The sequence below is a fragment of the Escherichia sp. E2661 genome (assembly GCF_004745185.1).
GTDB lineage: Bacteria > Pseudomonadota > Gammaproteobacteria > Enterobacterales > Enterobacteriaceae > Escherichia.
This window is the reverse complement of the sequence record NZ_PDIG01000003.1, coordinates 1-57,671: the sequence shown is the minus strand read 5'-3', so window position 1 is coordinate 57,671 and position 57,671 is coordinate 1. Positions and strand designations below refer to the sequence as shown.

Annotated in this window: 51 protein-coding genes, 6 pseudogenes and 1 riboswitch; of the genes and pseudogenes, 29 read left to right on the top strand and 28 right to left on the bottom strand. The window is 52.2% G+C overall.

Going from position 1 to position 57,671, the window contains the following annotated elements; genetic code table 11:
- Positions 1-41 precede the first annotated feature (41 nt).
- Together nadA and pnuC are read left to right on the top strand one after the other, a co-directional pair.
- Positions 42-1,086: pseudogene (gene nadA, locus CRI63_RS02495) on the top strand (quinolinate synthase NadA).
- Positions 1,087-1,122: 36 nt separating this feature from the next.
- Positions 1,123-1,842 carry a nicotinamide riboside transporter PnuC gene (gene pnuC, locus CRI63_RS02490; protein WP_130214942.1) on the top strand — a complete coding sequence of 240 codons (720 nt, stop codon included), beginning with the start codon at positions 1,123-1,125 and terminating at the stop codon, positions 1,840-1,842.
- Here pnuC and zitB read toward each other — a convergent pair.
- Both zitB and CRI63_RS02480 read right to left on the bottom strand, forming a co-directional pair.
- Complete coding sequence (gene zitB, locus CRI63_RS02485) at positions 1,839-2,774, bottom strand: CDF family zinc transporter ZitB (protein WP_130214939.1); 936 nt, start codon at positions 2,772-2,774, stop codon at positions 1,839-1,841. The genes pnuC and zitB overlap by 4 nt on opposite strands.
- Before the next feature lie 114 nt (positions 2,775-2,888).
- Positions 2,889-3,270 (bottom strand): annotated as a pseudogene (locus tag CRI63_RS02480) (YbgS-like family protein).
- A gap of 315 nt (positions 3,271-3,585) precedes the next feature.
- On the opposite strand from CRI63_RS02480, the gene aroG reads away from it, so the two are divergent.
- Positions 3,586-4,638, top strand: coding sequence for a 3-deoxy-7-phosphoheptulonate synthase AroG (gene aroG / locus CRI63_RS02475; protein WP_130209918.1), 1,053 nt, complete (start codon positions 3,586-3,588; stop codon positions 4,636-4,638).
- A 158-nt stretch (positions 4,639-4,796) separates the two neighbouring features.
- Here the strand turns inward: aroG and gpmA are convergent, their stop codons facing one another.
- The 7 genes from gpmA to modE all read right to left on the bottom strand — a co-directional run bounded on the left by gpmA (position 4,797) and on the right by modE (position 12,601).
- Complete coding sequence (gene gpmA / locus CRI63_RS02470; RefSeq protein WP_001295305.1) at positions 4,797-5,549, bottom strand: 2,3-diphosphoglycerate-dependent phosphoglycerate mutase; 753 nt, start codon at positions 5,547-5,549, stop codon at positions 4,797-4,799.
- Positions 5,550-5,751: 202 nt separating this feature from the next.
- Positions 5,752-6,792 (bottom strand): galactose-1-epimerase, encoded by a 1,041-nt coding sequence (galM, locus tag CRI63_RS02465; protein WP_135409722.1) that lies wholly within the window; start codon positions 6,790-6,792, stop codon positions 5,752-5,754.
- A complete protein-coding gene (galK, locus tag CRI63_RS02460) occupies positions 6,786-7,934 on the bottom strand; it encodes a galactokinase (protein WP_135518409.1) in 1,149 nt (382 codons plus the stop codon). Before galK ends, galM begins: the two co-directional genes overlap by 7 nt.
- Before the next feature lie 3 nt (positions 7,935-7,937).
- Complete coding sequence (gene galT / locus CRI63_RS02455) at positions 7,938-8,984, bottom strand: galactose-1-phosphate uridylyltransferase (protein ID WP_000191508.1); 1,047 nt, start codon at positions 8,982-8,984, stop codon at positions 7,938-7,940.
- A 9-nt stretch (positions 8,985-8,993) separates the two neighbouring features.
- Complete coding sequence (gene galE, locus CRI63_RS02450) at positions 8,994-10,010, bottom strand: UDP-glucose 4-epimerase GalE (protein ID WP_001265443.1); 1,017 nt, start codon at positions 10,008-10,010, stop codon at positions 8,994-8,996.
- Positions 10,011-10,272: 262 nt separating this feature from the next.
- Positions 10,273-11,745 carry a molybdate ABC transporter ATP-binding protein ModF gene (modF, locus tag CRI63_RS02445; protein WP_135518407.1) on the bottom strand — a complete coding sequence of 491 codons (1,473 nt, stop codon included), beginning with the start codon at positions 11,743-11,745 and terminating at the stop codon, positions 10,273-10,275.
- A gap of 67 nt (positions 11,746-11,812) precedes the next feature.
- Positions 11,813-12,601: a molybdenum-dependent transcriptional regulator gene (gene modE, locus CRI63_RS02440; protein ID WP_135518405.1), complete on the bottom strand. Its 789-nt coding sequence runs from the start codon at positions 12,599-12,601 to the stop codon at positions 11,813-11,815.
- Between the two features lie 128 nt (positions 12,602-12,729).
- Here modE and acrZ point away from each other — a divergent pair, with 128 nt between their 5' ends.
- From acrZ to modC, 4 genes and pseudogenes are all read left to right on the top strand, one after another.
- The gene (gene acrZ, locus CRI63_RS02435; protein ID WP_000891515.1) at positions 12,730-12,879 is read left to right on the top strand and encodes a multidrug efflux pump accessory protein AcrZ; all 150 of its coding nucleotides are present in this window, start codon (positions 12,730-12,732) and stop codon (positions 12,877-12,879) included.
- Positions 12,880-13,044: 165 nt separating this feature from the next.
- Positions 13,045-13,818 (top strand): molybdate ABC transporter substrate-binding protein, encoded by a 774-nt coding sequence (gene modA / locus CRI63_RS02430; RefSeq protein WP_135518403.1) that lies wholly within the window; start codon positions 13,045-13,047, stop codon positions 13,816-13,818.
- A pseudogene (gene modB / locus CRI63_RS23870) lies at positions 13,818-14,504 on the top strand (molybdate ABC transporter permease subunit); the annotation flags it as partial. The gene modA and the pseudogene modB, both read left to right, overlap by 1 nt.
- Before the next feature lie 6 nt (positions 14,505-14,510).
- Positions 14,511-15,569, top strand: a complete 1,059-nt coding sequence (gene modC / locus CRI63_RS23865; RefSeq protein WP_130258662.1) for a molybdenum ABC transporter ATP-binding protein ModC — start codon at positions 14,511-14,513, stop codon at positions 15,567-15,569.
- Here the strand turns inward: modC and ybhA are convergent, their stop codons facing one another.
- Positions 15,570-16,388 (bottom strand): bifunctional pyridoxal phosphate/fructose-1,6-bisphosphate phosphatase, encoded by an 819-nt coding sequence (gene ybhA / locus CRI63_RS02420; RefSeq protein WP_000213425.1) that lies wholly within the window; start codon positions 16,386-16,388, stop codon positions 15,570-15,572. It lies immediately after the preceding gene.
- A 154-nt stretch (positions 16,389-16,542) separates the two neighbouring features.
- On the opposite strand from ybhA, the gene pgl reads away from it, so the two are divergent.
- A complete protein-coding gene (gene pgl, locus CRI63_RS02415; RefSeq protein WP_000815455.1) occupies positions 16,543-17,538 on the top strand; it encodes a 6-phosphogluconolactonase in 996 nt (331 codons plus the stop codon).
- Positions 17,539-17,579: 41 nt separating this feature from the next.
- Here the strand turns inward: pgl and CRI63_RS02410 are convergent, their stop codons facing one another.
- Positions 17,580-18,533 carry a LysR family transcriptional regulator gene (locus CRI63_RS02410; RefSeq protein WP_135489547.1) on the bottom strand — a complete coding sequence of 318 codons (954 nt, stop codon included), beginning with the start codon at positions 18,531-18,533 and terminating at the stop codon, positions 17,580-17,582.
- 184 nt (positions 18,534-18,717) lie between these two features.
- Between CRI63_RS02410 and CRI63_RS02405 the strand changes: the two genes are divergently transcribed.
- From CRI63_RS02405 to CRI63_RS02395, 3 genes and pseudogenes are all read left to right on the top strand, one after another.
- Positions 18,718-19,770: a 4-oxalomesaconate tautomerase gene (locus tag CRI63_RS02405; protein ID WP_135518399.1), complete on the top strand. Its 1,053-nt coding sequence runs from the start codon at positions 18,718-18,720 to the stop codon at positions 19,768-19,770.
- A gap of 75 nt (positions 19,771-19,845) precedes the next feature.
- A pseudogene (locus CRI63_RS02400) lies at positions 19,846-21,281 on the top strand (anion permease).
- 182 nt (positions 21,282-21,463) lie between these two features.
- On the top strand, positions 21,464-23,725 hold the full coding sequence (locus CRI63_RS02395) for a hydratase (RefSeq protein ID WP_135518397.1): 2,262 nt from the start codon (positions 21,464-21,466) through the stop codon (positions 23,723-23,725).
- Between the two features lie 324 nt (positions 23,726-24,049).
- On the opposite strand, the gene CRI63_RS02390 is transcribed toward CRI63_RS02395, so the two are convergent.
- The 3 genes from CRI63_RS02390 to bioA form a co-directional block, all read right to left on the bottom strand.
- Positions 24,050-25,333, bottom strand: a complete 1,284-nt coding sequence (locus CRI63_RS02390; protein WP_130214915.1) for a putative acyl-CoA thioester hydrolase — start codon at positions 25,331-25,333, stop codon at positions 24,050-24,052.
- Positions 25,334-25,484: 151 nt separating this feature from the next.
- The gene (locus CRI63_RS02385; RefSeq protein ID WP_000767391.1) at positions 25,485-25,961 is read right to left on the bottom strand and encodes a kinase inhibitor; all 477 of its coding nucleotides are present in this window, start codon (positions 25,959-25,961) and stop codon (positions 25,485-25,487) included.
- 58 nt (positions 25,962-26,019) lie between these two features.
- Entirely contained in the window at positions 26,020-27,309 is a 1,290-nt protein-coding gene (gene bioA, locus CRI63_RS02380; RefSeq protein ID WP_135518395.1) for an adenosylmethionine--8-amino-7-oxononanoate transaminase, read from the bottom strand.
- A gap of 86 nt (positions 27,310-27,395) precedes the next feature.
- On the opposite strand from bioA, the gene bioB reads away from it, so the two are divergent.
- The 5 genes from bioB (at position 27,396) to uvrB (ending at position 33,598) form a co-directional block, all read left to right on the top strand.
- Positions 27,396-28,436 (top strand): biotin synthase BioB, encoded by a 1,041-nt coding sequence (gene bioB / locus CRI63_RS02375; RefSeq protein WP_000951213.1) that lies wholly within the window; start codon positions 27,396-27,398, stop codon positions 28,434-28,436.
- The gene (bioF, locus tag CRI63_RS02370) at positions 28,433-29,590 is read left to right on the top strand and encodes an 8-amino-7-oxononanoate synthase (protein ID WP_135518393.1); all 1,158 of its coding nucleotides are present in this window, start codon (positions 28,433-28,435) and stop codon (positions 29,588-29,590) included. The genes bioB and bioF overlap by 4 nt, the downstream gene beginning before the upstream one ends.
- Positions 29,574-30,329 carry a malonyl-ACP O-methyltransferase BioC gene (gene bioC / locus CRI63_RS02365; RefSeq protein WP_135518391.1) on the top strand — a complete coding sequence of 252 codons (756 nt, stop codon included), beginning with the start codon at positions 29,574-29,576 and terminating at the stop codon, positions 30,327-30,329. Before bioF ends, bioC begins: the two co-directional genes overlap by 17 nt.
- Positions 30,322-31,002, top strand: a complete 681-nt coding sequence (bioD, locus tag CRI63_RS02360) for a dethiobiotin synthase (protein WP_135518389.1) — start codon at positions 30,322-30,324, stop codon at positions 31,000-31,002. Before bioC ends, bioD begins: the two co-directional genes overlap by 8 nt.
- A gap of 574 nt (positions 31,003-31,576) precedes the next feature.
- The gene (gene uvrB / locus CRI63_RS02355) at positions 31,577-33,598 is read left to right on the top strand and encodes an excinuclease ABC subunit UvrB (RefSeq protein ID WP_135518387.1); all 2,022 of its coding nucleotides are present in this window, start codon (positions 31,577-31,579) and stop codon (positions 33,596-33,598) included.
- 190 nt (positions 33,599-33,788) lie between these two features.
- Here the strand turns inward: uvrB and yvcK are convergent, their stop codons facing one another.
- Entirely contained in the window at positions 33,789-34,697 is a 909-nt protein-coding gene (yvcK, locus tag CRI63_RS02350; RefSeq protein WP_130214903.1) for a uridine diphosphate-N-acetylglucosamine-binding protein YvcK, read from the bottom strand.
- A gap of 265 nt (positions 34,698-34,962) precedes the next feature.
- A riboswitch (molybdenum cofactor riboswitch) is annotated at positions 34,963-35,107 on the top strand.
- On the opposite strand from yvcK, the gene moaA reads away from it, so the two are divergent.
- The 7 genes and pseudogenes from moaA (at position 35,095) to CRI63_RS02315 (ending at position 39,558) form a co-directional block, all read left to right on the top strand.
- The gene (moaA, locus tag CRI63_RS02345; RefSeq protein WP_001295301.1) at positions 35,095-36,084 is read left to right on the top strand and encodes a GTP 3',8-cyclase MoaA; all 990 of its coding nucleotides are present in this window, start codon (positions 35,095-35,097) and stop codon (positions 36,082-36,084) included. Its footprint overlaps the riboswitch before it by 13 nt.
- A gap of 21 nt (positions 36,085-36,105) precedes the next feature.
- Positions 36,106-36,618 carry a molybdenum cofactor biosynthesis protein B gene (gene moaB, locus CRI63_RS02340; RefSeq protein ID WP_000084634.1) on the top strand — a complete coding sequence of 171 codons (513 nt, stop codon included), beginning with the start codon at positions 36,106-36,108 and terminating at the stop codon, positions 36,616-36,618.
- Positions 36,619-36,620: 2 nt separating this feature from the next.
- Positions 36,621-37,106: a cyclic pyranopterin monophosphate synthase MoaC gene (gene moaC, locus CRI63_RS02335; protein WP_000080885.1), complete on the top strand. Its 486-nt coding sequence runs from the start codon at positions 36,621-36,623 to the stop codon at positions 37,104-37,106.
- Positions 37,099-37,344 carry a molybdopterin synthase sulfur carrier subunit gene (gene moaD, locus CRI63_RS02330; protein ID WP_000598612.1) on the top strand — a complete coding sequence of 82 codons (246 nt, stop codon included), beginning with the start codon at positions 37,099-37,101 and terminating at the stop codon, positions 37,342-37,344. The genes moaC and moaD overlap by 8 nt, the downstream gene beginning before the upstream one ends.
- Before the next feature lies 1 nt (position 37,345).
- Positions 37,346-37,797: pseudogene (moaE, locus tag CRI63_RS02325) on the top strand (molybdopterin synthase catalytic subunit MoaE).
- Positions 37,798-37,932: 135 nt separating this feature from the next.
- A complete protein-coding gene (locus CRI63_RS02320; protein ID WP_088541618.1) occupies positions 37,933-38,637 on the top strand; it encodes a Bax inhibitor-1/YccA family protein in 705 nt (234 codons plus the stop codon).
- A 207-nt stretch (positions 38,638-38,844) separates the two neighbouring features.
- The gene (locus CRI63_RS02315) at positions 38,845-39,558 is read left to right on the top strand and encodes a Bax inhibitor-1/YccA family protein (protein WP_135518385.1); all 714 of its coding nucleotides are present in this window, start codon (positions 38,845-38,847) and stop codon (positions 39,556-39,558) included.
- A 247-nt stretch (positions 39,559-39,805) separates the two neighbouring features.
- On the opposite strand, the gene CRI63_RS02310 is transcribed toward CRI63_RS02315, so the two are convergent.
- Genes CRI63_RS02310 through CRI63_RS02300 form a run of 3 tightly spaced genes read right to left on the bottom strand, consistent with a single transcriptional unit; the run spans position 39,806 to position 42,761 of the window.
- On the bottom strand, positions 39,806-40,762 hold the full coding sequence (locus CRI63_RS02310) for a YbhN family protein (protein ID WP_135518383.1): 957 nt from the start codon (positions 40,760-40,762) through the stop codon (positions 39,806-39,808).
- Positions 40,762-42,003, bottom strand: a complete 1,242-nt coding sequence (gene clsB / locus CRI63_RS02305; RefSeq protein ID WP_135518381.1) for a cardiolipin synthase ClsB — start codon at positions 42,001-42,003, stop codon at positions 40,762-40,764. The genes CRI63_RS02310 and clsB overlap by 1 nt, the downstream gene beginning before the upstream one ends.
- Positions 42,000-42,761, bottom strand: coding sequence for an endonuclease/exonuclease/phosphatase family protein (locus CRI63_RS02300; protein WP_135518379.1), 762 nt, complete (start codon positions 42,759-42,761; stop codon positions 42,000-42,002). The genes clsB and CRI63_RS02300 overlap by 4 nt, the downstream gene beginning before the upstream one ends.
- Positions 42,762-42,893: 132 nt before the next feature.
- Between CRI63_RS02300 and CRI63_RS02295 the strand changes: the two genes are divergently transcribed.
- Positions 42,894-43,304, top strand: a complete 411-nt coding sequence (locus CRI63_RS02295) for a YbhQ family protein (RefSeq protein ID WP_000871987.1) — start codon at positions 42,894-42,896, stop codon at positions 43,302-43,304.
- Here the strand turns inward: CRI63_RS02295 and CRI63_RS02290 are convergent.
- From CRI63_RS02290 to cecR, 5 genes are read right to left on the bottom strand one after another with little or no spacing between them, the layout of a single operon-like run.
- A complete protein-coding gene (locus tag CRI63_RS02290; protein ID WP_000469031.1) occupies positions 43,266-44,372 on the bottom strand; it encodes an ABC transporter permease in 1,107 nt (368 codons plus the stop codon). The genes CRI63_RS02295 and CRI63_RS02290 overlap by 39 nt on opposite strands.
- 10 nt (positions 44,373-44,382) lie before the next feature.
- Positions 44,383-45,516 carry an ABC transporter permease gene (locus CRI63_RS02285; protein ID WP_000070131.1) on the bottom strand — a complete coding sequence of 378 codons (1,134 nt, stop codon included), beginning with the start codon at positions 45,514-45,516 and terminating at the stop codon, positions 44,383-44,385.
- Positions 45,509-47,245, bottom strand: a complete 1,737-nt coding sequence (locus CRI63_RS02280) for an ATP-binding cassette domain-containing protein (RefSeq protein ID WP_135486468.1) — start codon at positions 47,243-47,245, stop codon at positions 45,509-45,511. The genes CRI63_RS02285 and CRI63_RS02280 overlap by 8 nt, the downstream gene beginning before the upstream one ends.
- Entirely contained in the window at positions 47,238-48,233 is a 996-nt protein-coding gene (gene hlyD / locus CRI63_RS02275; RefSeq protein WP_135518377.1) for a secretion protein HlyD, read from the bottom strand. Before hlyD ends, CRI63_RS02280 begins: the two co-directional genes overlap by 8 nt.
- 2 nt (positions 48,234-48,235) lie before the next feature.
- Positions 48,236-48,907 (bottom strand): DNA-binding transcriptional regulator CecR, encoded by a 672-nt coding sequence (gene cecR, locus CRI63_RS02270; protein WP_024191852.1) that lies wholly within the window; start codon positions 48,905-48,907, stop codon positions 48,236-48,238.
- Positions 48,908-49,135: 228 nt separating this feature from the next.
- On the opposite strand from cecR, the gene rhlE reads away from it, so the two are divergent.
- Positions 49,136-50,500, top strand: coding sequence for an ATP-dependent RNA helicase RhlE (rhlE, locus tag CRI63_RS02265; protein WP_135518375.1), 1,365 nt, complete (start codon positions 49,136-49,138; stop codon positions 50,498-50,500).
- Between the two features lie 233 nt (positions 50,501-50,733).
- Here rhlE and ybiA read toward each other — a convergent pair.
- Positions 50,734-51,217 (bottom strand): annotated as a pseudogene (ybiA, locus tag CRI63_RS02260) (N-glycosidase YbiA).
- Between the two features lie 119 nt (positions 51,218-51,336).
- Between ybiA and dinG the strand changes: the two are divergent.
- The 4 genes from dinG (at position 51,337) to CRI63_RS24175 (ending at position 55,829) form a co-directional block, all read left to right on the top strand.
- Positions 51,337-53,487, top strand: coding sequence for an ATP-dependent DNA helicase DinG (gene dinG / locus CRI63_RS02255; RefSeq protein ID WP_135518373.1), 2,151 nt, complete (start codon positions 51,337-51,339; stop codon positions 53,485-53,487).
- A 27-nt stretch (positions 53,488-53,514) separates the two neighbouring features.
- Positions 53,515-54,477: a DNA-binding protein YbiB gene (gene ybiB / locus CRI63_RS02250; protein ID WP_135518371.1), complete on the top strand. Its 963-nt coding sequence runs from the start codon at positions 53,515-53,517 to the stop codon at positions 54,475-54,477.
- A 140-nt stretch (positions 54,478-54,617) separates the two neighbouring features.
- Positions 54,618-55,703 (top strand): hydroxycarboxylate dehydrogenase HcXB, encoded by a 1,086-nt coding sequence (gene hcxB / locus CRI63_RS02245; RefSeq protein ID WP_135384797.1) that lies wholly within the window; start codon positions 54,618-54,620, stop codon positions 55,701-55,703.
- Positions 55,704-55,769: 66 nt separating this feature from the next.
- Positions 55,770-55,829 (top strand): hypothetical protein, encoded by a 60-nt coding sequence (locus CRI63_RS24175; protein ID WP_240782707.1) that lies wholly within the window; start codon positions 55,770-55,772, stop codon positions 55,827-55,829.
- 13 nt (positions 55,830-55,842) lie between these two features.
- Here CRI63_RS24175 and ybiJ read toward each other — a convergent pair whose 3' ends face one another.
- From ybiJ to CRI63_RS24080, 4 genes are all read right to left on the bottom strand, one after another.
- Positions 55,843-56,103 carry a DUF1471 family protein YbiJ gene (gene ybiJ / locus CRI63_RS02240; RefSeq protein WP_130259773.1) on the bottom strand — a complete coding sequence of 87 codons (261 nt, stop codon included), beginning with the start codon at positions 56,101-56,103 and terminating at the stop codon, positions 55,843-55,845.
- Positions 56,104-56,367: 264 nt separating this feature from the next.
- Complete coding sequence (gene ybiI, locus CRI63_RS02235; protein WP_130214871.1) at positions 56,368-56,634, bottom strand: C4-type zinc finger protein YbiI; 267 nt, start codon at positions 56,632-56,634, stop codon at positions 56,368-56,370.
- A 73-nt stretch (positions 56,635-56,707) separates the two neighbouring features.
- On the bottom strand, positions 56,708-57,385 hold the full coding sequence (gene ybiX, locus CRI63_RS02230) for a PKHD-type hydroxylase YbiX (RefSeq protein WP_135518369.1): 678 nt from the start codon (positions 57,383-57,385) through the stop codon (positions 56,708-56,710).
- Between the two features lie 49 nt (positions 57,386-57,434).
- Positions 57,435-57,671: hypothetical protein (locus tag CRI63_RS24080; RefSeq protein ID WP_205713384.1), on the bottom strand; the 237-nt coding region annotated here is incomplete at its 5' end.

The window sequence follows — 57,671 nt, the reverse complement described above, 5'->3', positions numbered from 1 at the left end:
ATGTCGGTTTTAACGTTAAGCCTGTAAAACGAGATGGCCAAATGAGCGTGATGTTTGATCCTGAAACGGCGATTTATCCTTTCCCCCCGAAGCCAACGCCGTTAAGCATTGATGAAAAAGCGTATTATCGCGAGAAAATAAAACGTCTGCTGAAAGAACGTAATGCGGTGATGGTCGCCCACTACTATACCGATACCGAAATTCAACAGCTGGCTGAAGAAACCGGTGGCTGTATCTCTGATTCTCTGGAAATGGCCCGCTTCGGTGCTAAGCATCCCGCTTCTACGCTGTTAGTTGCTGGGGTGAGATTTATGGGGGAAACTGCCAAAATTCTCAGCCCGGAAAAAACAATTCTGATGCCAACACTTCAGGCTGAATGTTCACTGGATCTCGGATGTCCGATTGAAGAATTCAACGCATTTTGCGATGCCCATCCCGATCGTACTGTCGTTGTCTACGCCAACACTTCTGCTGCGGTAAAAGCGCGTGCAGATTGGGTGGTAACTTCAAGCATTGCCGTCGAACTCATTGACCATCTGGATAGCTTGGGTGAAAAAATCATCTGGGCACCAGACAAACATTTGGGGCGTTACGTGCAAAAACAGACAGGCGCAGACATCTTATGCTGGCAAGGCGCCTGTATCGTTCATGACGAGTTTAAGACTCAGGCGTTAACCCAATTACAAAAACAGTACCCCGATGCTGCCATACTGGTGCATCCGGAGTCACCACAAGCTATTGTCGATATGGCCGATGCTGTTGGTTCCACAAGTCAGTTGATTAACGCTGCAAAAACATTGCCGCATCAGCAACTGATTGTGGCGACTGACCGGGGCATTTTCTACAAAATGCAGCAGGCAGTGCCAGATAAAAAAATTGCTGGAAGCGCCAACCGCAGGCGAGGGCGCTACCTGTCGAAGTTGCGCTCATTGTCCGTGGATGGCAATGAATGGCCTTCAGGCCATCGCAGAGGCGCTGGAACAGGGAGGAAGCAATCACGAGGTTCATGTTGACGAAAATCTGCGAGAGAGGGCGCTGGTGCCGCTCAACCGCATGCTGGATTTTGCGGCTACACTACGTGGATAACTGACAATAAGGCGTCACGCTACACATGGGGGAAAGATGGATTTTTTTAGCACACAGAACATTCTGGTTCATATACCGATCGGTGCTGGCGGTTACGATCTCTCATGGATCGAAGCGGTGGGGACGATCGCCGGGTTACTGTGTATTGGCCTTGCCAGTCTGGAGAAGATCAGTAACTACTTTTTTGGCCTGATCAACGTTACCCTGTTTGGCATTATTTTCTTTCAGATTCAGCTGTATGCCAGCCTGCTGTTACAGGTGTTTTTCTTTGCCGCTAACATTTATGGCTGGTATGCCTGGTCGCGACAAACCAGTCAACATGAAACTGAGTTGAAAATTCGCTGGTTGCCATTGCCGAAGGCGCTAAGCTGGTTGGCGGTTTGCGTTGTTTCGATTGGTCTGATGACGGTATTTATCAATCCGGTGTTTGCATTTTTGACCCGCGTGGCAGTCACGATTATGCAAGCATTGGGTTTGCAGGTAGTGATGCCAGAATTGCAACCGGACGCCTTCCCATTCTGGGACTCCTGCATGATGGTACTCTCCATCGTGGCAATGATTCTGATGACGCGTAAATACGTCGAAAACTGGTTATTGTGGGTCATCATTAACGTGATTAGCGTGGTGATTTTCGCCTTACAGGGCGTCTATGCCATGTCGCTGGAGTATCTGATCCTGACCTTTATTGCCCTCAACGGCAGCCGGATGTGGATCAACAGCGCACGCGAAAGAGGTTCACGCGCGCTGTCCCATTAATGGTGATGATGTGAATGGCCAGACACCCCTTCATTCAGGTGGCAGTCTGGCCCATGACAAGGTTGATATTCCATCTGGATGGTGGCGTGCTCAATCTGATAGTGATCCATCAAATAGTGTTGGATCTGATCTAACAAGGCATCGTGATCGTGTGGCGGGATCACCTGCACATGCAGCGTCATCACTGGCTTTTCGCCCACCATCCACACATGTACATGGTGCACATTGCGGACTTCCGGGATTTCCCGGCACATGCGGCGTTTCATTTCAGCAATATCCAGCGAAACGGGCGCACCTTCAAGTAATTCATTCACGCTGTCTTTCAATAATCGCCACGCGCTGCGTAGAACCAGAAGCGACACGAGTATCGAGAGAATGGGGTCCGCAGGTGTCCAGCCGGTCCAGATAATTATCAACGCGGCGACGATAGCACCAACGGAACCCAGCAGGTCCCCAAGCACATGCAGTGCCGCTGCTCGCACGTTGAGGTTTTTCTCTTCACTACCGTGATGAAGTAACCAGAAAGAAAGTATATTTGCCAGCAATCCCGCCACGGCAATCGCCATCATCATACCGCCTTCAACCGGACGCGGCGTGCGGAAACGTTCTATCGCCTCCCAGACAATCAAAATCGTAATCACCACCAGGGCGATGGCATTCACAAACGCCGCGAGCGTGGTCAATCTTAGCCAACCGAAAGTGTGGCGAATGGTGGGAGGACGACGTGAAAATTGCACGGCGAGTAGGGCGAAAAGCAGGGCGGCAGTATCGGTCAACATATGTCCGGCATCAGCCAGCAATGCCAGAGAACCGGAAAGAAAACCGCCAATGACTTCTACCAGCATAAACCCGGCAGTTACGCCGAAAGCATACAACAAGCGACGAGCATTATTATCTTCTGGTAGGTGTGGGGAAGTGTGTGAGTGCGCCATGACGAGTCATCCCTTAATTTATCTCACTTAACTTTATGACATCATACTTCTTTTAGAAGGGAAAAATTAAAAAGGAGAGCCTCCGCTCTCCCATTATCAGCCATATATCCTGGCTTACTGCGTAGTACCGTCGGTTTTGGTATCGACATCATTATTGATGCCATCACCGGTTTGTACCTTTTTATTGATGTCCGGGCAGCGACCGTCTTTGCACATGGTATTTTTGTGCTCTTCGTCTTTGGTCATGCCGTCATTGTTCATGGATGAACCATTCGGGTGCAGCATAGTCCCGCCCGAGTTGGTATTAACCCCGTTATTGTCGACGTTATTTGGTGCGACATTTTTCACGAGCGTCCGGGGCAACCTGGCCCGCATCAGCTGCGGCGTTTGCCTGGCCGTTGTTGGTTTGCGCTCCACTATCGGCAGCCAGTGCGGCGCCGCTGGCAAGGCTTAGAGTGGCAGTCAAAAATAGTGTGGCCAGTTTTGTCATTTTCATAGGATGCTCCTGTTATGGTCGTTATGTCGGATAACCTCTTCCAACAGTGCATTTGCAGGTGAATATCAGGCAATGGTTTAAGATTTCAGCCAGGCAAAGAAATCCAGCAGAGAATCTTGAAATAATTAATAAACAAAGAAGTTACAGTTAGAAATTGTAGGAGAGATCTCGTTTTTCGCGACAATATGGCGTATTTCTTGCCGATTCCAGGATTATTCCGTCCATAGTGTAAAACCCCGTTTACACATTCTGACGGAAGATATAGATTGGAAGGATTGCATTCACCAAGATAAGTATGGCAACACTGGAACAGACATGAATTATCAGAACGACGATTTACGCATCAAAGAAATCAAAGAGTTACTTCCTCCTGTCGCACTGCTGGAAAAATTCCCTGCTACTGAAAATGCCGCGAATACGGTTGCCCATGCCCGAAAAGCGATCCATAAGATCCTGAAAGGTAATGATGATCGCCTGTTAGTGGTGATTGGTCCGTGCTCAATTCATGATCCTGTCGCGGCTAAAGAGTATGCCACTCGCTTGCTGGCGCTGCGTGAAGAGCTAAAAGACGACCTGGAAATCGTAATGCGCGTCTATTTTGAAAAGCCGCGTACCACGGTGGGCTGGAAAGGGCTGATTAACGATCCGCATATGGATAACAGCTTCCAGATCAACGACGGTCTGCGTATTGCCCGTAAATTGCTGCTTGATATTAACGACAGCGGTCTGCCAGCGGCGGGTGAGTTTCTCGACATGATCACCCCACAATATCTCGCTGACCTGATGAGCTGGGGCGCAATTGGCGCACGTACTACGGAATCGCAGGTGCACCGCGAACTGGCATCTGGTCTTTCTTGCCCGGTAGGTTTCAAAAATGGCACAGACGGTACGATTAAAGTGGCTATCGATGCCATTAATGCCGCCGGTGCGCCGCACTGCTTCCTTTCAGTGACCAAATGGGGTCATTCGGCGATTGTGAATACCAGCGGTAACGGCGATTGCCATATCATTCTGCGCGGCGGTAAAGAGCCTAACTACAGCGCGAAGCACGTTGCTGAAGTGAAAGAAGGGCTGAACAAAGCAGGCCTGCCAGCACAAGTGATGATTGATTTCAGCCATGCCAACTCGTCCAAACAGTTTAAAAAGCAGATGGATGTGTGTGCGGACGTTTGCCAGCAGATTGCTGGTGGCGAAAAAGCCATTATTGGTGTGATGGTGGAAAGCCATCTGGTGGAAGGCAATCAGAGCCTCGAGAGCGGGGAGCCGCTGGCTTATGGCAAGAGTATCACCGATGCCTGTATTGGCTGGGATGATACCGATGCTCTGTTACGTCAACTGGCGAATGCAGTAAAAGCGCGTCGCGGGTAAGGTTTAATTGTCGGATGCACCGCCAGAGTGGCGTATCCGATGAATCACCATAGGCCTGATAAGATGCGCAGCGTCGCATCAGGCAATGTGCTCCATTGTTAGCAACAAAAAAGCCGACTCGCTTGCAGTCGGCTTTCTCATTATTAAACAAATGACGTTTACTTCGCTTTACCCTGGTTAGCGACAGCAGCTGCTTTCGCCGCGATCTCGTCAGCATTACCCAGATAATAGCGTTTCAGCGGTTTGAAGTTCTCGTCGAACTCATACACCAGCGGCACGCCAGTCGGGATATTTAGCTCAAGAATCTCTTCTTCGCTCATGTTATCAAGATATTTCACCAGCGCACGCAACGAGTTACCATGAGCGGCGATGATTACGCGCTCACCGCTCTTCATACGCGGCAGAATGGTTTCATTCCAGTAAGGGATCACGCGGTCAATGGTCAGCGCCAGGCTTTCAGTCAGCGGCAGCTCTTTCTCGCTCAGTTTCGCGTAACGCGGATCGTGGCCCGGATAACGCTCATCATCTTTAGTCAGTTCCGGCGGAGTCACCGCAAAACCACGACGCCACTGTTTCACCTGCTCGTCGCCATACTTTTCAGCAGTTTCCGCTTTGTTCAGACCCTGCAACGCACCGTAGTGACGTTCGTTCAGTTTCCAGGATTTCTCAACGGGCAGCCATGCCTGATCCAGTTCGTCCAGCACGTTCCACAGGGTATGGATAGCGCGTTTCAGCACAGAGGTGTAAGCAAAGTCAAAGCTGTAACCTTCCTCTTTCAGCAGCTTACCTGCTGCTTTTGCTTCGCTTACGCCTTTCTCAGACAGATCCACGTCGTACCAACCGGTGAAACGGTTTTCTTTGTTCCACTGACTTTCGCCATGACGAACCAGAACCAGCTTAGTTACAGCCATATACTTACTCCTCAAATCATCTTTTAATGATAATAATTCTCATTATATTGCCGTGACGAAGCAACAGCAATGCTTACGCATAACCATAGCGAAAATAGTGTCGCAGTGTAAGGTTGTTGTGAATATTGAGTTGCAAATATGTCGGTATTTGCTGGTGATTTGAACAATACGAGGATAAAGCCCTCATGACGAGGGCTTAACATTACTCAGCAATAAACTGATATTCCGTCAGGCTGGAATACTCTTCGCCAGGACGCAGGAAGCAGTCCGGCTGCGGCCATTCAGGGTGGTTCGGGCTGTCCGGCAGAAACTCGCTTTCCAGCGCCAGCCCCTGCCAGTCGGCGTAAGGTTCAGTTCCTCTTGATGGTGTGCCGCCGAGGAAGTTGCCGGAGTAGAATTGCAGAGCCGGAGCGGTGGTGTAGACCTTCAGCTGCAATTTTTCATCTGCTGACCAGACATGCGCCGCCACTTTTTTGCCATCGCCTTTGGCCTGTAACAAGAACGCGTGATCGTAACCTTTCACTTTGCGCTGATCGTCGTCGGCAAGAAACTCACTGGCGATGATTTTGGCGCTGCGGAAATCAAAAGACGTTCCGGCGACAGATTTCAGGCCGTCGCGCGGAATGCCGCCTTCATCAACCGGCAGGTATTCGTCCGCCAGAATCTGCAACTTGTGATTGCGCACGTCAGACTGCTCGCCGTCAAGATTGAAATAGACGTGATTAGTCATATTCACCGGGCAAGGTTTATCAACTGTGGCGCGATAAGTAATAGAGATGCGGTTATCGTCGGTCAGACGATATTGCACCGTTGCGCCGAGATTACCCGGAAAGCCCTGGTCGCCATCATCTGAACTCAGGGCAAACAGCACCTGACGATCGTTCTGGTTCACAATCTGCCAGCGGCGTTTGTCGAACCCTTCCGGGCCGCCGTGCAGTTGGTTGACGCCCTGACTTGGCAACAGCGTCACGGTTTCACCGTCAAAGGTATAACGACTATTGGCGATACGGTTGGCATAACGACCAATAGAGGCCCCAAGAAATGCAGCCTGATCCTGGTAGCATTCCGGGCTGGCGCAGCCAAGCAGAGCCTCGCGGACGCTGCCATCGGAAAGCGGAATACGGGCGGAAAGTAAAGTCGCACCCCAGTCCATCAGCGTGACTACCATCCCTGCGTTGTTACGCAAAGTTAACAGTCGGTACGGCTGACCATCGGGTGCCAGTGCGGGAGTTTCGTTCAGCACTGTCCTGCTCCTTGTGATGGTTTACAAACGTAAAAAGTCTCTTTAATACCTGTTTTTGCTTCATATTGTTCAGCGACAGCTTGCTGTACGGCAGGCACCAGCTCTTCCGGGATCAGCGCGACGATACAGCCGCCAAATCCGCCGCCGGTCATGCGTACGCCACCTTTGTCGCCAATCACAGCTTTGACGATTTCTACCAGAGTGTCAATTTGCGGCACGGTGATTTCGAAATCATCGCGCATAGAGGCATGAGACTCCGCCATCAACTCGCCCATACGTTTCAGGTCGCCTTGCCCCAGCGCGCTGGCAGCTTCAACGGTGCGGGCGTTTTCAGTCAGGATATGACGCACGCGTTTCGCCACGATTGGGTCCAGCTCATGTGCAACAGCGTTGAACTCTTCAATGGTGACATCGCGCAGAGCTGGCTGCTGGAAGAAACGCGCACCGGTTTCGCACTGTTCACGACGGGTGTTGTATTCGCTGCCAACCAGGGTACGTTTGAAGTTACTGTTGATGATGACCACAGCTACGCCTTTCGGCATGGAAACCGCTTTGGTCCCCAGCGAGCGGCAGTCGATCAGCAAGGCATGATCTTTCTTGCCGAGTGCGGAAATTAGTTGATCCATGATCCCGCAGTTACAGCCAACAAACTGGTTTTCTGCTTCCTGACCGTTAAGCGCGATTTGTGCGCCGTCCAGCGGCAGATGATAAAGCTGCTGCAATACGGTTCCGACCGCGACTTCGAGTGAGGCGGAAGAACTTAACCCGGCACCCTGCGGCACGTTGCCGCTGATCACCATGTCCACGCCGCCGAAGTTGTTGTTACGCAGTTGCAGATGTTTCACCACGCCACGAACGTAGTTCGCCCATTGATAGTTTCCATGCGCGACAATGGGCGCATCGAGGGAAAACTCGTCAGTCTGATTTTCATAATCGGCTGCCATTACGCGAACTTTACGGTCATCGCGTGGCGCACAGCTAATGACGGTTTGATAATCAATCGCGCAGGGCAGAACGAAACCGTCGTTGTAGTCGGTGTGTTCACCAATCAAATTCACGCGGCCAGGCGCCTGAATGGTGTGAGTGGCAGGGTAGCCAAATGCGTTGGCAAACAGAGATTGTGTTTTTTCTTTCAGACTCATTTCTTACACTCCGGATTCGCGAAAATGGATATCGCTGACTGCGCGCAAACGCTCTGCTGCCTGTTCTGCCGTCAGATCACGCTGGGTTTCTGCCAGCATTTCATAACCGACCATAAATTTACGTACGGTGGCGGAGCGCAGCAGAGGCGGATAAAAGTGCGCGTGCAGCTGCCAGTGTTGATTCTCTTCGCCATTAAACGGCGCACCGTGCCAGCCCATAGAGTAGGGGAAGGAGCACTGGAAGAGGTTGTCATAACGACTGGTCAGCTTTTTCAACGCCAGCGCAAGATCGCTGCGCTGGGCGTCGGTCAAATCGGTGATCCGCAAAACATGGGCTTTGGGCAGCAGTAGCGTTTCGAACGGCCAGGCAGCCCAGTAAGGCACTACGGCTAACCAGTGTTCGGTTTCGACAACGGTACGGCTACCGTCTGCCAGCTCGCGCTGGACATAATCCACCAGCATTGGCGATTTCTGCTCGGCAAAATATTCTTTTTGCAGGCGGTCTTCGCGCTCAGCTTCGTTAGGCAGGAAGCTATTTGCCCAAATCTGTCCGTGCGGATGCGGGTTAGAGCACCCCATCGCTGCACCTTTGTTTTCAAATACCTGCACCCACGGATAGGTTTTTCCCAGCTCTGCGGTTTGCTCCTGCCAGGTTTTGACGATTTCCGTCAATGCCGCAACGCTGAGTTCTGGCAGTGTTTTACTGTGATCAGGTGAAAAGCAGATCACCCGGCTGGTACCGCGCGCGCTCTGGCAACGCATCAACGGATCGTTGCTTTCTGGCGCATCTGGCGTGTCAGACATCAGGGCCGCAAAGTCATTGGTAAAAACGTAAGTCCCGGTGTAATCGGGGTTTTTATCGCCAGTCACCCGCACATTACCTGCGCAGAGGAAGCAATCTGGATCGTGCGCAGGTAACACCTGTTTGGCTGGCGTTTCCTGCGCCCCCTGCCAGGGGCGCTTAGCGCGGTGCGGTGAAACCAGAATCCATTGCCCGGTGAGCGGGTTGTAGCGGCGATGTGGATGATCAACGGGATTAAATTGCGTCATGGTCGTTCCTTAATCGGGATATCCCTGTGGATGGCGTGACTGCCAGTGCCAGGTGTCCTGCGCCATTTCATCGAGTGTGCGCGTTACGCGCCAGTTCAGTTCGCGATCGGCTTTACTGGCGTCCGCCCAGTAGGCCGGAAGGTCGCCCTCGCGACGCGGTGCAAAATGATAGTTAACCGGTTTGCCGCAGGCTTTGCTGAAGGCATTAACCACGTCCAGCACGCTGCTGCCGACGCCTGCGCCGAGGTTGTAGATGTGTACGCCTGGCTTGTTCGCCAGTTTTTCCATCGCCACGACGTGACCGTCCGCCAGATCCATTACGTGGATGTAATCGCGTACGCCAGTACCATCTTCGGTCGGATAATCGTTACCAAAAATTGCCAGCGAGTCGCGACGGCCTACAGCAACCTGGGCAATGTACGGCATCAGGTTATTCGGAATGCCTTGCGGATCTTCGCCCATATCGCCCGACGGATGCGCGCCAACCGGGTTGAAGTAGCGCAGCAGGGCAATGCTCCAGTCCGGCTGGGCTTTTTGCAGATCGGTGAGGATCTGTTCCACCATCAGTTTGCTTTTGCCATAAGGGCTTTGCGGTGTGCCGGTCGGGAAGCTTTCAACGTATGGAATTTTGGGCTGATCGCCATAGACGGTGGCGGAGGAGCTAAAAATAAAGTTTTTGACGTTAGCGGCGCGCATGGCGCTAATCAGGCGCAGAGTACCGTTGACATTGTTGTCGTAATATTCCAGCGGTTTTTGTACCGATTCGCCAACGGCTTTTAACCCGGCGAAGTGGATCACGGTGTCGATAGCGTGATCGTGCAGGATCTCGGTCATCAACGCTTCGTTACGGATATCGCCTTCAACAAACGTTGGATGTTTGCCGCCTAAACGCTCGATAACAGGCAGTACGCTGCGCTTACTGTTACAGAGGTTATCAAGAATGATGACATCATGACCGTTTTGCAGTAATTGCACACAGGTATGACTTCCAATGTAACCGCTACCACCGGTAACCAGAACTCTCATAATTCGCTCCATTAGGCTTATGGTATGAAATAACCATAGCATAACAAAGATGCGAAAAGTGTGACATGGAATAAATTAGTGGAATCGTTTACACAAGAATTTAGCCGTTTTTTATGTGCGATTAATTTATTATAAAACAGAGGGTTTATGAATGATTGCGCTTTTTATCTGAAAAAAAAGATGCGGTTTCATGCCTGGATGCGTCGAACTGTGGGCCGGATAACGCGTTTACGCCGCATCCGGCACGGTCAGCACTACCGACTCAGTTTATTTTTGTCAGTGCATAGCGATAAAGGTCACCGTCCGGCACGAACTCCAGACGATGGGTAATACAGGCAGGCGCATCTTCAGCATGGTGCGAAACAAACAATAATTGCGTTTCACCTTCGCTAATCAGCACATCAACAAAACGGCGGATAAGCTGGCGATTGAGCGGATCCAGCCCCTGCAATGGTTCATCGAGAATAAGCAACGTTGGATGTTTCACCAGCGCGCGGACGATCAGCGCCAGACGCTGCTGTCCCCAGGAAAGGCTATGGAACGGAGCGTCAGCCGTGCGTTTATCAATGCCGAGAATATCCAGCCACTGCTGCACCAGTTTTTGCTGGCGATCCGAAACTGCCTGATAAATGCCAATCGAATCAAAATAGCCAGAAAGGATCACATTACGCACGGTAGTGCTGACCCGGTAATCCAGATGCAAACTACTGCTGACGTAACCGATATGCTTTTTAATATCCCAGATGGTTTCGCCGCTGCCGCGACGTCGTCCGAAAAGCGTCAAATCGTTGCTGTAACCTTGCGGATGATCGCCAGTAATCAGGCTTAATAATGTCGATTTTCCCGCGCCATTGGGCCCGATAATTTGCCAGTTTTCGCCAGGATTCACCTGCCAGCTAAGGTTATTAAGAATGGGGCGATCGTTATAAGAAACCACGCCGTTGTTCAGCACAATGCGCGGTTCGTTGGCGGGTAAGGCGTGACGTGCTGAAGGTTCATCCGGCTCCGGCAGTTGCACACCTTCAAGCTGTTCGCTATGCGCCAGTTGCGCGACGAGTGCTTGCTGGAGCAGTTCCTCTTTAGCGCCAGTTTCCGCTAACGTGCAATCCGCCAGCACGCCAGCAAACTGGACAAATTCCGGGATCTCATCGAAGCGATTGAGCACCAGTACCAGAGTAATACCGGACTGATGTAACGAGGCGAGTCGCTCAGCCAGCTGCTGACGTGAGGCAACATCCAGGCCATCGAACGGCTCATCAAGAATCAGTAAGTCAGGCTCCGACATCAGCGCCTGACACAGCAGGGTTTTTCGCGTCTCGCCAGTGGAAAGATATTTAAAACGTCGGTCGAGCAGGGCGGTAATGCCGAACTGCTGCGCCAGTTGCGCGCAACGCGGTGCATCCTTAACTTCATCCTGAATGATCTCAGCCGTGGTGCGCCCGGTGTCATCTTCGCCAGGGTCGAGCATATCGGTGTTATTCCGCTGCCATTCGTCGCTGACGAGCTTTTGCAATTGCTCGAAGGAGAGACGAGTGATGTGGGAAAACTGGCTTTGCCGTTCACCTTTCAAAAGCGGAAGTTCCCCGGCCAGCGCGCGGGCCAGCGCTGACTTCCCGCTTCCATTCGAACCGACAAACGCCCAACTATCACCCGCGTTTAACATTAACTGAGGTAATTGCAGCGTTTTTGTGTCGCTAAGACGAAACGTGCCTTGCAAAATTTGCAACAATGACATTTTATATCCCATTTTTTGCAGCGATTACTGACAGGGATACGTGTTTCATAACAAATTGTCAACACGCTTAGCACAGTGTGGCGATAATCACGCTGTCGGCATTAAAGTAGGCCGTGACATTCTGTCCTTGCTCAAGAGAAGCCGCTTCATTTACCGGCACCGTGGCGCACAGGGTTTGCCCGTCGGGTAGCGCCATTAATACTTCGCACTGTTCTGCGCCGCGCTCTATATGGCGAATAATGCCCGGCAATTGGTTGTCGGCACTCTGGGCTACGGTGTCATCCTGGGTAATGTTCACCCACGGCGCTTTCAGCAGAATCAACACTTCTTTGCCTTCATCCAGCCCCAGACGAGCGCCACTTTGCGCGGTAATCGCGACTTTCAGACGTGTTTTACCATCGGCCAGTAAGACATCAACATGCTGTTGAACGTCATCATGATTGCGGGCGGTGATGGTGCCGAACCACTGGTTACGGGCGCTGGTTTGCAGTGAAAAACGTGAGATCGCGGCCAGCAGGCTGTTCAGCGGCAGGGCGTCATCGTCACTTAACACATCAAAGGCTTTTTGCTGGATCTGGGCGAGAAGATCGTAAAGCTGAATCAGTCGCTGACCATAGCGGGTCAGCACAGCACCGCCACCGCCTTTTCCGCCCGTAGCGCGTTCAACCAGCGTATGCTCACTTAACTGATTCATTTCGTTAATGGCATCCCAGGCGCTTTTATAGCTGATACCGGCATCTTTCGCCCCCTGGCTGATGGAACCGGAAAGCGCGATGTGTTTTAGTAGCGAAATGCGGCGTGGGTCGGCAAAGAGCTTTTGTTGAAGCTTAAGGGTGAGAAGGATTTCGGCCTGCATAACAATGTCCTGGCAAAAATCTTATTGTGACGGAAAATGAGCGCCACGCAAAGCTGACCGCACAAAAGGGGAGTGCTTTTCTGTGCTTAACGGTTAGAATAGTCACAGGACTACATCTGGAGTTGACCATGTTAGAGTTATTAAAAAGTCTGGTATTCGCCGTAATCATGGTACCTGTCGTGATGGCCATCATCCTGGGTCTGATTTACGGTCTTGGTGAAGTATTCAACATCTTTTCTGGTGTTGGTAAAAAAGACCAGCCCGGACAAAATCATTGATTCCATGAATGCCCGCTGAGTCGGGCATTTTCTTTTTCTCAACTTCCTGCTTTTCCTGCCGATATTTTTTCTAACTACCTCTCAAAGGTTAGCAATAACTGCTGGGAAAATTCCGAACTTGCCGTTATATTGACGCCTACATAACGTTAAATAAAGGGGTTACAAATGGCTCGTAAATGGTTAAACCTGTTTGCCGGGGCGGCGCTCTCTTTCACTGTTGCTGGCAATGCGTTGGCGGATGAAGGGAAAATCACGGTTTTTGCCGCAGCATCACTGACCAACGCGATGCAGGATATCGCTACGCAGTATAAAAAAGAGAAAGGCGTAGACGTCGTTTCTTCTTTCGCCTCTTCTTCTACTCTGGCTCGTCAGATTGAAGCAGGTGCGCCAGCGGATCTGTTTATTTCTGCCGATCAGAAATGGATGGATTATGCAATTGATAAAAAAGGAATTGATACCGCCACGCGTCAAACATTGCTCGGCAATAGCCTGGTCGTTGTAGCACCGAAAGCCAGCGAGCAGAAAGAGTTCACCATCGACAGCAAAACTAACTGGACTTTGCTGCTGAATGGCGGCCGCCTGGCGGTTGGCGATCCAGAACATGTTCCGGCTGGCATTTATGCGAAAGAAGCTCTGCAAAAACTGGGCGCATGGGATACGCTCTCCCCGAAACTGGCTCCGGCAGAAGATGTTCGTGGGGCGCTGGCGCTGGTCGAACGTAATGAAGCGCCGCTGGGTATTGTCTACGGTTCTGACGCAGTTGCCAGCAAAGGGGTAAAAGTGGTCGCCACCTTCCCGGAAGATTCGCATAAAAAAGTGGAATATCCGGTTGCCGTCGTGGAAGGGCATAACAACGCGACAGTGAAAGCATTTTACGATTATCTGAAGGGACCGCAGGCTGCGGAAATCTTTAAACGTTACGGATTTACAACTAAGTAATGATACTGACCGATCCAGAATGGCAGGCGGTTTTACTAAGCCTGAAAGTTTCTTCCCTGGCTGTGCTGTTTAGCCTGCCGTTTGGGATCTTTTTTGCCTGGTTACTGGTGCGTTGCACGTTTCCGGGCAAAGCTCTGCTCGACAGCGTACTGCATCTACCGCTGGTGTTACCGCCCGTGGTTGTCGGTTACTTGCTGTTAGTTTCTATGGGACGGCGCGGATTTATCGGCGAACGCCTGTATGACTGGTTTGGCATTACCTTCGCGTTTAGCTGGCGCGGCGCGGTTCTCGCTGCCGCCGTCATGTCTTTTCCGTTGATGGTGCGGGCGATTCGTCTGGCGCTGGAAGGGGTTGATGTCAAACTGGAACAGGCCGCAAGAACGCTGGGGGCCGGGCGCTGGCGCGTTTTCTTTACTATCACGTTACCGCTGACGTTGCCGGGAATTATCGTCGGTACAGTACTGGCTTTCGCCCGTTCGCTCGGTGAATTTGGCGCAACCATCACCTTTGTTTCGAACATTCCAGGTGAAACGCGAACCATTCCTTCTGCCATGTATACCCTGATCCAGACCCCAGGCGGTGAAAGCGGCGCAGCGAGACTGTGCATTATTTCTATTGCGCTGGCGATGATCTCCCTGTTGATTTCAGAATGGCTGGCCAGAATCAGCCGTGAACGGGCGGGGCGGCTAATCATGCTGGAACTGAATTTTTCCCAGACCTTGGGCAACCATTGCCTGACTATTAATGAAACGCTGCCCGCCAATGGCATCACTGCTATCTTTGGCGTCTCCGGTGCCGGAAAAACTTCGCTGATTAACGCCATTAGTGGACTGACGCGCCCGCAAAAAGGGCGGATTGTCCTCAATGGTCGGGTACTAAATGATGCCGAAAAAGGTATCTGCCTGACGCCGGAAAAGCGTCGCGTTGGCTATGTGTTTCAGGATGCACGGCTGTTCCCGCATTACAAAGTGCGTGGCAATCTGCGCTACGGTATGGCGAAAAGTATGGTCGATCAGTTCGATAAGCTGGTGGCGCTTTTAGGCATTGAACCGTTGCTTGACCGTTTACCGGGCAGCCTGTCCGGAGGCGAAAAACAGCGTGTGGCAATTGGTCGGGCATTGCTGACGGCTCCGGAATTATTATTGCTGGATGAACCACTGGCGTCGCTGGATCTTCCGCGCAAACGCGAGTTATTGCCTTATCTGCAACGGCTGACGCGGGAAATCAACATTCCGATGCTGTATGTCAGTCATTCGCTGGATGAAATCCTCCATCTGGCGGACAAAGTGATGGTACTGGAAAACGGCCAGGTGAAAGCTTTCGGGGCGCTGGAAGAAGTGTGGGGCAGTAGCGTGATGAATCCGTGGCTGCCGAAAGAGCAACAAAGCAGCATTCTGAAAGTAACGGTACTGGAACATCATCCGCGTTACGCAATGACCGCGCTGGCGCTGGGCGATCAGCATTTATGGGTTAATAAGCTGGATGAACCGCTGCAAGCCGCGCTACGCATCCGCATCCAGGCTTCCGATGTTTCTCTGGTTTTACAACCGCCGCAACAAACCAGCATCCGCAATGTGCTGCGCGCAAAAGTCGTCAATAGCTATGATGATAACGGCCAGGTGGAAGTGGAACTGGAAGTCGGCGGTAAAACGCTGTGGGCGCGAATAAGCCCGTGGGCCAGGGATGAACTGGCGATCAAACCTGGCCTGTGGCTATACGCGCAAATTAAAAGTGTGTCGATAACCGCCTGATTAAATCAGGTGGCTATAAATAAACTGGGCGATGCTGTCGGTGGTATTGTCACCAATCACGATATTGGCGCGTGCTTTTACCGCGTCATCGGCATTGCCCATCGCTACACCCGTTCCGGCAGCCTCGAGCATACTGATATCATTGAAGTTATCGCCGAATGCGACTACGTTTTCCATCGACCAGCCTTGCGCCTCAACCCATTTCGTCAGGCGTTTGCCTTTACTGTTGCCGCCGCGCGCAATATCAACCTGATCGTGCCAGGACCATTCACACTCCAGACCCAACTCATGTTCAACATGCTTACCAAAATGCTGTAACTGCGGCAGGTCATCGTGCGTCAGAGCGAACTTCCACACGGCGTTAACTTGTTGCGCCGTTTCAGCCAGAGAAGCGACTTGTGTGAAAGTCGGGCGCTGTTCCGGCGGCAAAGTCTGCGCCCAGTTAGACGTGCGAATGACATGTCCGGTCGGATGCTCATAGACCATTGCGTCATCCACATACATCAGACCGTGAATGTGGTGTTCATTCAGCATCTCAATGAGTTGCAGGGCTTTGTTAACGGGCATTGGATCGGCTTCAAGCACAGTTTTTGCATGATAATCATACAAATAGGTGCCATTACAGCAAATAGCAGGTGTATCCAGCGCCAGCGCCTGATAAAAAGGATGAATAGCGACGTGATGGCGACCCGTGACGATAATCAATTGGTAACCTGCTTCGCGAGCGCGGGCAAGCGCTTCAATCGATGAGGGAAGCAGAGTCTTTTTCGGGGTCAATAAGGTGCCGTCTAAGTCGAGAGCAATCACGCGTGTGGTCATGGCGTTTTCCAGATTAAGGTTAAGAATTTTCGTCTGCGAGAATGGTACACCGATACCACTATCGGACAAAATTCTGCGTTTTAATTCAGCATTCACCGCCAAAAGCGACTAATTTTAGCTGTTAAAGTCAGTTGCTAAATGCAAAGGAGCATTCATGAAGCAAACAGTTTATATCGCCAGCCCTGAGAGCCAGCAAATTCACGTCTGGAACCTGAATCATGAAGGCGTGCTGACGCTGACACAGGTTGTCGATGTGCCGGGGCAGGTGCAGCCAATGGTGGTCAGCCCGGATAAACGTTATCTCTATGTTGGTGTTCGCCCTGAGTTTCGCGTCCTGGCGTATCGTATCGCCCCGGACGATGGCGCACTGACCTTTGCCGCAGAGTCTGCGCTGCCGGGTAGCCCGACGCATATTTCCACCGATCACCAGGGGCAGTTTGTCTTTGTAGGTTCTTACAATGCGGGTAACGTGAGCGTAACGCGTCTGGAAGATGGCCTGCCAGTGGGCGTTGTCGATGTGGTTGAGGGACTGGACGGCTGTCATTCCGCCAATATTTCACCAGATAACCGCACCCTGTGGGTTCCGGCATTAAAGCAGGATCGTATTTGCCTGTTTACGGTCAGCGATGACGGTCATCTGGTGGCGCAGGACCCGGCAGAAGTGACTACCGTTGAAGGGGCCGGTCCGCGTCATATGGTGTTCCATCCAAACGAACAATATGCATATTGCGTCAATGAGTTAAACAGCTCAGTGGATGTCTGGGAACTGAAAGATCCGCACGGCAATATCGAATGTGTCCAGACGCTGGATATGATGCCGGAAAACTTCTCCGACACCCGTTGGGCGGCAGATATTCATATCACCCCGGATGGTCGTCATTTATACGCCTGCGACCGTACCGCCAGTCTGATTACCGTTTTCAGCGTTTCGGAAGATGGCAGCGTGTTGAGTAAAGAAGGCTTCCAGCCAACGGAAACTCAGCCGCGCGGCTTTAATGTTGATCACAGTGGCAAATATCTGATTGCTGCCGGGCAAAAATCGCACCATATCTCGGTATACGAAATTGTCGGCGAGCAGGGGCTGCTGCATGAAAAAGGCCGCTATGCGGTAGGGCAGGGGCCAATGTGGGTTGTGGTGAACGCACACTAACCGCTGATTTACCCGGCGCTGAATCTCCTGCGCCGGGAGTATTAGCCCATCTCCTGTAACGCGTGTCTCTGGCGTTCGACGATATTGGTCCACAAATTGTCTTTATCGTCAGTCCATAAATTAATCAGCAAGGCAAAAAAGCGTTCTGCTGCTGGAGAAAGTACGGCATCTTTACGGCGAATTATTCCCAATGTTCGACGTATAACGGGTTCCACCAATGGGATACCAATAATCGAAGAATAGGGCGCATGAGGCATTGCCAGGCCAGGAAGCGCCGAAATCCCCAGTCCCGCTTCCACCAATCCTAATGACGTCGAAAGATGACGCACTTCATAAAACCAGTCCAGTTTCCAGGGCTTATCGGACAATTTTTGCTCAATCAGCAGTCGGTTGCCGCTGGAGGAACGCACGCCAATCATTTTGTAACCTACTAACTCCTGCCATTCCACCAGCTGCTTTTTGGCCAATGGATGGTCACGCCGACAGGCCAGCACGAACGGCTCATTGACCAGTGGGGTAAAGTCAATGGATGAATTTGTGACATTGTTCATGTTTATGCCAAAGTCAGATTCATTGCACAGCACCGATTCCATGCAATTATTCGTGCCTTGTTCCAGAATCCGCACTTTAATATTGGGATACAGCTCATTAAATTTACCGATTGCCAGTGGTAAAAAATAAAATACCGCGGTCGGAATACACGCTAACGTCACCATACCACGATGATAAGCATTCATATCGCGAATACTAAAAAGCGTTTCATCGAATTTCTTTATTAATTCCCGAGCCTCCGGGAGCAACCTTTTTCCTGCTTTTGTTAACGTAACCTTGCGAGTTGTACGCTCAAAAAGTTGAATGTGTAAATCTTCTTCCATCTTTTTTATTCTGCGCGTTAATGCAGGTTGCGTAATATTAAGTAATTTAGCAGCATTGTTAAATGAACTGGACTCTGCCAGCGTAACAAATGCCTTCATACTTGATAATTCATGCTTCATTATTACTCCGAAAAATGGAAGCGGTGCGTTTTAGTGATTTACAGTTAAACAGTTTAACTGCAATTTAATCACTTAAATTAATGAAAAAAATGTTATTAATCGTGGAGCTAAAGTCATTAGAGATGCTTTGCCCTTAATGTAACCATATCGCAATAAGTTATGTTTTTAAATTGAGGGCATTATTATGAAAAAAATACCCTGCGTGATGATGCGAGGTGGAACCTCGAGGGGCGCGTTCCTGTTAGCGGAACATTTACCCGAAGATCAAACGCAGCGCGATAAAATATTGATGGCAATTATGGGTTCCGGTAACGATCTGGAAATAGACGGTATCGGCGGCGGTAATCCGCTGACCAGTAAAGTCGCCATTATTAGCCGTTCCGACGATCCGCGTGCTGATGTCGATTATCTGTTTGCTCAGGTTATCGTCCATGAGCAGCGTGTCGATACGACACCCAACTGCGGCAATATGCTGTCTGGGGTTGGGGCATTCGCCATTGAAAATGGTTTGATTGCCGCGACATCACCGGTCACCCGTGTGCGTATCCGCAACGTCAATACTGGTACGTTCATCGAAGCTGATGTGCAAACGCCAAATGGTGTTGTCAAGTACGAGGGTAGCGCCAGAATTGATGGTGTGCCAGGGACAGCCGCACCGGTCGCTCTCACTTTCCTGAATGCCGCAGGAACAAAAACCGGAAAAGTCTTCCCGACTGATAAACAGATTGATTATTTTGACGATGTTCCAGTGACCTGTATTGATATGGCGATGCCAGTCGTCATTATTCCGGCTGAATATCTGGGCAAAACAGGCTATGAATTACCGGCGGAACTGGATGCCGACAAAGCATTATTAGCCCGCATTGAATCTATCCGTCTGCAAGCGGGTAAAGCAATGGGCTTAGGCGATGTCAGTAATATGGTTATCCCTAAACCTGTGCTTATTTCTCCAGCGCAGAAAGGCGGGGCAATTAATGTGCGTTATTTTATGCCGCATTCTTGCCATCGCGCGCTGGCGATAACTGGCGCTATTGCTATTTCCAGTAGCTGTGCATTGGAAGGCACCGTCACCCGACAAATCGTCCCTTCTGTGGGGTACGGCAATATCAATATTGAACACCCCAGTGGTGCGCTTGACGTTCATTTAAGTAATGAAGGTCAGGATGCCACAACGTTACGTGCATCTGTTATTCGGACGACCAGAAAAATATTTTCCGGTGAAGTTTATCTTCCCTGAAAAATTTTGTTGGCGTGATAAGGACAATCAATAAAGGACTTCTGTATGAGTCATACAGAAAGAACAGGATTTTAAATGAATAAGAAATCGTTATGGAAGCTAATTCTGATATTAGCGATCCCATGTATTATTGGCTTTATGCCAGCCCCGGCAGGATTAAGCGAACTGGCATGGGTACTTTTTGGTATTTACCTGGCGGCGATTGTGGGGCTGGTTATCAAGCCTTTCCCGGAACCTGTCGTACTGTTAATTGCCGTTGCTGCCTCAATGGTGGTGGTCGGTAACTTATCTGACGGTGCGTTTAAAACCACCGCCGTATTAAGCGGTTACTCTTCAGGTACCACCTGGCTGGTGTTCTCGGCGTTTACCTTAAGCGCCGCATTTGTGACCACCGGCTTAGGCAAACGTATTGCCTATTTGCTGATTGGTAAAATTGGTAGCACTACCCTGGGTCTGGGTTACGTTACGGTATTCCTCGATCTGGTACTGGCTCCAGCAACACCGTCTAACACCGCGCGTGCGGGCGGCATTGTATTACCGATCATCAACAGCGTGGCAGTGGCTTTGGGGTCAGAACCTGAAAAAAAGCCCGCGTCGTGTCGGACATTACTTGATGATGTCCATTTACATGGTCACCAAAACCACCAGCTATATGTTCTTTACCGCAATGGCAGGGAACATTCTGGCGCTGAAAATGATCAACGACATTCTGCACCTGCAAATTAGCTGGGGGGGGATGGGCGTTGGCCGCCGGTTTGCCGGGTATCATTATGCTGCTGGTCACTCCGCTGGTGATTTACACCATGTATCCGCCAGAAATTAAAAAGGTGGATAACAAAACCATCGCCAAAGCGGGCCTTGCTGAACTGGGGCCGATGAAAATCCGTGAAAAAATGCTGCTCGGTGTCTTTGTGCTGGCGCCGCTGGGCTGGATTTTCAGTAAAACGCTCGGGGTTGATGAATCCACTGTGGCAATCGTTGTTATGGCGACCATGCTGCTGCTGGGTATCGTTACCTGGGAAGACGTGGTTAAAAATAAAGGCGGCTGGAATACCTTAATCTGGTACGGCGGTATTATCGGCTTAAGCTCCTTATTATCGAAAGTTAAATTCTTCGAATGGTTAGCTGAAGTCTTTAAAAATAACCTGGCATTTGATGGTCACGGTAACGTTGCTTTCTTCGTTATTATTTTCCTTAGCATCATCGTACGTTATTTCTTCGCTTCCGGTAGTGCCTATATCGTTGCCATGTTACCGGTATTTGCCATGCTGGCGAACGTCTCCGGTGCACCGTTAATGTTAACCGCGCTGGCACTGTTGTTCTCCAACTCCTACGGCGGCATGGTTACTCACTATGGTGGCGCGGCTGGTCCGGTCATCTTTGGTGTGGGTTACAACGATATTAAATCCTGGTGGTTGGTCGGTGCGGTACTGACGATATTAACCTTCCTGGTGCATATCACCCTCGGCGTGTGGTGGTGGAATATGCTGATCGGCTGGAACATGCTGTAAATATACTCGTCATACTTCAAGTTGCATGTGCTGCGTCTGCGTTCGCTCACCCCAGTCACTTACTTAAGTAAGTGACTGGGGATTCACTCGCTTGTCGCCTTCCTGCAACTCGAATTATTTAGAGTATATCCATTTATTATCTTTCTGCGCACTTCACGGTGCGCAGATATCTGGAGCATTTGATGACCAAGTTATCTGAAAAAGGCGTGTTTCTCGCCAGTAATAACGAAATAATTGCCGAAGAACATTTCACCGGCGAAATAAAAAAAGAAGAAGCAAAAAAAGGCACTATTGCCTGGTCTATTCTCTCTTCTCATAATACGTCCGGAAATATGGATAAACTTAAAATTAAGTTTGATTCATTAGCCTCTCACGATATTACCTTTGTTGGTATTGTACAGACCGCTAAAGCGTCCGGTATGGAACGTTTCCCGCTGCCGTATGTGCTGACCAACTGCCATAACTCACTCTGTGCTGTGGGCGGCACCATTAACGGTGATGACCATATTTTTGGTTTATCGGCGGCTCAGCGTTATGGCGGTATTTTTGTGCCTCCGCACATTGCGGTCATCCATCAATATATGCGTGAGATGATGGCAGGCGGCGGCAAAATGATCCTCGGGTCAGACAGCCACACCCGTTACGGTGCATTAGGGACAATGGCAGTCGGTGAGGGCGGCGGCGAGCTGGTAAAACAACTGCTTAATGACACCTGGGATATCGACTATCCGGGCGTGGTTGCGGTGCATCTGACCGGAAAACCTGCGCCGTATGTGGGGCCGCAGGATGTGGCGCTGGCGATTATCGGCGCCGTGTTTAAAAACGGCTACGTCAAAAACAAAGTGATGGAATTCGTAGGTCCCGGTGTTGCTGCGCTCTCTACCGATTTCCGTAACAGCGTTGACGTAATGACCACTGAAACGACCTGTTTAAGTTCTGTCTGGCAAACTGATGAAGAAGTGCATAACTGGCTGGCGCTTCACGGTCGCGGCCAGGATTACTGCCAGCTTAACCCTCAACCGATGGCGTACTACGATGGCTGCATCAGCGTTGATTTAAGTGCCATCAAACCAATGATTGCGCTGCCGTTCCATCCGAGCAACGTGTATGAAATCGACACGCTGAACCAGAACCTGACCGACATTCTGCGTGAGATTGAAATTGAGTCCGAACGCGTGGCGCACGGTAAAGCCAAACTCTCGCTGCTGGATAAAGTGGAAAATGGTCGCCTGAAAGTGCAGCAGGGGATTATCGCGGGCTGTTCTGGCGGTAACTATGAAAACGTTATCGCCGCAGCAAATGCGCTGCGCGGTCAATCCTGTGGCAATGACACCTTCTCGCTGGCGGTTTACCCGTCATCACAGCCGGTGTTTATGGATCTCGCCAAAAAAGGTGTGGTAGCAGATTTGATTGGCGCAGGTGCAATCATCAGAACCGCGTTCTGCGGCCCATGCTTTGGCGCGGGCGATACGCCAATCAACAACGGTTTGAGTATTCGCCACACCACACGTAACTTCCCGAACCGCGAAGGCTCTAAGCCAGCCAATGGGCAGATGTCAGCGGTGGCGTTGATGGACGCTCGTTCTATCGCTGCGACTGCGGCAAACGGTGGCTATTTAACCTCTGCCAGCGAACTCGATTGCTGGGACAACGTGCCGGAGTACGCCTTCGATGTAACGCCGTATAAAAACCGTGTTTATCAGGGCTTTGTTAAAGGGGCGACTCAGCAACCGCTGATCTACGGACCGAACATCAAAGACTGGCCGGAATTGGGCGCGCTGACTGACAATATCGTCCTCAAAGTGTGCTCGAAGATCCTCGACGAAGTGACCACCACTGACGAATTGATTCCTTCCGGTGAAACCTCTTCGTATCGTTCAAATCCGATTGGTCTGGCGGAATTTACCCTGTCACGCCGTGATCCGGGTTATGTTGGCAGAAGTAAAGCCACTGCCGAGCTGGAAAATCAGCGTCTGGCGGGGAATGTCAGCGAACTGGCAGACGTTTTTGCGCGCATTAAGCAGATTGCTGGTCAGGAAAATAATGATCCGCTGCAAACTGAAATTGGCAGCATGGTCTATGCGGTCAAACCAGGCGATGGTTCTGCGCGTGAGCAGGCTGCGAGCTGCCAGCGAGTGATTGGCGGTCTGGCGAATATTGCCGAGGAGTACGCGACTAAACGCTACCGTTCTAACGTCATCAACTGGGGGATGTTACCGCTGCAAATGGCGGAGGCACCGAACTTTGACGTAGGTGATTACATTTACATCCCTGGCATTAAAGCGGCGCTGGATAATCCAGGTACGACATTTAAAGGTTATGTGATCCATAAAGATGCGCCGGTAACGGAGATTACGCTCTATATGGAAAGTCTGACTGCTGAAGAGCGCGAGATTATCAAAGCGGGTAGTTTGATTAACTTCAATAAAAACCGTCAGATATAAAAAGCGCCATGTGAATGTAGGTCGCATCCGGCACTTATTGTCGGATGCGATGCTTGCGCATCTTATCCGACCTACAAATCGCATCGAGCCGTAGGCCGGATAAGGCGTTTACGCAGCATTCGGCACTTATTGTCGGATGCGATGCTGGCGCATCTTATCCGACCTACAAATCGCATCGAACCGTAGGCCGGATAAGGTGTTTACGCCGTATTCGGCACTTATTGTCGGATGCGATGCTGACGCATCTTATCCGACCTACGAATCGCATCGAACTGTAGGCCGGATAAGGCGTTTACGCCGCATCCGGCAAATAGTTAATAGCTCTTACTTCTTAGCTTCTGCAACCACTTTGCTACCCACGCCGCGGTTATTGTATTCCCACATGCGGTTGTAGTTAGTGTCGTTCAGATTGCGCTGTACTTCGTCGCTATCGTCAACACTGCCGGTATTACCCGCAAATGGACGATTGGAAATCACCGCATCGGCCCACGGTTTAGCCGTGTTAAAACCTTCGTTGATGGCGCTATCACGGATCACCACCTGACCGTTGGTATTAGCATCAACATCCAGCGAGCGGCCCAGTTGCGCCACGCCATCACCGGAAGCATTGAAACGGCTGTTTACGGCGAGGAAACCGTAATAGATGTTAGACAGCGTAGCCGGTGCAAACACATACGCTTCTTGCTGGGTACGGGAGTTCACCACGCGGAATTCGGTGTTATCGAACACCACCGCGCCGCGACCAGAAACGATATCCACATCCCCTTCAATGTAGCTGTTGGTCACCAGCGTACGCGGTTGACGATTGGTTTCCAGACGGTTTTGCACACCACTGTTGGTGACAAAAAAGGTGTTCTGACGACCGAGAATGTTGACGTTATTGATCTGCACTTTGTCGCCATCAGTACGTAGTGCCACCGCCGGATGGTTACCCGCATCTACGCTATCGCCCAGCGTGTTTTCGATGGTCAGGTTTTGCAGTTGCAGGCCATTGTTTTGTGACCAGAAGACCGCAGAGCAGAGAACACCGATACTGTCGCTGCGTTTGCTCTGGCAGCTATCGTACATATACCACGCTGGTTTACCTGGCATATATTTGCCGCGCGGGTTGACGTCGTGACGCCAGTCGGCAGGGCTCATGCCACCATCAAGTGAAAGCCCAATCTTCACATCAATCGGTTTTTCGCCTGTACCGTACAGAGTAATTCCACCCGGAGCGGCAGGGACATAGACCGTGCCTTCATACTCACCAGGCATCACGGCAATATACTGGCGCTTGTTGGTACGCTTGATAATTGCCGCATCCACCGCTGCCTGAATCGTGGTATGCGTTACACCTTGGGTACCCGCCGGGCCGACAACAAAGTCAGGTTGCGCAGGCAGGGTAATCGGGGAAGGATTCCACGCTGCAGCACCAGGCGTCAGGGACGCAAAATAGTGTTGAGCATCGAAATTCTGCGCTTCTTTTGCCGACAGAATCGGGCGAGAAGAGGTACCAGGCGCGGTTTGATCTGAAGGACGTTGATCGGGCGGTGTTGAGCTACAGGCGGTCAGCGTCACGCCAAAAGCCAATGCCAGCGCCAGACGGGAAACTGAAAATGTGTTCACAGGTTGCTCCGGGCTATGAAATAGAAAAATGAATCCGTTGAAGCCTGCTTTTTTATACTAACTTGAGCGAAACGGGAAGGTAAAAAGACAAAAAGTTGTTTTTAATACCTTTAAGTGATACCAGATGGCATTGCGCCATCTGGCAGAGTGATTAACTGAACATTGCCGTAATCGAGGCGCTGGCCAGAGAGTGGAAATGAACGTTAAACCCGACCATCGCGCCGCTGGCGCCTTCATCGACATCAATACGTTCTACATCCAGCGCGTGAACGGTAAAAATGTAGCGATGGGTTTCGCCTTTCGGCGGCGCAGCGCCATCGTACCCGGTTTTACCAAAGTCGGTACGCGTCTGCAAAACGCCGTCTGGCATTGCTACCAGACCAGAGCCAAACCCTTGCGGTAATACGCGGGTATCAGCGGGTAAGTTAACAACTACCCAGTGCCACCAGCCGGAGCCGGTTGGCGCGTCCGGGTCATAGCAGGTGACAACAAAACTTTTCGTTCCCGCAGGAACATCATCCCACGCCAGATGCGGCGAAATATTATCGCCATCGTAACCCATGCCGTTAAAGACATGACGATGCGGCAGCTTATCGCCATCGCGCAGATCGTTACTGATGAGTTTCATGAACCCTCCTTTTTTGTTTGCAGAAAGTGTAGCCAGAAACCCTCACGCTGACTTCCCGTTATTGGCAAAAAAATGTTTCATCCTGTACCGCTCGGTTAACTGCTGCGGTCAGGCGCTGCAACTGTTGCGGGCGAATAATATAGGGCGGCATCAGGTAAATCAGTTTGCCAAAAGGCCGGATCCAGACGCCCTGTTCGACAAAGAATTTTTGCAGTGCTGCCATATTCACCGGGCGAGTGGTTTCAACCACACCAATTGCTCCCAGCACGCGCACATCGGCAACCATTTCGGCATCACGGGCGGGGGCAAGTTGCTCGCGCAGCTGTACTTCAATAGCCGCCACCTGCTGCTGCCAGTCGCCAGATTCGAGAATCGCCAGGCTGGCGTTTGCTGCCGCGCAGGCCAGCGGATTGCCCATAAAAGTTGGCCCGTGCATAAAGCAGCCGGCTTCGCCGTTACTGATGGTTTCCGCAACCTCGCGCGTGGTGAGCGTGGCGGAAAGGGTCATTGTGCCGCCGGTTAAGGCTTTACCGAGGCACAAAATGTCCGGCGCGATTTCTGCATGTTCACAGGCAAACAGTTTGCCGGTACGACCAAATCCGGTGGCTATCTCGTCGGCAATCAGCAAGATACCTTCGCGATCGCACATTTTGCGGATTCGTTTTAACCATTCCGGATGGTAGATGCGCATCCCGCCTGCGCCCTGGACAATCGGTTCAATGATCACCGCCGCGATTTCATGACGATGCGCCGCCATCAGGCGGGCAAAGCCCACCATATCGCGCTCATCCCATTCGCCATCCATGCGGCTTTGTGGAGCCGGAGCAAACAAGTTTTCCGGCAGATATCCCTTCCACAGGCTGTGCATTGAGTTGTCCGGGTCGCACACCGACATCGCGCCAAAGGTATCGCCATGATAACCATTGCGGAAGGTCAGAAAACGCTGGCGCGCTTCGCCTTTGGCCTGCCAGTACTGCAACGCCATTTTCATCGCGACTTCTACCGCAACGGAACCGGAGTCCGCGAGAAAAACGCACTCCAACGGTTGCGGCGTCATTGCCACCAGTTTGCGGCACAGCTCAATGGCCGGCGCATGGGTGATACCGCCAAACATCACATGCGACATAGCATCAATTTGCGTCTTCATCGCCGCATTAAGCTGCAGGTGATTGTAGCCGTGGATCGCCGCCCACCAGGACGACATACCGTCAACCAGGCGTCTGCCGTCAGACAAAATTAGCTCGCAACCTTCGGCGCTCGCCACCGGATAAACCGGCAGCGGGGAGGTCATGGATGTGTATGGGTGCCAGATATGGCGTTGGTCAAAGGCAAGATCGTCCGTTGTCATAATCGACTTGTAAACCAAATTGAAAAGATTTAGGTTTACAAGTCTACACCGAATTAACAACAAAAAACACGTTTTGGAGAAGCCCCATGGCTCACCGCCCACGCTGGACATTGTCGCAAGTCACAGAATTATTTGAAAAACCGTTGCTGGATCTGCTGTTTGAAGCGCAGCAGGTGCATCGTCAGCATTTCGATCCTCGTCAGGTCCAGGTCAGCACGTTGCTGTCGATTAAGACCGGAGCTTGTCCGGAAGATTGCAAATACTGCCCGCAAAGCTCGCGCTACAAAACCGGGCTGGAAGCCGAGCGGTTGATGGAAGTTGAACAGGTGCTGGAGTCGGCGCGCAAAGCGAAAGCGGCAGGATCGACGCGCTTCTGTATGGGCGCGGCGTGGAAGAATCCCCACGAACGCGATATGCCGTACCTGGAACAAATGGTGCAGGGGGTAAAAGCGATGGGGCTGGAGGCGTGTATGACGCTGGGCACGTTGAGTGAATCTCAGGCGCAGCGCCTCGCGAACGCCGGGCTGGATTACTACAACCACAACCTGGACACCTCGCCGGAGTTTTACGGCAATATCATCACCACCCGCACTTATCAGGAACGCCTCGATACGCTGGAAAAAGTGCGCGATGCCGGGATCAAAGTCTGTTCTGGCGGCATTGTGGGCTTAGGCGAAACGGTAAAAGATCGCGCCGGATTATTGCTGCAACTGGCAAACCTGCCGACGCCGCCGGAAAGCGTACCAATCAACATGCTGGTGAAGGTGAAAGGCACGCCGCTGGCAGATAACGATGATGTCGATGCCTTTGATTTTATTCGCACCATTGCCGTAGCGCGGATCATGATGCCGACCTCTTACGTGCGTCTTTCTGCCGGACGCGAGCAGATGAACGAACAGACTCAGGCGATGTGCTTTATGGCTGGCGCAAACTCGATCTTCTACGGCTGCAAACTGCTAACCACGCCGAATCCAGAAGAAGATAAAGACCTGCAACTGTTCCGCAAACTGGGGCTAAACCCGCAGCAAACTGCCGTGCTGGCGGGCGATAACGAACAACAGCAGCGTCTGGAGCAGGCGCTGATGACCCCGGACACTGACGAATATTATAACGCGGCAGCACTATGAGCTGGCAGGAGAAAATCAACGCGGCGCTCGATGCGCGGCGTGCTGCCGATGCCTTGCGTCGCCGTTATCCGGTGGCGCAAGGAGCCGGACGCTGGCTGGTGGCGGATGATCGCCAGTATCTGAACTTTTCCAGCAATGATTACCTCGGTTTAAGCCATCATCCGCAAATTATCCGCGCCTGGCAGCAGGGCGCAGAAAAGTTTGGTGTAGGTAGCGGCGGTTCCGGGCATGTCAGCGGTTATAGCGTGGCGCATCGGGCGCTGGAAGAAGAACTGGCCGAGTGGCTTGGCTATTCGCGGGCGCTGCTGTTTATCTCTGGTTTTGCCGCGAATCAGGCAGTCATTGCCGCGATGATGGCGAAAGAGGACCGTATTGTTGCCGACCGGCTTAGCCATGCCTCCTTGCTGGAGGCTGCCAGTTTAAGCCCGTCGCAGCTTCGCCGTTTTACTCATAACGATGTCGCTCATCTGGCGCGACTGCTTGCTTCCCCCTGTCCGGGGCAGCAACTGGTGGTGACAGAAGGCGTGTTCAGCATGGACGGCGATAGCGCGTCGCTTACGGAAATCCAGCAAGTCACGCAACAGCACAACGCCTGGTTGATGGTTGATGATGCCCACGGCACGGGCGTTATCGGTGAACAGGGGCGGGGCAGTTGTTGGCTGCAAAAGGTGAAGCCGGAACTGCTGGTAGTCACTTTTGGCAAAGGATTTGGCGTCAGCGGCGCGGCGGTGCTTTGTTCTGATAGCGTGGCGAATTATCTGCTGCAATTCGCCCGCCATCTTATCTACAGCACCAGTATGCCGCCCGCTCAGGCGCAGGCATTACGTGCGTCGCTGGCGGTCATTCGCAGTGAAGAGGGTGATGCACGGCGCGAAAAACTGGCGGCACTCATTACGCGTTTTCGTGCCGGAGTGCAGGGTTTGCCGTTTACGCTTGCGGATTCACGTAGCGCCATCCAGCCATTAATCGTCGGTGATAACAGCCGTGCGTTACAACTGGCAGAAAAACTGCGCCAGCAAGGCTGCTGGGTCACGGCGATTCGCCCGCCAACCGTACCCGTCGGCACTGCGCGACTGCGCCTGACGTTGACTGCGGCACATGAAACACAGGATATCGACCGCCTGCTGGAGGTGCTGCATGGCAACGGTCAATAAACAAGCCATTGCGGCGGCATTTGGTCGGGCAGCCGCGCACTATGAGGAACACGCAGATCTACAGCGCCAGAGTGCCGATGCCTTACTGGCAATGCTCCCGCAGCGTAAATACCCCCGTGTGCTGGACGCGGGTTGTGGACCTGGCTGGATGAGCCGCCACTGGCGAGATCGTCACGCGCAGGTGACGGCGTTAGACCTCTCGCCACTTATGCTTGCGCAGGCACGCCAACAAGATGCCGCAGATCATTATCTGGCAGGAGATATCGAATCCCTGCCGTTAGCGACTGCGACGTTCGATCTTGCATGGAGCAATCTCGCGGTGCAGTGGTGCGGTAATTTATCCACGGCACTCCGCGAGCTGTATCGGGTGGTGCGCTCCGGAGGCGTGGTCGCGTTTACCACGCTGGTGCAGGGATCGTTACCCGAACTGCATCAGGCGTGGCAGGCGGTGGACGAGCGGCCTCATGCCAATCGTTTTTTACCGCCAGATGAAATCGAACAGTCGCTGAAAGGTTTGCATTATCAACATTATATTCAGCCCATCACGCTGTGGTTTGATGATGCGCTCAGTGCCATGCGTTCGCTGAAAGGCATCGGTGCCACGCATCTTCATGAAGGACGCGACCAGCGAATATTAACGCGTTCGCAGTTGCAGCGATTGCAACTAGCCTGGCCGCAACAACAGGGGCGATATCCTCTGACGTATCATCTTTTTTTGGGAGTGATTGCTCGTGAGTAAACGTTATTTTGTCACCGGAACGGACACCGAAGTGGGGAAAACCGTCGCCAGTTGTGCGCTTTTACAGGCCGCGAAGGCGGCAGGCTACCGGACGGCAGGTTACAAACCTGTTGCCTCCGGCAGCGAAATGACAGTAGAAGGCTTACGTAATAGCGACGCACTGGCGTTGCAACGCAACAGTAGCCTGCAACTGGATTACGCCACGGTAAACCCTTACACCTTCGCAGAACCGACCTCGCCGCACATCATCAGCGCGCAAGAGGGCAGACCTATCGACCCCGTGGTTATGAGCGCCGGGTTACACGCGCTGGCACAGCAGGCAAACTGGATACTGGTAGAAGGTGCAGGAGGCTGGTTTACGCCGCTTTCTGAGTCTTTCACTTTCGCGGATTGGGTAACGCAAGAACAACTGCCAGTGATACTGGTTGTGGGCGTGAAACTCGGTTGTATTAATCACGCGATGCTGACCGCACAGGCTGTACAGCAAGCCGGACTTACCCTTGCAGGGTGGGTAGCGAACGATGTCACTCCAACGGGCAAACGTCACGCTGAATATATGTCCACGCTCAAGCGGATGATTTCCGCACCGTTGCTTGGGGAGATCCCATGGCTTGATGAACCCCCTGAAAACGCGCTAACCGGAAAGTACCTCAATCTCACCGCATTGTTGTAGCAATATATTTGGTTAAATTGCGAGCGAGATCGCGTCGTCTGCTGCCTGCAATTCAACCAATTAAATTTTAAAAGAATCGAGAAAAAATATTTACCCCCACAATATGCGGTTAGTGTGGGAATTGCCCAGGCGGCAGGGCATACGGGCTGCAGGCAGTTATCCACTATTCCTGTGGATAACCATGTGCATTAGAGTTAGAAAACGCGATGCAAGCGAGAGAATACGCGGCTTGCACGCGAATTGACGCGAAAGAAGGCTTGATGGAATATTTGTTATTTTTCAATTAATTATATAAAAGCAATGGCAGTCATGAAAGTGACATCTCTTGCCATAAATCCGTCATCAGCCATCTTGACAATTGTTAAAAAAGCCGTTGCTTTGGGGATAACCCCGCAAGCCCGGAGTTTTATCTCGTCACTGAGCAAATTATGCTCATGATTGATACCTTCGTTGACGGTGTAACAGAAATAATGTGGCGTGAAACTGTTTTTTTATCCAGTATAATTTGTTGGCATTATTAAACACGACGAGTAAAATTACATACCTGCCCGCCCACTCCTTCAGGTAGCGACTCATGAGTAAACCGTTCAAACTGAATTCCTCTTTTAAACCTTCTGGCGATCAGCCTGAGGCAATTCGACGCCTCGAAGAAGGGCTTGAAGATGGCCTGGCTCACCAGACTCTACTCGGCGTAACGGGCTCCGGGAAAACATTTACCATTGCTAACGTCATTGCCGACCTTCAGCGCCCGACGATGGTGCTGGCGCCCAATAAAACGCTGGCAGCCCAGTTGTACGGCGAGATGAAAGAGTTTTTCCCGGAAAATGCGGTGGAATACTTCGTCTCTTACTACGACTACTATCAACCGGAAGCCTATGTGCCGAGCTCGGACACCTTCATTGAAAAAGATGCCTCGGTAAACGAACATATTGAACAGATGCGGCTTTCAGCGACTAAAGCTTTGCTGGAGCGGCGCGATGTAGTGGTGGTCGCCTCTGTTTCAGCCATCTACGGTCTGGGCGATCCTGACTTATATCTTAAGATGATGCTGCATCTGACGGTCGGCATGATTATCGATCAGCGCGCGATTCTGCGTCGCCTGGCGGAACTGCAATACACCCGCAACGACCAGGCGTTCCAGCGCGGGACTTTCCGTGTTCGCGGGGAAGTGATTGATATTTTTCCGGCGGAGTCCGACGACGTTGCGCTACGTGTCGAATTGTTCGACGAAGAGGTAGAGCGGTTGTCGCTTTTCGACCCGTTAACAGGGCAGATTATCTCAACCATTCCCCGCTTTACCATTTACCCGAAAACACACTACGTTACCCCGCGTGAACGTATTGTGCAGGCGATGGAAGAGATCAAAGAAGAGCTGGCCGATCGGCGCAAAGTGCTGCTGGCAAATAACAAGCTGCTGGAAGAACAACGCCTGACTCAGCGTACCCAGTTTGATCTGGAGATGATGAACGAGCTCGGTTATTGCTCAGGCATTGAAAACTATTCGCGCTTTCTTTCCGGTCGTGGACCCGGTGAGCCACCGCCGACGCTGTTTGATTATCTCCCCGCCGATGGTCTGTTGGTGGTCGATGAATCCCACGTGACTATTCCGCAAATTGGCGGTATGTATCGAGGTGATCGGGCGCGTAAAGAGACGCTGGTGGAGTACGGTTTCCGCCTGCCATCGGCGCTGGATAACCGTCCGCTGAAATTCGAAGAGTTCGAAGCATTAGCCCCGCAAACCATCTATGTTTCTGCAACACCCGGTAATTACGAGCTGGAGAAATCCGGTGGCGACGTGGTGGATCAGGTCGTGCGTCCAACAGGGCTGCTGGACCCGATTATCGAAGTGCGCCCGGTAGCGACCCAGGTTGATGATCTTCTCTCAGAAATTCGCCTGCGGGCGGCAATTAACGAACGCGTACTGGTCACGACGTTGACTAAGCGGATGGCGGAAGATCTCACCGAATATCTGGAAGAACACGGTGAACGCGTGCGTTATCTTCACTCGGATATCGACACCGTCGAGCGTATGGAAATCATCCGCGACTTGCGTTTGGGCGAGTTTGATGTGCTGGTGGGGATCAACTTACTGCGCGAAGGTCTGGATATGCCAGAAGTTTCGCTGGTGGCGATCCTCGACGCAGACAAAGAAGGCTTCCTGCGTTCCGAACGTTCATTGATTCAGACCATTGGTCGCGCGGCGCGTAACGTCAACGGTAAAGCGATTCTCTACGGCGATAAGGTTACCCCATCAATGGCGAAAGCGATTGGCGAAACTGAACGTCGTCGCGAGAAACAACAGAAGTACAACGAAGAACACGGCATTACGCCGCAAGGGCTGAACAAGAAAGTGGTCGATATCCTGGCGCTGGGGCAGAACATTGCCAAAACCAAAGCGAAGGGCAGAGGAAAATCGCGCCCGATTGTTGAGCCGGATAATGTACCGATGGATATGTCGCCTAAAGCGTTGCAGCAGAAAATCCATGAACTGGAAGGGCTGATGATGCAACACGCGCAAAATCTGGAGTTCGAAGAGGCGGCGCAAATTCGTGACCAGTTGCATCAGCTGCGTGAGTTGTTTATTGCGGCTTCGTGACAGGATAACGAAGAAGAGAGATGGCAAAAGCAAAATTGCCTGATGCGCTACGCTTATCAGGCCTACATGATCTCTGCAATACATTGAATTTGCGCGGTTTGTAGGCCGGATAAGGGTTCACGCCGCCTCCGGCATGAACAACGTGTACTTTGTCTTCAATAGGAAGCCGGAACTTTCTTTCGGCTTCACGTTAACCTAAAGCCTGTAATGCTTTTTCCAGTGCGTTATGTAACAACTGGCGGTCATGACGATAAGGGATATCGCTGGCCTCCAGTACGTCCTGAATGACTAATCTGTCGTTAACTGTAGAAACATCGACCTTCGGCCCAACAATAACCGCATCAATCACCTTTTTACCGACATACTGCTCCATAATCGCCAGCTTGTTTTCAAGCTTCAGATTCGCTGCAGGCAGGCTTAATTCTCTTCCCAAATTGCCAATATAAACCATCGGGGCTGGAGTGCGGCGTAGTGCCTGCGCCATTTCCTCAAGCAGCAGAATTGGCATCAGGCTGGTATAAAAACTGCCTGGCCCGATAATTATCAAGTCAGCCTCATTGATTGCCAGCACCGCTTCACGGGTGGCAGGTACGTTGGGGGTTAAAAGTAGTTCCTGAATCGGCGTAGTTAGCTGGTCGATGTTGACCTCGCCGTAAACTTCATGTCCCTGATCGTCAATGGCCATCAGATCAACAGGATGCTCTGACATCGGAATTAATTGCGCGTCCACTTTCAACAGATTACGAATTAAATTGATGGCTTCCAGAGGCCGCACGCTAAGGTGATCCAGCGCCTTTAACATCAAGTTTCCGAGATTATGACCGGATAGCTCGCCATTACCGCCAAAACGGTATTCAAACATCGCGGAGGCGACGCTCGGTTCTGTTATCAGCTGGTTGAGGCAGTTGCGCATATCGCCCCAGGCAATGCCGCCTTCTGAGCGTCGAATACGTCCCGTCGAGCCACCGTTATCCGTGGTGGTGACGATACCCGTTAAGCGAGAGCCTAAAGACGAAAGTGATGAGAGAACGCGTCCCAGTCCATGCCCCCCGCCGAGAGCAACGACACGATCAAGGTCAGCCAGCGTACGATTGCGCATATACATTCCTGAAGTCAGATTATCCGCGCTACAGTAGCGCAAATTACGGGGAAACAGCAATTAGCCTGCCAATATTGAGGATACAACTCATGGTTTTCTACCCCCAAAGGACAATATTCGCTCTGCATCCCTGATGATGTATATCAAAGTAAAACCGCCATTTTCCCTTATTCTGTAGCGAAATAGGCCGATCATGACGCTATATACATGATTACATAGCGAAAAGGGTGAATGGTAAAAATCTCATTTACGCGCTAGTATCGGCATAACCACTAAACACTCTAGCCTCTGCACCTGGGTCAACTGATATGGTGCTTTGGCCGTGACAATGCTTTGAAAGGTTGCCACCAGGGCGAAGGAAGAAATGACTTCGCCTCCCGTATCTGGAAAGGTGTACATGGCTTCACAACTGACTGATGCATTTGCGCGTAAGTTTTATTACTTGCGCCTGTCGATTACCGATGTGTGTAACTTTCGTTGCACATATTGCCTGCCGGATGGCTACAAGCCGAGCGGCGTCACCAATAAAGGCTTTCTGACCGTCGATGAAATTCGTCGGGTTACGCGCGCCTTTGCCAGTCTGGGCACCGAAAAAGTCCGTCTGACAGGCGGAGAGCCGTCTTTACGTCGCGACTTTACCGATATCATCGCCGCTGTGCGAGAAAACGACGCCATCCGTCAGATAGCGGTCACCACTAATGGTTACCGTCTGGAACGCGACGTAGCAAACTGGCGCGATGCGGGACTGACGGGCATTAACGTCAGTGTTGATAGTCTCGACGCTCGTCAGTTTCATGCCATTACCGGCCAGGATAAATTCAATCAGGTAATGGCTGGCATCGATGCTGCATTTGAGGCGGGCTTTGAGAAGGTCAAAGTCAATACCGTGCTGATGCGCGATGTCAACCATCACCAACTCGACACCTTTCTGAACTGGATCCAGCATCGTCCTATCCAGCTGCGTTTCATCGAACTGATGGAAACGGGCGAGGGCAGCGAGCTCTTCCGTAAGCATCACATCTCTGGTCAGGTTCTGCGTGACGAGCTACTGCGTCGCGGCTGGATCCACCAATTACGTCAACGTAGCGACGGTCCCGCGCAAGTCTTTTGTCATCCGGATTATGCCGGAGAGATTGGCCTAATTATGCCGTATGAAAAAGACTTCTGCGCCACTTGCAACCGCCTGCGTGTCTCCTCCATTGGTAAACTCCATCTCTGCCTGTTTGGTGAAGGCGGCGTTAACCTGCGCGATCTGCTGGAAGACGATACCCAGCAACAGGCGCTGGAAGCGCGTATTTCAGCGGCGCTGCGGGAGAAAAAACAGACCCATTTCCTGCATCAAAACAATACCGGTATTACGCAAAACTTATCGTACATTGGCGGATAAAACGTCAAAAGGAGAGATCAGATGAGTCAGGTAAGCACTGAATTTATCCCGACCCGTATTGCTATTCTTACGGTTTCTAATCGTCGCGGTGAAGAAGACGATACCTCCGGTCACTATCTGCGCGATTCGGCGCAGGAAGCGGGCCATCACGTTGTCGATAAAGCCATTGTCAAAGAAAACCGCTACGCTATTCGCGCTCAGGTATCTGCGTGGATAGCCAGTGACGATGTACAAGTGGTGTTGATTACTGGCGGCACTGGCCTGACGGAAGGTGATCAGGCTCCCGAAGCATTGCTGCCGCTGTTCGACCGTGAAGTCGAAGGTTTTGGTGAAGTGTTCCGTATGCTGTCGTTCGAAGAGATTGGCACCGCAACGTTGCAATCCCGTGCGGTAGCGGGCGTCGCTAACAAGACACTGATTTTCGCCATGCCGGGCTCGACCAAAGCGTGCCGCACCGCGTGGGAAAATATCATCGCGCCGCAGCTGGATGCCCGTACGCGTCCGTGTAATTTCCATCCACATTTGAAGAAATAAGTATGTCGCAACTGACCCATATCAACGCCGCTGGCGAAGCGCACATGGTGGATGTCTCCGCCAAAGCGGAAACCGTACGTGAAGCGCGAGCTGAAGCCTTTGTCACCATGCGTAGCGAGACGCTGGCGATGATCATCGATGGTCGCCACCACAAAGGCGACGTGTTTGCCACCGCGCGTATTGCCGGTATTCAGGCGGCAAAACGCACCTGGGATCTGATCCCGCTGTGTCATCCGCTGATGCTCAGTAAAGTCGAAGTCAATTTACAGGCCGAGCCGGAACACAATCGGGTACGTATAGAAACCTTATGCCGCCTGACCGGGAAAACCGGCGTTGAAATGGAAGCGTTAACCGCGGCCTCCGTGGCGGCGCTGACCATTTATGACATGTGCAAAGCGGTGCAAAAAGATATGGTGATTGGTCCGGTACGTTTGCTGGCAAAGAGCGGCGGCAAATCAGGTGACTTTAAGGTGGAAGCGGATGATTAAAGTTCTTTTTTTCGCCCAGGTACGCGAGTTGGTGGGAACAGATGCAACCGAAGTAGCTGCGGATTTCCCAACCGTTGAAGCGTTACGCCAGCACCTGGCTGCGCAGAGCGATCGCTGGGCGCTGGCGCTGGAAGATGGCAAATTGCTGGCTGCCGTCAACCAGACGCTGGTGAGTTTTGACCATCCGCTGACTGACGGCGACGAAGTGGCTTTCTTCCCGCCGGTAACCGGAGGTTAAAATGGCAGAAACCAAAATTGTTGTCGGCCCGCAGCCGTTCAGTGTAGGGGAAGAGTATCCGTGGCTGGCGGAGCGTGACGAAGATGGCGCAGTGGTCACGTTACCGGTAAGGTGCGCAACCATAACCTGGGAGACAGCGTCAAAGCATTAACCCTCGAACACTATCCGGGGATGACTGAAAAAGCACTGGCGGAAATCGTTGATGAAGCGCGTAACCGCTGGCCGCTGGGGCGCGTCACGGTAATTCACCGCATTGGTGAATTATGGCCGGGTGATGAAATTGTTTTTGTCGGTGTTACCAGTGCGCATCGCAGCAGTGCGTTTGAAGCCGGGCAGTTTATTATGGACTATCTCAAAACCCGCGCGCCGTTCTGGAAGCGCGAAGCCACGCCGGAAGGCGACCGCTGGGTCGAAGCCCGGGAGAGCGATCAGCAGGCGGCAAAACGCTGGTAGTTTTTAGCAGGCCGGATACCGCACAGCTGCATCCGGCAATTTCACCGCTCAGTACATGCTTTCACGCTGCGTCGATGCACAGCCCCATCATTTGCAGTATCCTTAAGATATTCCTTATATCTTCAGGAGAAAGTCATGGACAGATTCCCACGTTCTGATTCAATTGTACAAACCCGAGCTGGCCTGCAAACCTATATGGCACAGGTCTATGGCTGGATGACGGTAGGCTTGCTGCTTACTGCGTTTGTTGCCTGGTATGCGGCTAATTCCGCCGCCGTTATGGAGCTGTTATTCACCAACCGCATCTTTTTAATTGGTCTGGTAATAGCACAATTAGCTCTGGTTATTGTGTTATCAGCGATGATTCAAAAGCTGAGTGCAGGTGTGACAACCATGCTCTTTATGCTTTATTCAGCGCTGACGGGCCTGACGCTTTCCAGTATTTTCATTGTCTATACCGCGGCCTCTATCGCCAGCACTTTCGTCGTTACTGCCGGGATGTTCGGCGCAATGAGCCTGTACGGTTACACCACCAAACGCGATTTAAGCGGCTTCGGCAATATGCTGTTTATGGCGTTGATCGGCATTGTGCTGGCATCGCTGGTCAACTTCTGGCTGAAAAGCGAAGCGTTGATGTGGGCGGTCACCTACATCGGCGTGATTGTCTTTGTCGGATTGACGGCGTATGACACTCAGAAATTGAAAAATATGGGTGAGCAGATTGATACCCGCGACACGTCAAACCTGCGTAAATACTCCATTCTTGGCGCGCTAACCTTGTATCTGGACTTCATCAACCTGTTCCTGATGTTGCTGCGGATCTTCGGCAATCGTCGTTAATTCCTTTTTCACCATCAATATCCCGGCCATGTGTCGGGATTTTTTTTCTTACTAAAAACGACACTTAACAAGTACCAGGTATAAAATACGCCTTATGGCCGAGCGGAAGCGTTTTCCGTATCCATAAATACAAAAGTATTTTGTATGCGTGGTTTTAAATTTATTCATGATGAATATTAATATTTTTCTATAAGGATAACTAAAAGAATGGAATCATACTCGCAAAACAGCAATAAATTCGATTTTCAGCACGAGGCCAGGATATTAAACGGTATATGGCTCATTACCGCTTTAGGTTTGGTGGCAACCGCAGGGCTGGCCTGGGGAGCTAAGTATCTCGAAATTACGGCAACCAAATATGATTCACCACCAATGTATGTCGCCATAGGGTTATTATTACTTTGTATGTATGGCTTAAGTAAAGATATCAACAAGATAAATGCGACCATCGCAGGCGTAATATATCTGTTTTTACTCTCTTTGGTAGCGATTGTCGTTGCGAGTTTAGCGCCTGTATCTGCCATTATTGTCGTGTTCAGCACTGCGGGATCGATGTTTTTAATCAGTATGCTGGCCGGTTTATTATTTAATGTTGATCCTGGTTCTCACCGTTTTATCATTATGATGACGTTGACAGGGTTGGCCCTGGTAATCATCGTGAATGCGGCATTAATGAGTGAACGGCCCATTTGGGTAATAAGTTGCTTAATGATTGTGTTATGGTCAGGAATTATCTCGCATGGACGAAATAAGCTCCTTGAACTGGCGGGGAAATGCCATAGTGAAGAATTATGGAGTCCGGTTCGTTGCGCTTTTATAGGTGCATTAACACTCTATTACTATTTTATCGGCTTCTTTGGGATACTTGCAGCAATAGCGATAACGCTTGTCTGGCAAAGGCATACGCGGTTTTTTCATTAGTCGTAAAAAATAGGTAAGTTTCTTTTTTGGAAAAATGCGTGTTAATCGTTTTTATATAACCTCATGAATAAAATCGTGAAGAAATGTAATGAGGCTGATGCGCTATGCTTAGCCGGTACTGACTGGAATTGTAAACTATTAACTTAGTCCGGTTGTGTAGGGCGGATAAGGCGTTCACGCCGCATCCGCCATGAACAAATAGCACTTTGCTAACAATCTGCACAAACCAAAAGAACTTAACCGAACTTCACATCGCCGCTTCATTTTTCGCTCGTAGCTTCTTCGCCTGGCTTTCCAGCAACAGGTAACAGATCAGCGCCAGCAGCAGCGGGATAAAGTAATACAACACACGGTAAGCGAGCAGGGCGGCGATAATTGTGCCTTTGGAGGTATGCTCCCCAGCCAGTAGCGCGATAAACACCGCTTCCAGCACACCAATTCCCGCCGGAATATGCACGATGACGCCAGCAATACTACTAACCAGCAACACGCCCAGTACAAAGAAATAGTTCACGCTTTGACCGAGTAACAGCCAGATAATCGCTCCCATTACCATCCAGTTAACGCTGGAAATCAGCATCTGGGCGAGGGCGAATTTCCATGAAGGCAGCACAAGTTTTTGCCCTTTGATGGTCATATGGCGGTGCTTCGCGAAAGCGCAAAACCACAAATAAACCGCGATAATCATCAGTAAGCCAATGCCGAGAATACGCAGTGTAGTTTGATCGACATACCAGTGATCCGGCAACTCCACCACGCCTGCGGTAAAGATAATCCCCGCCAGCAAAATATAGCCCAGCCAGTTGGTGGTAATACTGAGCGAGAAAATTCGTGTAATAGTGCTGCCCGGTAATCCTAGCCGGGAGTACAAACGGTAGCGCATACCAATGCCGCCGACCCAGGTACTGAGCGTCAGGTTGAAGGCATAGCAGATAAACGACACCAGCATCACCTGGCGCCTCGCCAGTTTGTGACCGCAGTAGAAGCGGGCGAGCAGGTCATAGCAGCCGTAAATCAGATAACTGACGACCACCAGCCCGACCGCACTAAGCAGCGCAACGCGATTGTAGTCACGGATGACCTTCCAGACCTCTTCCCAGTCCACCTTTTTGGCGTAGACCACCAGCAACACAATCACCGCGATAAAAAACAGCCATGTGAGGATCTTCTTTGCTAAGCGCCAGCGCGGATGTGATTTACTCATCAGGGCTTCATCCCCGAACTTTCAGTTTCGACCCGATCCTGCGTTTCCATTGTCGGTTGGGCGGGCGGATCAACTTGCGCCAGATGTGGCGTGTGCGCCGGAAGCCAGCCCACCAGCGCCGGGAAGTGGCGTAAAAAGTGGAACGCCAGCACGCTTTTGGTCAGGTTCCACCAGGTCCGTTTCGGCAGCATACTTTCATCTACCTGCTGACAATCTGCGGCGATAATGCCGTTAAGATTGTCTCGTAGTGTTTGGTTAAAGTTTCGATCGTGGATGATGACATTTGCTTCGAGATTCAGTGACAAACTGAGCGGATCGAGATTACTGGACCCTACCGTCGCCCAGTGATCGTCCATCAATGCCACTTTGCCGTGGAGTGGGCGGCGGCGGTACTCAAATACCTGAACGCCGCCTTTAACCAGATAGTTATACAGCAAGCGCGCACCGACTCTGACAATGGGCATATCCGGTTCGCCCTGAATGATCAGTTTGATCCGCACCCCGCGCCGTGCCGCTTTACGCAAGGCGTGTAAAAATCGATAGCCGGGGAAGAAGTAGGCGTTGGCAATAATCACTTCCCGCCGCGCCTGAGTGAGCATTTTCAAATAGTGGCGTTCGATATCACTGCGATGTTCTTCGTTATCGCGCCAGACCAGCAATACCTGCGCTTCTCCCGGCTGGCGGTTCTCTTCCGCTTTGTGATGACGTCGCCACCAGCGTCGGGCCGCGCTCTGTCCTGGCAGGTTTTCCAGCTCAAACTGGAGAATATCTTCGACAATCGGCCCTTCGAGGCGTACCGCGTAATCCTGTTTAGCCTCTGGACCGTAGCTGGACATATGCTCGGCGGAGTAATTCAGCCCACCAATAAAGGCGATACGCGCGTCGATCACCACAATTTTGCGATGCATCCGGCGAAACACATTGGTGCGCATACCAAAAAGGCGAGGGCGGGGATCGTAATAACGAAATACCACGCCAGCCGCAGTCAGTTCATTGACAAACTCATCGCTGAGATCCGGCGAACCGTAGCCATCCAGCAAGACTTCCGCCTTTACCCCACGTTGCGCTGCTGCCAGTAGTGCCGCATGTAGCTGTTTGCCGACGTCATCCTCAAACCAGATAAACGTTTCAAGAATGATGCGTTCTTGTGCCTCGCCAATCGCCTTAAACACCGCGGGATAATATTGCTCGCCGTTTTCCAGCAACTGGATCTTATTGCCTTCGCGCCAGCTACATTTCATAAATGAATCTCCGCACTTAAAGGGGCATGATCAGAAAGGTGTCGCCATGTCCGCAGCGGCAACGCGGTTGGTGCGCTGGCGCTGGCATTTTTGACGTAGATCCTGTCCAGTCGTAGTAGAGGAAATTGCACCGGAAACGTGCGCGCCGGGCGTCCGTGGGCGCGGGTAAATATCTCATCCAGCCCGGCCTGCACTTTTAACGGATGATTAGCTTTTTGCCGCCAGTCGTTGAAATCACCCGCCACCAATACCGGTTCGCCGTCCGGTAGTTCATTCACCCATTCGGCGAGCATCGCAAGCTGCGCCTGACGGTGCGCCTCACGCAGGCCCAGATGTACGCACATCACATGAATCGCTTTTCCGGTCATCGGCGGCACAATGCGGCAGTAGAGCACGCCGCGCTTTTCCGCACCATCGACCGAAACATCACGATTCTCATAATGTTCAATGGGATAGCGTGACAGTATGGCGTTGCCGTGATGCCCTTCCGGATACACAGAATTGCGACCGTAGGCAAAATCGCTCCACATTGTGTCGGCGAGAAACTCGTAGTGCGAGGTATCGGGCCAGTTTTCCACATGCAGCGGATGAACTTCGTGTGCGCCCATCACTTCCTGCAGGCAAACTATATCGGCGCTGACGGTGCGTACGGCGTCGCGAAGTTCCGGCAAAATGAAGCGTCGGTTAAACGCGGTAAAGCCTTTGTGAATATTGATGGTGAGTACCTTGAACGAAAAGTGTTGTGTTTGATCGGGCATAATTTTCCCGTTTTGGCCTCTTATCTCATTGAAATAGTGTAGTCGGCGTCACAAAAAGGTGCGGTCTTACGGAATTTTCCGTAAAGTTCGGTACTCTGAGTAAGTAGAGATAAATTCTTCAGGAGAGAAGCCATGAAGTGGCAACAACGTGTTCGTGTCGCAACTGGCCTAAGTTGCTGGCAGATTATGTTGCATTTACTGGTAGTGGCGCTGCTGGTGGTGGGCTGGATGAGTAAAACTCTGGTTCACGTCGGCGTGGGATTATGCGTGCTGTATTGCGTAACGGTAGTGATGATGCTGGTGTTTCAGCGCCACCCCGAGCAACGCTGGCGTGAGGTGGCGGATGTGCTGGAAGAGCTGACCACCACCTGGTATTTTGGCGCGGCGCTGATTGTGCTGTGGCTGTTGTCCCGCGTACTGGAAAACAACTATTTGCTGGCAATTGCAGGGCTGGCGATCCTTGCCGGCCCTGCGGTAGTGTCGTTACTGGCGAAAGATAAAAAATTACATCACCTTGCGTCTAAACATCGCGTACGCCGCTGACCCTGTCGTGGCCGTTATCACCAGTAGCGGCCACAAACTGTTCCACACAATATCCAGACTCGCATCCTTCAAATAAATCTGCTTGGTAATGTCCGTAAAGTGGCGGATAGGGTTAATCCACGTCAGGTTTTGCAGCCATACTGGCATGTTCTCCACCGGCGAAACGTAACCGGAAAGGAGAATGGCGGGCATCATAAAGACGAACACGCCGATAAACGCCTGCTGCTGTGTTGAACAAAGTGACGAAATCAACAGACCGAATCCCACCAGCGATAAACCGTAAATCACCATCGTAAAGTAGAACAGCGCCAGCGATCCGGCGAAGGGGATTTGATACGCCCAGATACCAATCGCCAACACAATGGTGGCCTGGAAGGTGGCGACAATTAATGCCGGTACGGCTTTGCCGATGAATATTTGCCAGGTGGTGAGCGGCGAAACCAGTAGCTGATCGAGCGTACCTTGTTCACGTTCGCGGGCGACGGAAAGTGAAGTGACGATCATTACGCCGATAGTGGTGATCATGGCGATCAGCGACGGCACCACAAACCATTTGTAGTCGAGATTCGGGTTATACCAGTTGCGTACCACCAGCTCGCTGTTGTTAGGTTTCGGTTTTCCTTCCAGCAGCTCCTGCTGATAATTTTTGACGATCTGTTGCAGGTAGTTGGCGGCAATTTGCGCACTGTTGGAGTTACGCCCGTCGAGGATCAACTGCAACGGCGCGGTCTGGAAGGTATCCAGTTTGCGCGAGAAGTCAGCCGGGAAACGCACCAGTAGTAACGCCTTTTGTGTGTCGATGGTTGGGCGGATCTCCTGTGGGCTTTTCAGCAGCAGCACATGAGTAAAGGCGCTGGCGCGGGCAAAACGTTGAGTAAGTTCCACCGAATGCTCGCCATTATCTTCATCGTAGATGGCGATGGTGGCGTTAGTCACTTCCAGCGTGGCGGCGAACGGGAACAGGATCACCTGAATCAGCACGGGTAAAATCAGAATCGCGCGGGTTTGCGGTTCGCGCAGCAGCGACTGCAACTCTTTGCGGATTAACGTCCATAAGCGATGAAACATGCTCTTCTCCCTAATCCAGCCGACGTTTGGTTTTCAGCCACGTCAGGCCGATAAACATCACCGCCGAAGCGATCAAAAACAGCACGTTTACCACCAGCACTACTGGAATATTCCCGGCGAGGAACAGGCTTTGCAGGGTGCTGACGAAATAACGTGCGGGAATAATGTACGTCACCGCGCGGATCACCGCGGGCATACTGTCTATCTGAAATATAAAGCCGGAAAGCATAATCGACGGCAGGAACGCGGCGTTCAGGGCGACCTGAGCGGCGTTGAACTGGTTGCGGGTAATCGTGGAAATCAGCAGCCCCATCCCCAGGGTACTGAGTAAAAACAGGCTGGAGATAAAAAACAGAATCAGCAGCGACCCGCGATACGGCACGCCGAGAATAAACACCGACACCAGCATACACAGCAACATCGCCAGCATCCCGAGGAAATAGTAGGGGATGAGCTTACACAGCAGCAGCTCCGTGCGGGTAATCTCCGTAGAGAGCAAAGCCTCCATGGTGCCGCGTTCCCATTCTCGCGCCACCACCAGCGAGGTGAGAATTGCGCCGATGACCGTCATGATGATGGTCACCGCACCGGGGATAATAAAGTGTTGGCTTATCGCCGCCGGGTTAAACCAGTAGCGGGTTTGTACATCAATAAGCGGTTCAAAAGTCTGCCCGTTATCCTCCGCTCGCTGCATTTGCCAGATCTGCCAGATCCCTTCGACATACCCCTGCACAAAGTTAGCGGTATTCGGCTCACTGCCGTCGGTGATCACCTGAATCGGTGCGGTGGCGTTGGCGCGCTCCATCTGTTCGGCGAAATCCACCGGAATAACCACCAGGCCACGAATTTTCCCCGCCTGCATTTTGGCGATCAGTTCCTGACGGTTATCGCTGATGGTGGCGTCGATATAGGGCGAACCGGTCATGGTGTGGGTGAAATCCAGCGCCGCTTCGCTACGCTGTTCCAGTAAAATCCCGACCCGCAGCTTGCTGGAGTCGAGGTTAATGCCGTAACCAAAAATAAACAGCAGTAGCAGTGGGATCACTACCGCAATCAGCCAGCTACTCGGATCGCGAACGATCTGCCGCGTCTCTTTAACGCACAGCGCCCGCACGCGACGCCAGGAAAGGATCGGATTACTCATTGCCATGCTCCTTATCCCAGTCGTGGATCAACTGAATAAAGGCTTGCTCCATAGTGGGATCGGGTTGCTCATCGTTAGCCGACTGCGCTTTCAAATCATCCGGCGTGCCGCTGGCGATTAACTTCCCACGGTACACCAGGCCGATGCGGTCGCAATATTCCGCTTCATCCATAAAGTGGGTGGTGACCATCACCGTGACGCCTTTCTCTACCATGCTGTTGATGTGCAGCCAAAATTCACGGCGGGTGAGGGGATCAACGCCGGAAGTCGGTTCGTCGAGAAACAGAATGTCCGGTTCATGCATCAGCGAACAGGCCAGCGCCAGCCGCTGTTTAAAACCTAATGGCAGTTCATCGGTCGCGTGGGAGGCGATACTTTTCAGGCCGAACGCCTCGCTCATACGGGAGATTTTTTCGTTCTGCGCCCGACCGCGTAAGCCATACACACCAGAGAAAAAGCGTAAATTCTGTTCGACCGTCAGGTTGCCGTAGAGCGAAAACTTTTGCGCCATATAGCCGAGATGCTGGCGCGCTTTACCAGAACTCTCTTTCAGATCCATCCCTAGCACCAGCGCCTGACCAGAGGTCGGCACCAGCAAACCGCACATCATCTTAAAGGTGGTCGATTTACCCGCGCCGTTTGGCCCGAGCAAACCAAAAATCTCCCCACGTTTAACGGCAAAGTTGACGTGATCGGTGGCGGCAAAATCACCAAATTTCTTGGTCAGTTCTTTCGCTTCGATCACCGTCTCGCCGGGTGTGCCTTCTACCGTATGTAATATTGCGCCCAGCGGCGATTCCGAGGTTCCGGCACCGCCCAGCAAATCGATAAACGCATCTTCAAAGCGGGGCGTGGTTTGGCTGATGTCGATTTCCGGCATCCCGTCGGCGTGGCGAACATCGTCGGGCGTGGCCTCTTTTTTGAGGATCAGGCGTACCGATTTCCCCTGGATCATGCCGTCGCTGACCTGCGGTAGTTTCAAGGCGCGTTGCAAGAGTTTGCGGTTGCCCTCGTGCGGGCTGGTCATCAGAAAGCTGCGTCCGGCCATGGTTTGCGTCAGGGCCGTCGGTTCTCCCTGATACAGCAGCTCGCCTTCGTTCATCAGTAACACGTCACGGCACTGTTCGGCTTCGTCGAGATACGAGGTGCTCCAGAGGATTAACATCCCTTCGCCCGCCAGCTCATGCACCATCTGCCACAGTTCGCGCCGTGAGATAGGGTCAACGCCGACGCCGGGTTCATCGAGCAGCAACACTTTCGGTTCGCCCACCAGGGTACAGGCCAGGCCGAGTTTTTGCTTCATCCCGCCGGAGAGCTTGCCCGCCAGGCGTCCGGTAAAAGGGCCAAGAGACGTAAACTCCAGCAGGCGAGCAAAAGTCTGCTTCCGCGCTTCACCGGTGACGCTGCGCAAATCCGCGTACAGATTGAGATTCTCCATCACCGTGAGATCTTCATACAGACCGAATTTCTGCGGCATATAGCCGAGCACGGCATGCAGCGCAGCGTCGTTTTTGATCGGATCAAAGCCAATCACCGTGGCGCTGCCGCTGTCGGGTTTCAGTAATCCTGCCAGCATCCGCATCAGCGTGGTTTTGCCCGCGCCGTCCGGCCCCACCAACCCCGTCACATAACCTGCATGAATGGTACAATCGAGCGGCGCGACGGCGGGCTTGTCCATGCCCGGAAAGCGTTTTTCCAGGCCGTTTAGCGTGATAACGGCATCATTCATGTCCTGCCTCGTTACCGAATTGCACCGTCACCGGCATTCCCTGGCGTAACGCATCATCGGCGTCGGTCACCACAATACGCAGGCGATAGACGAGGTCGGTACGCAGATCCGGTGTTTCGACGGTTTTCGGGGTAAATTCAGCAGTCGGCGAAACGAAACCAATCTGCCCGTGATAGGGCTTGTCCGGGCGACCATCGGTATAAAGCAGCACTTTGCGCCCCGGCTGGGCCTGGTCAAGATTACGTTCATCAACATAAGCGCGCACCCACACCGGACGCGTTAGTGAAACGGTAAACACCGTGCTACCTTCGTTGAGCACCGTGCCTGGCTCCACTGCGCGGGTTAACAGCGTGCCATCAGACGGTGCTATCAACGTTGAGTCCTGTAAATTCAGCTCCGCCTGCGCCAGTTGCGCCTGCGCCTGTTCGAGGCTGGCTTTCGCCTGGGCGATGTCCTGTTCACGGTTACCGGAACGGTACTGACGTAATTTATCCTGCGCTGATTTCAGCGTTGCCTGGGCCTGGTCGCGCGAGGAGCGGGCATTTTCCAGGTCATTTGCCGAAATGGTGCGGCTTTTCCACAATCCTTGCTGACGAGCATAGAAGTTCTGCGCATAGTCATAGGCGGCTTGCGCCTGTTTCACCGCTGCGGCGGCTTGAGCGATTTCTTCATCGCGATACCCGGCAAGCATCAGGTCATACTGCGCCTGAGCCACCGAAACGCCCGCTTTCGCCTGCATCAGGGCAATCTCATACGGCTTGTGATCCAGCTCGCCCAGCACCTGACCCGCTTTGATCGCATCACCTTCGTCCACCGCCAGCGATTCAACGCGACCACCGACACGGAAACTCAGATTTACGGTGCGAATATCCACATTGCCATACAGCGTCAGGCCGTTATCCTGGCGGCTTTGATACCACCAGTAGCCTCCGGCAATCACGGCGGCAAGTACCACTACCGCCAGTCCAATCACGACAGGTTTTTTCATCACTACAAACTCCTTTGCGATAATCCTTGCAAAATCAGGTCGATATGACAGGTTACCGTCTGGTTAATCAGTTCGGTCTTTTCTTCATCGAACGCAGTCCAGCCGGTACGTAACAGAATCGTTTCTTTGCCGAGACGAAACGCCAGAATCTCGCCAATCAGCGCATGGGTATGGAGGATCATGCGGGTATCGTTGGCGTCGCAGCCGGTCCAGGCGGCAATCAGGCGTGTCAGGTGGCTGTGTAGCGGGCTAATCACCTGTTCATGCACCAGATGGTAGGCCGCCGTGGGAGAGAGCTGTTCTCGGGAGATAAACTTGCTGAGGTTGACGGTGTCATCCTGGGTGAGCAGTTGGATCATGTTCCTGCAGGCGCGAAGGATCAGTTCGCGGATAGCGGCGCGATCCGGCTGTGGTTGTGCGAACAAGCGTTCGGCTTCCTCAGCGTGCGGACGGAACTGCTCGCCAATAAAATCGGCAATCCACTGGGCGCAGGCGAGGTACAAATCTTCTTTCGAACCGAAGTAATAGGTAATGGCAGCGATATTCTGCCCGGCCTGGGCGGCGATATCGCGGGTGGTGGCGTTCATTCCATACTCACCAAACTGTGCCAGTGCCGCAGCAATCAGCTGTTTTTTCGCCTGTTCACCTTTGGTTGTCATGGCAGGACTATTCATAGCACAGCCCAATCTTAATCAAATGATTGATTAAGATTATGACTCATTTTTAGCGTTGTCCAGTATGGCCAGAAATTTTAGCAACGCCAGTCACAGGGATAATTTATGCGCTGCGTCACAAAAACTGCTACACTCCGCTCCCTCATGACATTGTGGTTTTTGTCATTTTCCTTTTCAGTATCTCCCTGAAAACTACACCGGTAACGGTCGGGGCGGTTCGGAGTAGTTATGTCTTTCGATTCTTTGGGTTTAAGCCCTGATATCCTGCGCGCCGTTGCCGAGCAAGGTTACCGTGAACCCACCCCTATTCAGCAGCAGGCGATCCCTGCGGTGCTGGAAGGCCGCGACCTGATGGCCAGTGCCCAGACCGGCACGGGCAAAACAGCGGGCTTTACGTTGCCGCTACTACAACACTTGATTTCCCGCGAGCCGCACGCCAAAGGGCGTCGTCCGGTTCGTGCGCTCATTCTTACCCCGACCCGTGAACTGGCGGCGCAGATTGGCGAAAACGTCCGTGATTACAGCAAATACCTGAACATTCGTTCGCTGGTGGTGTTTGGTGGTGTGAGCATTAACCCGCAGATGATGAAATTGCGTGGCGGCGTTGATGTTCTGGTGGCAACGCCGGGGCGTTTGCTGGACCTGGAACATCAGAATGCGGTGAAGCTGGACCAGATAGAAATCCTCGTCCTCGATGAAGCTGACCGCATGCTCGACATGGGCTTTATCCACGATATCCGTCGCGTGTTAACAAAACTGCCAGCGAAGCGCCAGAACCTGTTGTTCTCCGCGACCTTCTCTGACGATATTAAAGCCCTGGCGGAAAAACTGTTGCACAACCCGCTGGAAATCGAAGTGGCACGCCGCAATACCGCGTCTGATCAGGTGACCCAGCACGTTCACTTTGTTGATAAGAAACGCAAACGCGAATTGCTGTCGCATATGATTGGTAAAGGGAACTGGCAGCAGGTGCTGGTGTTTACCCGTACCAAACATGGCGCTAACCATCTGGCGGAACAGCTTAATAAAGATGGTATCCGTAGTGCGGCGATCCACGGTAATAAATCGCAAGGTGCGCGTACTCGTGCGCTGGCCGATTTTAAATCGGGCGATATTCGTGTACTGGTGGCAACTGACATCGCTGCGCGCGGTCTGGATATCGAAGAACTGCCGCACGTCGTCAACTATGAACTGCCAAACGTACCGGAGGATTATGTCCACCGTATCGGGCGTACCGGTCGTGCCGCAGCTACCGGTGAAGCGTTGTCGCTGGTATGTGTTGATGAACACAAACTGCTGCGTGATATCGAAAAACTGCTGAAAAAAGAGATCCCGCGCATTGCGATTCCGGGCTATGAGCCGGACCCGTCAATCAAAGCGGAACCAATCCAGAATGGTCGCCAGCAACGTGGCGGCGGCGGTCGTGGGCAAGGTGGTGGTCGCAGTCAACAGCAACCTCGCCGTGCTGAAGGTGGTGCGAAGTCTGGTAATGCGAAGCCCGCAGAAAAACCCTCTCGTCGCCTCGGCGATGCCAAACCGGCAGGCGAGCAACAACGTCGTCGCCGTCCGCGTAAACCTGCCGCTGCGCAGTAATCTTTTGATGCCGGGCATAGCCCGGCATCAGGCTGATGACAAACGCAAAACTGCCTGATGCGCTACGCTTATCAGGCCTACGTGAACTCTGCAATATATTGAATTTGCATGCTTTTGTAGGCCGGATAAGGCGCTTGCGCCGCATCCGGCATTTCACAACAAGCACTTGTCAGCAATTTGAGAACGCGGAAAAAAGATTTCTCTGTTTTACCGCCCATAAGCCACCCGAGACGTTACTTCTCTATAGCCAATTGTTCGCGCAACTCCATTAAAAGGTAGCCCAGTCGATTCTTGCCCTTACCATTACCACCGTCTCCCCAGTAAGCATCATTTTCCGTATGCTCAACCAATTTTGCGGGCGCGGTTGCCAGCAAGAGCGCACGCAGTTCTGCATGCTGTTCGAATTTAGCGCGAAGTGCTTTACGCATCACCTGTTCTTTGACCGACTCCCAGTTTTTACGCAGAGGCTTAGAACGATCGCGACCCATGCGTGCGGCGACCATGGGGGGAAGAAACCCGACGGATCTCTTCGCGGTATTTTTCATCAAGGAATTTTTGTGCCTGGAAATAGTGTTCTGAGGTGGGCCAGGTTTTCCCGTCAACCTTAATGGGCCAGGCGGCAAAGTTAGAAAAATCACCGTAGTCATCGCCGGTGCTGTAGAAATTTATGGTGGTGTCTTGCATGACGTGTTGGATCCTTTGTGCTCGAACGGGCATTAAACCGCATTATGTTGGTGGTTATTGCGAGTCGCTTTCCAGAAACAGAAAAACCATTATCCCTGAAAACCGAAAAATGCCACAATATTGGCTGTTTATACAGTATTTCAGGTTTTCTCATGGCATTAACCGCCGCGCTTAAAGCGCAAATTGCCGCCTGGTATAAGGCGCTTCAGGAACAGATCCCCGACTTTATTCCCCGTGCGCCGCAGCGGCAGATGATTGCGGACGTCGCCAAAACGCTGGCCGGAGAAGAAGGGCGGCATCTGGCGATTGAAGCCCCCACCGGCGTTGGGAAAACGCTCTCCTATTTGATCCCCGGCATCGCCATTGCCCGCGAAGAGCAAAAAACGCTGGTGGTGAGTACCGCCAACGTGGCGTTGCAGGATCAGATCTACAGCAAAGATTTACCGCTGCTGAAAAAGATCATTCCCGATCTTAAATTCACTGCCGCTTTTGGGCGTGGGCGCTACGTTTGCCCGCGTAATCTGACGGCGCTCGCCAGCACTGAACCCACGCAACAGGATCTGCTGGCGTTTCTTGACGACGAACTGACGCCGAACAATCAGGAAGAGCAAAAACGTTGTGCGAAACTGAAGGGCGATCTCGATACTTATAAATGGGACGGTCTGCGCGACCATACTGATATCGCTATAGATGACGATCTCTGGCGTCGTTTGAGTACCGATAAAGCCAGCTGCCTTAACCGCAACTGTTACTACTATCGTGAATGCCCGTTTTTTGTCGCTCGTCGGGAGATTCAGGAAGCGGAAGTGGTGGTGGCAAACCATGCGCTGGTGATGGCGGCGATGGAAAGCGAAGCCGTATTGCCGGACCCGAAAAATTTACTGCTGGTGCTGGATGAAGGGCATCACCTGCCGGACGTGGCGCGGGATGCGCTGGAGATGAGCGCCGAAATCACTGCGCCCTGGTACCGGCTCCAACTGGACCTGTTCACCAAACTGGTTGCCACCTGCATGGAGCAGTTTCGCCCGAAGACCATCCCACCGCTGGCGATCCCTGAACGTTTGAATGCGCATTGTGAAGAGTTGTATGAGCTTATCGCCTCGTTAAACAACATTCTCAATCTCTACATGCCTGCCGGGCAAGAGGCAGAGCACCGTTTCGCGATGGGCGAACTGCCTGATGAAGTGCTGGAGATCTGCCAGCGGCTGGCAAAACTCACCGAGATGCTGCGTGGTCTGGCGGAGTTATTTCTTAACGATTTAAGTGAGAAAACCGGCAGCCACGATATTGTACGTCTGCACCGTTTGATTTTGCAGATGAACCGCGCGCTGGGGATGTTTGAGGCGCAAAGCAAACTCTGGCGGCTGGCGTCTCTGGCGCAATCTTCCGGTGCGCCAGTGACCAAATGGGCGACGCGGGAAGAGCGCGACGGGCAGTTGCATCTCTGGTTTCACTGCGTGGGGATCCGTGTCAGCGATCAACTGGAAAGGCTGCTGTGGCGCAGTATTCCGCACATTATTGTCACCTCTGCAACCTTGCGTTCGCTGAACAGTTTTTCGCGTTTGCAGGAGATGAGCGGGCTGAAAGAGAAAGCGGGCGACCGCTTTGTGGCGCTGGATTCCCCCTTCAACCACTGCGAACAGGGCAAAATTGTTATTCCCCGGATGCGCTTTGAGCCTTCCATTGACAACGAAGAACAGCACATTGCTGAAATGGCGGCGTTCTTCCGTGAGCAGGTGGAGAGCAAAAAGCATCTCGGTATGTTGGTACTGTTTGCCAGCGGACGGGCGATGCAGCGGTTTCTCGACTATGTGACGGATTTACGGTTGATGTTGCTGGTGCAGGGCGATCAGCCACGTTACCGTTTAGTTGAACTGCACCGCAAACGCGTCGGCAACGGTGAGCGCAGTGTGCTGGTGGGCTTACAGTCATTTGCCGAAGGGCTGGATTTAAAGGGCGAGCTGCTAAGTCAGGTGCATATCCATAAAATTGCCTTCCCACCCATTGACAGCCCGGTGGTGATCACCGAAGGGGAATGGCTGAAAAGCCTCAACCGCTATCCGTTTGAGGTGCAAAGCCTGCCGAGCGCCTCGTTTAACCTGATTCAGCAGGTTGGGCGACTGATTCGAAGCCACGGTTGCTGGGGCGAAGTGGTGATTTACGATAAACGCTTGCTGACCAAAAACTATGGCAAGCGACTACTGGATGCATTACCGGTATTTCCGATTGAGCAACCGGAAGTCCCTGAAGGTATAGTTAAAAAGAAAGAAAAAGCGAAATCCCCACGCCGTCGGCGGCGTTAATGATGTGAGTCAGGTAAGGAGTCGTAAATGGACTATCGCAAAATCATTAAAGAGATCGGGCGCGGGAAAAACCACGCGCGCGATTTAGACCGGGATACTGCGCGCGGTCTGTATGCCCATATGCTCAACGGTGAAGTCCCTGACCTTGAGTTGGGCGGCGTATTGATTGCGCTGCGTATCAAAGGGGAAGGGGAAGCAGAGATGCTCGGCTTTTACGAAGCCATGCAAAATCACACCATCAAGCTGACGCCGCCTGCAGGCAAGCCGATGCCGATTGTCATCCCCAGTTACAACGGCGCGCGTAAACAGGCCAACTTGACGCCGTTGTTGGCGATTCTGCTGCATAAACTCGGTTTTCCTGTGGTGGTTCACGGGGTTAGCGAAGATCCAACCCGCGTGCTGACAGAAACCATTCTCGAACTGATGGGTATTACGCCAACGTTGCACGGCGGGCAGGCGCAGGCGAAGCTCGACGAACATCAACTGGTGTTTATGCCTGTGGGCGCGTTTTGCCCGCCGCTGGAAAAACAACTGGCGATGCGCTGGCGGATGGGCGTGCGTAACAGTGCGCATACCCTGGCGAAACTGGCGACGCCATTTGCCGAAGGTGAGGCACTGCGTCTTTCCAGCGTTTCGCATCCGGAATACATCGGACGCGTCGCGAAGTTCTTTAGCGATATTGGCGGACGAGCGCTGTTAATGCATGGCACTGAAGGTGAAGTGTATGCTAATCCGCAACGCTGCCCGCAAATCAATCTGATCGACCGCGAAGGGATGCGGGTGCTGTATGAAAAACAGGACACTGCTGGCAGCGAGCTACTGCCACAAGCCAAAGACCCGGAAACTACGGCGCAGTGGATTGAACGTTGCCTGGCTGGCAACGAACCGATTCCCGAATCGCTGAAAATCCAGATGGCTTGCTGCCTGGTGGCTACGGGTGAAGCGGCAACTATCAGCGACGGCCTGGCGCGCGTTAAGCAATCATTTTAAGTTCTCCCCCAGCCGGATGAGCACTGTCATCCGGCCTTTACCCCACCGCAATATGAAATTCCTGCATCTTTATTGACCTTCCCGCGTCTGGCGCGCAGCATAAAAAAGCAACAGGCATATAACATAAACAGGAGTTAACCATGGAAAGTGGTCATCGCTTTGATGCGCAGACGCTACACCGTTTTATTCAGGCTGTATTTCGTCAGATGGGGAGCGAGGAACAGGAAGCAAAATTAGTTGCCGATCATTTAATCGCGGCAAATCTGGCTGGGCATGATTCACATGGCATTGGCATGATCCCAAGCTATGTGCATTCCTGGCGCCTGGGTTCTTTGCAAATCAACCATCACGCCAAAATTATCAAAGAGGCGGGGGCTGTGGTCACGCTTGATGGCGATCGCGCATTTGGTCAGGTGGCGGCACACGAAGCGATGGCGCTGGGGATTGAGAAAGCGCATCAGCACGGCATTGCCGCCGTGGCGCTACATAACTCGCATCATATCGGCCGAATCGGTTATTGGGCGGAACAGTGCGCGGCGGCGGGGTTTGTCTCTATCCACTTTGTTAACGTGGTGGGTATTCCAATGGTTGCACCGTTCCACGGCCGCGACAGCCGCTTTGGCACCAATCCGTTCTGTGTGATTTTTCCACGTAAAGATAACTTCCCGCTGTTGCTTGATTACGCCACCAGCGCCATCGCATTTGGTAAAACTCGCGTCGCCTGGCATAAAGGTGTTCCCGTGCCGCCAGGCTGCCTGATTGATGTTAACGGCGTCCCGACGACAAATCCGGCGGTCATGCAGGAGTCGCCGTTGGGGTCGTTGTTGACCTTTGCTGAACATAAAGGCTACGCGCTGGCGGCGATGTGTGAAATTCTTGGCGGGGCGCTTTCTGGCGGTAAAACGACGCATCAGGAAACGTTACAAACCAGTCCCGATACCATTCTTAACTGCATGACCACTATCATCATCAACCCGGAACTGTTCGGCGCGCCGGATTGTAGCGCGCAGACCGAAGCCTTTGCCGAGTGGGTGAAAGCTTCGCCGCATGATGAAGATAAGCCGATTTTGCTACCGGGTGAGTGGGAAGTGAACACGCGTCGCGAACGGCAGGAGTTGGGGATCCCATTGGATGCGGGAAGCTGGCAGGCCATTTGTGATGCGGCGCGACAGGTTGGTATGCCGGAAGAGACGTTGCAGGCTTTCTGTCAGCAGTTAGCCAGCTAAAAAAAAGCCCGTCCAGTGTCGGACGGGCAAACAAGGGTAACATAGGATCAATGAGGGTTAGAGCATATGCGTCTGTCGGCAAACAGACAGGGAAATACTTTTGCTGGATGTAGCGTAAACGCCTGATCCGGCTTACGAATTACTTATAAATTACCGCAGTACCGCTTAATTTATTGGTGTTGGTGGCGGAAGTGATGCTGTATCCACTCGCCCCAGCAGCTGCCGCTTTCTCAGCCAGTTTCGCTTCCAGGGCATCGAGGGTGGATGCGCCATCGGCAGAAACTACGCCGATTTTGTTCATGCTCTGTGCCTGGGATGCCGTTACCGGTTCCGCGGCAAACACGCCAAATGACAGAGTTGAAAGAGCCATAGCAGCAACAACAGTATTGATAGTTTTCATAATTAATCTCTCGCAGGTGATTTTTGTTTAAGTGACGTTGTTTCGTCGATGTGATGAGTATCACGTTTTTTTGCGAGAGATAAAATCGAAGAGAATTGACTGCCTTGTTCAAATAAATTGATTGATATCTAACATATTGATAAACCATTTATTTGTTGTATTTATGGACCCGTTTTATATCGCGTGGCAGTCACGGCAGCGTTAAAGGCACGGAATGCCACGCAAAATACAAATTATACTCGCTATACATCCCGCCAGTTGTAGTCAACGTAACTGGCTGTCTTTCGAACCTCTGCGATTATATCCTGTATAAGCTGGTTTTTGTAAATCTTTCTCCTGCTGACAATGAATGCATAAGCGCACGCCAGGAATGGCTTCCCGACGGGCCTGCGGGATGGGGGCGCCACACTCTTCACATTCATACAGGCTTTCGCCACGCGGAATTTCACCCCGAGCGCGAGCGATCGCATCTTCAATTGTACTGTTGATCTGTTCGTTGACGGCGTCATCGCTAGCCCAACCGGATGCCATATCGTCCTCCCCATATCAATGCTTGTACAGTTAAGTGTAGCTAATATAGGGTCGAACTCTGGCAGCTCAAGCGTCAGATCTCCGACCATTCCCGCAGCAGATTATGATAAAGATTGAGCAGCGACAGGATCTCTTCACTTTCGCCGTAGCGGCATTTCAGCGACTGAATATTGTTGTCCAGTTCAAACAGCATGGCGCGCTTTTTATCATCGCGGATCATCGACTGGATCCACATAAATGATGCCACTCGCACGCCGCGGGTTACGGGTGTCACGCAGTGCAGGCTGCTGGAGGGGTACAACACCAGATCGCCAGCCGGGAGTTTTACCCGATGTTGTCCGAAGGTGTCATTAACGACCAGTTCGCCGCCGTCGTAGCTTTGTGGATCGCTCAAAAACAGCGTGGCAGAAAGGTCAGTGCGCATCCAGCCGTTTTGCGGGTGACTGCGTACTGCACCATCCACATGAAAACCATAGGTTTCATTGTTCTGGTAGCGATTAAACAGCGGCGTGGAAAGGGTACGCGGCAAGGCAGCGGCAAAGAACAAAGCATGTTGGTTAACCGCGTACAGCACCTCATTTTGCAATTCGGCGTACAGGGCGCTGCGGATATCAACTTGCTGATTGTTCTTAACTTGTGCGCCTTGTGCGCCGGTGGTGACGCGTCCATCAACCCATTCGGCTTGTTCCAGTTGTTCAAGAAAACGCGCGACATCCTGTGGCGATAACACACCGGGAATGTGGTACATCATACAAGTTCTCCAAAAAGTGGGGCCTGCGCCCCACACCGATTTTTAACAGTCATGCCGGATGCGGCGTGAACGCCTTATCCGGCCTACCAAATGATGTGAATTCAATGTGTTGCACAACCTTGTAGGCCTGATAAGCGCAGCGCATCAGGCAACGGTACTCAGGTGCCGGATGCGGCGTGAACGCCTTGTCCGGCCTACAAAATGATGTGAATTCAATGTGTTGCACAACCTTGTAGGCCTGATAAGCGCAGCGCATCAGGCAACGGTGTTCAGATGCCGGATGCGG

Bases quoted from the DNA above. Each gene is read 5' to 3' on its own strand.
- CRI63_RS02295 (WP_000871987.1), top strand. From the start codon at position 42,894: ATGAAGTGGCAACAACGTGTTCGTGTCGCAACTGGCCTAAGTTGCTGG.
- ybiB (WP_135518371.1), top strand. From the start codon at position 53,515: ATGGACTATCGCAAAATCATTAAAGAGATCGGGCGCGGGAAAAACCAC.
- CRI63_RS02320 (WP_088541618.1), top strand. From the start codon at position 37,933: ATGGACAGATTCCCACGTTCTGATTCAATTGTACAAACCCGAGCTGGC.
- gpmA (WP_001295305.1), bottom strand. From the start codon at position 5,549: ATGGCTGTAACTAAGCTGGTTCTGGTTCGTCATGGCGAAAGTCAGTGG.
- ybhA (WP_000213425.1), bottom strand. From the start codon at position 16,388: ATGACCACACGCGTGATTGCTCTCGACTTAGACGGCACCTTATTGACC.
- hlyD (WP_135518377.1), bottom strand. From the start codon at position 48,233: ATGAAAAAACCTGTCGTGATTGGACTGGCGGTAGTGGTACTTGCCGCC.
- galK (WP_135518409.1), bottom strand. From the start codon at position 7,934: ATGAGTCTGAAAGAAAAAACACAATCTCTGTTTGCCAACGCATTTGGC.
- moaB (WP_000084634.1), top strand. From the start codon at position 36,106: ATGAGTCAGGTAAGCACTGAATTTATCCCGACCCGTATTGCTATTCTT.
- moaC (WP_000080885.1), top strand. From the start codon at position 36,621: ATGTCGCAACTGACCCATATCAACGCCGCTGGCGAAGCGCACATGGTG.
- ybiX (WP_135518369.1), bottom strand. From the start codon at position 57,385: ATGATGTACCACATTCCCGGTGTGTTATCGCCACAGGATGTCGCGCGT.
- aroG (WP_130209918.1), top strand. From the start codon at position 3,586: ATGAATTATCAGAACGACGATTTACGCATCAAAGAAATCAAAGAGTTA.
- CRI63_RS02410 (WP_135489547.1), bottom strand. From the start codon at position 18,533: ATGAAGCATGAATTATCAAGTATGAAGGCATTTGTTACGCTGGCAGAG.
- modC (WP_130258662.1), top strand. From the start codon at position 14,511: ATGCTGGAACTGAATTTTTCCCAGACCTTGGGCAACCATTGCCTGACT.
- galT (WP_000191508.1), bottom strand. From the start codon at position 8,984: ATGACGCAATTTAATCCCGTTGATCATCCACATCGCCGCTACAACCCG.
- clsB (WP_135518381.1), bottom strand. From the start codon at position 42,003: ATGAAATGTAGCTGGCGCGAAGGCAATAAGATCCAGTTGCTGGAAAAC.
- CRI63_RS02285 (WP_000070131.1), bottom strand. From the start codon at position 45,516: ATGAGTAATCCGATCCTTTCCTGGCGTCGCGTGCGGGCGCTGTGCGTT.
- bioB (WP_000951213.1), top strand. From the start codon at position 27,396: ATGGCTCACCGCCCACGCTGGACATTGTCGCAAGTCACAGAATTATTT.
- pgl (WP_000815455.1), top strand. From the start codon at position 16,543: ATGAAGCAAACAGTTTATATCGCCAGCCCTGAGAGCCAGCAAATTCAC.
- CRI63_RS02395 (WP_135518397.1), top strand. From the start codon at position 21,464: ATGACCAAGTTATCTGAAAAAGGCGTGTTTCTCGCCAGTAATAACGAA.
- moaD (WP_000598612.1), top strand. From the start codon at position 37,099: ATGATTAAAGTTCTTTTTTTCGCCCAGGTACGCGAGTTGGTGGGAACA.
- CRI63_RS02300 (WP_135518379.1), bottom strand. From the start codon at position 42,761: ATGCCCGATCAAACACAACACTTTTCGTTCAAGGTACTCACCATCAAT.
- galE (WP_001265443.1), bottom strand. From the start codon at position 10,010: ATGAGAGTTCTGGTTACCGGTGGTAGCGGTTACATTGGAAGTCATACC.
- dinG (WP_135518373.1), top strand. From the start codon at position 51,337: ATGGCATTAACCGCCGCGCTTAAAGCGCAAATTGCCGCCTGGTATAAG.
- CRI63_RS02315 (WP_135518385.1), top strand. From the start codon at position 38,845: ATGGAATCATACTCGCAAAACAGCAATAAATTCGATTTTCAGCACGAG.
- acrZ (WP_000891515.1), top strand. From the start codon at position 12,730: ATGTTAGAGTTATTAAAAAGTCTGGTATTCGCCGTAATCATGGTACCT.
- hcxB (WP_135384797.1), top strand. From the start codon at position 54,618: ATGGAAAGTGGTCATCGCTTTGATGCGCAGACGCTACACCGTTTTATT.
- yvcK (WP_130214903.1), bottom strand. From the start codon at position 34,697: ATGCGCAATCGTACGCTGGCTGACCTTGATCGTGTCGTTGCTCTCGGC.
- CRI63_RS02310 (WP_135518383.1), bottom strand. From the start codon at position 40,762: ATGAGTAAATCACATCCGCGCTGGCGCTTAGCAAAGAAGATCCTCACA.
- CRI63_RS02405 (WP_135518399.1), top strand. From the start codon at position 18,718: ATGAAAAAAATACCCTGCGTGATGATGCGAGGTGGAACCTCGAGGGGC.
- CRI63_RS02385 (WP_000767391.1), bottom strand. From the start codon at position 25,961: ATGAAACTCATCAGTAACGATCTGCGCGATGGCGATAAGCTGCCGCAT.
- rhlE (WP_135518375.1), top strand. From the start codon at position 49,136: ATGTCTTTCGATTCTTTGGGTTTAAGCCCTGATATCCTGCGCGCCGTT.
- ybiJ (WP_130259773.1), bottom strand. From the start codon at position 56,103: ATGAAAACTATCAATACTGTTGTTGCTGCTATGGCTCTTTCAACTCTG.
- bioC (WP_135518391.1), top strand. From the start codon at position 29,574: ATGGCAACGGTCAATAAACAAGCCATTGCGGCGGCATTTGGTCGGGCA.
- modF (WP_135518407.1), bottom strand. From the start codon at position 11,745: ATGTCATTGTTGCAAATTTTGCAAGGCACGTTTCGTCTTAGCGACACA.
- bioA (WP_135518395.1), bottom strand. From the start codon at position 27,309: ATGACAACGGACGATCTTGCCTTTGACCAACGCCATATCTGGCACCCA.
- cecR (WP_024191852.1), bottom strand. From the start codon at position 48,907: ATGAATAGTCCTGCCATGACAACCAAAGGTGAACAGGCGAAAAAACAG.
- ybiI (WP_130214871.1), bottom strand. From the start codon at position 56,634: ATGGCATCCGGTTGGGCTAGCGATGACGCCGTCAACGAACAGATCAAC.
- CRI63_RS02290 (WP_000469031.1), bottom strand. From the start codon at position 44,372: ATGTTTCATCGCTTATGGACGTTAATCCGCAAAGAGTTGCAGTCGCTG.
- modA (WP_135518403.1), top strand. From the start codon at position 13,045: ATGGCTCGTAAATGGTTAAACCTGTTTGCCGGGGCGGCGCTCTCTTTC.
- moaA (WP_001295301.1), top strand. From the start codon at position 35,095: ATGGCTTCACAACTGACTGATGCATTTGCGCGTAAGTTTTATTACTTG.
- CRI63_RS02280 (WP_135486468.1), bottom strand. From the start codon at position 47,245: ATGAATGATGCCGTTATCACGCTAAACGGCCTGGAAAAACGCTTTCCG.
- bioF (WP_135518393.1), top strand. From the start codon at position 28,433: ATGAGCTGGCAGGAGAAAATCAACGCGGCGCTCGATGCGCGGCGTGCT.
- zitB (WP_130214939.1), bottom strand. From the start codon at position 2,774: ATGGCGCACTCACACACTTCCCCACACCTACCAGAAGATAATAATGCT.
- uvrB (WP_135518387.1), top strand. From the start codon at position 31,577: ATGAGTAAACCGTTCAAACTGAATTCCTCTTTTAAACCTTCTGGCGAT.
- modE (WP_135518405.1), bottom strand. From the start codon at position 12,601: ATGCAGGCCGAAATCCTTCTCACCCTTAAGCTTCAACAAAAGCTCTTT.
- pnuC (WP_130214942.1), top strand. From the start codon at position 1,123: ATGGATTTTTTTAGCACACAGAACATTCTGGTTCATATACCGATCGGT.